Genomic DNA, 56,654 nt, shown 5'->3' on the forward strand with positions numbered 1-56,654 from the left:
CTATTTCGTCATCGTGACGGTGAGCTTCGCCGAGGTGACGCGCCTCGTCGCCCTCAATTGGGTGGAACTCACCAACGGCCCGCTGGCCCTTCCCGGCATTCCGCCGCTGACGCTCGGCTCCGACCTCACCGGATATGTGACGCTCTGGGCCAAGTGGCAGAATTATTACGTGGTCCTGTTCTTCATCGCGCTCGGCTACACCATCATCAAGCGGATCGTGAACTCGCCCTACGGACGCGCCATGATCGCGCTGCGCGAGAATGAATCCCTGGCCATGTCGGTGGGCATCGACGTGACCCGCTATCTGGTGCTCGCGGCCATCATCTCGGCCGCCATGGCGGGAACCGCGGGCGGGCTCTATGCCCATTATCTTCAGATCATAGATCCCATGATCTTCATGTTCCTCAACACCGTCACCATGGTGATCATGGTGATCACCGGCGGCAAGGGCACGCTGGCCGGCCCGTTGGTGGGCGGCCTCATCTTCGGCATCGCGCCGGTGCTGCTGCGTGAATATGTGGGGCCGGAGGTGCAGTGGATCCTCTACGGCGTGCTGATGATCCTGATCGTCTTCATCCTGCCGCAGGGCATCGTGCCGGCGATCGAGCGCTGGTTCTCCCGGCCCCCGTCGGCCCCCGCGTCCCTCGCTCTGACCGGGAAGGGGGAGCAGGCATGAACGCCTTCACGAAAGCCAAGATCGCCCTTTCCATCGAGCATGTGGCGGTGCATTTCGGCGGGCTGGTCGCCATCGCCGACATGAATTTCGACGTGCGCGAGGGCGAACTGGTCAGCCTCATCGGCCCCAACGGGGCGGGCAAGACCACCGCCTTCAACGTCATCACCGGGTTTCTGCGGCCGACCAAGGGCCAGGTGACGTTTCGCGGCACCTCGCTCAACGGCCTCAAACCGCACCAGGTGACCAATCTCGGTCTGGTGCGCACCTTCCAGCGCACCAGCGTGTTCGACAAGAATACGGTGTTCGAGAACGCCCTGATCGGCCTGCACCGGCGCAACCGCGCATCGCTTTTCGGCACCTTGCTCGGCCTGCCCAAGGAGAAACGGGAGGAAGAGAAGCTGCGCGAGGAAGCCTGGGAGATCCTGCGCGTGGTCGGCATCGCGCACCAGGCGAACGAGCTCGGCGGCAGCCTGCCCTATGGCGACCAGCGCCTGCTGGGCGTCGCCCTGGCGCTGGCGGCCAATCCCTCGGCCCTGCTGCTGGACGAGCCGGTCTCGGGCATGAATGCCACCGAGACGGCGAATTTCATCAAGATCCTCCAGAAGATCCGCGCGCGCGGCGTGACCATCCTGCTGGTGGAACACGACATGCCCATGGTGATGGGCATTTCCGACCGCATCGTCGTGCTCAACCACGGCCGAATCATCGCCGAGGGGCCGCCGAGCAAGATCCAGAACGACCCCGAAGTGATCCGGGCCTATCTCGGCCAGGGAGTGAAGCATGCTTGAGATCCGCAACCTCGTCTGCCGCTATGGCAAGGTCACGGCCCTCAAGGGTATTTCCCTGAAAGTCGAGCGCGGGCAGATGGTCGCCCTCGTGGGGGCCAATGGCGCGGGCAAGAGCACCACGCTGCGCTCCATCTCGGGCCTCGTTCCGGCGGCAAGCGGGCAGATCCTGTTCGATGGCGAGGACATCACCCGCGCCTCCCCGGCGCGCATTCTCGCCAAGGGCATCGCCCACTGCCCGGAAGGCCGGCGGGTGTTCGGCCAGATGAGCGTCGCCGAAAACCTGGAGATGGGCTGCTTCCTGCGCTCCGACGGCAAGGCGATCGCCGCCGACATGGCGCACATTTTCGAGCAGTTCCCGCGCTTGGCCGAGCGCCGCCGGCAGATTGCCGGAACGCTCTCCGGCGGCGAGCAGCAGATGCTGGCCATCGGCCGGGCGATGATGTCGCGACCCAAGCTGATCCTGTTCGACGAGCCCTCGCTCGGGCTCGCGCCCAATATCGTCGAGCAGGTGTTCGCGATCATCCAGACCATCCGCGCCGCGGGCACCACCGTGCTGATGGTGGAGCAGAACGCCTATGCGGCGCTGGAAATGTGCGACTATGCCTATCTGCTGGAAACCGGCACCATGGCCCTGGAAGGCACCGGCAAGGCGCTGATCGAGGACCCGCATGTCCATGAAGCCTATCTGGGCGGAGGCTTGTCGCATTAGCCATTCCCCCACATGTCCGGGGCGGCGTGTCGCCCTGATGAAAATGCAGGCGGGCGCGCCGCGCCGGGCCATCGCAATCGACCGTGATTTTTCCTGGAGGAGGCGACACCCGTCGCCTCCTCTTTTCGTTTGATGCGTAAGATCTATATTTTTCAATTGATTGGCGAGCACCCATCGAGCGACGGAGCACGCGCTTCCTAGGGGCAGCGCCGCTTTTGCCCCCGATTTGGCGGGCGCCGCCTGCGAAACAGGCAGGCAAGGTGAAAATAGCACCTTGACACAAATCTAGATGACTAGTTTTCTAGAATAAACCAGCGTCAAAGAACGCATCCAGAGGTAAGCAACAATGTCTTCGCTTCACGCACGTCTTGCTGCGGGCCTTTTGCTCGTCGCCTCCTGCCTGCCCGCTTCCGCCCAGACCAAGGTGCGCTATCTGCTCACCTCGCCCAGCCCCACCGTGGCCGAGGCCCCGCATTCCTCGGTTCCCGAGACGCTGGGCTTCTGGAAATCGCAGGGGCTGGACGTGGAGGTCTCGCCCTTCAGCGGGTCCACCGCCGCCGCCCAATTGGTGATCGCAGGCACCGCCGAATTCACCATGGCAAGCCCCGAAGCCTTGCTCTTCGGCCGGCAGGACGGCGCCAAGATCATCGCGGTCTATAACCATGTGCGCGAGCCGATCTATACGATCGCGGTTCTGAAAGACAGCGGCATCACCCAGCTGAAAGACTTGAAGGACAAGACCATCGGCGTGGTCAGCCTCTCCAGCGGCGCGGTGCCGGTGGCCAAGGCCATGCTGCGTTCCATCGGCTTCGATCCCGAGAAGGACGTGAAATGGCTGCCCATCGGCCTTGGCGCCCAGGCGGCCGCCGCCATCAAGGCCAACCGCGTGGACGCGCTTGCCTTGTGGGACTGGAGCTACGCCCAGCTGGAGAATTACGGCCTCGCCTTCCGCCATTTCGAGACGGTGGAAACCTCCAAGCTGCTCAGCCTGATGCTGCTCGGCAATGAGGATTATGTGAACGCCAATCCGACCGTCGCCGAGAAGATGGGCCGCGGCATCGCCATGGGCACCCAGTTCACGCTCGCCAATCCGGAAGCGGCGGTGCGCATTCACTGGCAGAAGTATCCCGCCTCCAAGCCCACCAATATTCCCGAAGACCAGGCACTGAAGGAAGCCATCCACATTCTTCAGGCCCGCCTCGCCAAATACAAGGTCGACGGCCGCACGGATCCCCGCTTCGGCGCCTTCACCCGCGAAGAATGGATCCAGACGGAAGACTTCTTCTACAACGCCGGCCTCATCAAGTCGAAGCCGGACGTGAGCACTTATTACACCAACAAGTTCGTCGAATATTACAATGCCTTCGACAAGAAGGCGATCATCGCCCAGGCGAAGGACTACAAATGAGCGGGCACGCCGCGCCCGCGATCGCGATCCGGGAGGTCAGCAAGACCTTCCGGTCCCGGTCCAACGAAGTCATCGAGGCGTTGCGCGCAACTTCGCTCGACATCGACGACAAGCAGTTCGTATGCATCATCGGCCCCTCGGGCTGCGGGAAAAGCACCTTGCTCCGCATGATCGCGGGGCTGGAAAAGGCCTCTTCCGGCACCTTGGCCATTCGCGGCACCACCATCACCGGCCCGCGCCGCGACACCGGCCTGGTGTTCCAGACCCCGGTGCTGCTGCCCTGGCGCACGATTCTGAAAAACGTGCTGGTGCCCGCCGAAGTGCTGAAGCTGAACCGCAAGGAAGCCGAGGCGCGGGCCAAGGATTTGCTCCAGCTGGTCGGCCTGGAAAAATTCATGGACCGCTATCCGGACGAATTGTCCGGCGGCATGCGCCAGCGCGCGGCCATCGCCCGCTCGCTGATGCACGATCCCGACGTGTTGCTGATGGACGAACCCTTCGGCGCCCTCGACGCGCTGACGCGGGAATCCATGAATCTCGAACTGCTGCGCATCTGGCAGGCGAGCGCGAAGACGGTGGTTCTGGTCACCCATTCCATCGAGGAGGCGCTTCTCCTCGCCGACAAGGTGGCGGTGTTCTCGCCCCGCCCCGGTTCGATCATCGAGGTGGTGGACGTGCCCTTGCCGCGCCCGCGCAGCAGCCGCACCCGCGTCGATCCCGTGTTCGTGGAGCTTGCCGACAAGCTGCGCGCCTACTTCGCCGCGGACCCGCATTGAGCGCATCGGAAAGCAAACGCCATGAATTCGCGCCTCAAGCAGATCCTCCATCGCTATGGCCCGCCGCTGGTCGCGGGCATCATCATCTTCGGCCTCTGGGAAGCGCTGCCCCGCCTGTTCGGCGTGTCCGCCCTTCTCATTCCGCCGCCGTCCTCCGTGCTGCGGGCGCTCTGGATCATCTTCGATCGCGGGCTGCTGGTGGGGGCGACCCTCGTCACCTTGTTCGAGGCGCTCTCCGGCTTTCTCATCGGCTCCGCGGCGGCGGTGGCGTGCGCCTTCCTCGTCACCCGCTCGGAGCTGATCGAGCGCGCGCTGATGCCTTATCTCGTCGGCTTCCAGGCCCTGCCGAAGGTGGCGCTCGCCCCGCTCATCGTGGTGTGGGTGGGCATTGGGATCGAATCCAAGATCGCCATCGCCGCGATCATCTCCTTCTTCCCGGTGCTCATCAACGCTATCATCGGCTTCTCGACCATCGAGGCTGAGAAGATCGACCTGATGCGCTCGCTGGTCGCCTCGCGCTGGCAGGAATTCCACATGGTGGTGTTCCCCAATTCACTGCCCTTCATCTTTGCCGGACTGAACGTTGCCATCGTCTTTTCCATCACCGGCGCGCTGGTGGGCGAATTCATCGGCGCCGACCGGGGGCTCGGCAATCTGCTGATGCAGCTCAACTACAACATGGACGTGTCCGGCATGTTCGCGGTGCTGGTGGTGCTGGCCCTGCTCGGCATCGCGCTGCACGCCATGGTGCGCTTCTTCCATGTGCGGCTGGTGTTCTGGGGCAAGCCCAAGGGCCTCCAGGCCAACGACCATTAAATCTCAGAACAGAAAACAAGATCGGAGAAAGTCCATGAGCGATCCCCTCGTGAAGATCGCGCGCGACGGCCATGTCGTCACGCTCACCCTCAACAACCCGCCGGTGAACGCCCTGTCCTCCGCCGTGCTGGAAGCGCTGATCGCGGCGCTCGACACCGTGGAAGCCGAAGGCGAGGCGCGCTGCGTCATTCTCACCGGCACCGGCGAAAAGGCCTTCAGCGCCGGCGGCGACCTGAGGCAGGAGCGCGATTTCGGCGGACCGGAAGCGGCCAAGGCGTTCCGCGAATTGGGCCGCCGCACGCTGAACCGGCTGGAGGGCTATTTCGTGCCCGTGGTCAGCGCCATCCACGGCTATTGCATCGGCGGCGGCACCGCCATCGGCTGGGTCTGCGACATCCGCATCGCGGCGGACAACGCCATCTTCCGCGCCGGCGATGCCTATATCGGCATGGTGCCGAGCTGGGGCATGGGCCTCACCCGCCTGCCGCGCCTGGTCGGCCGCAACCGCGCGCTCGACATCCTGCTGATCGGCGAGAATTTCGATGCCAAGACCGCGCAGGACCTCGGGCTCATCACCAAGGTGGTGCCGCGCGACAAGCTGATGGAGGAAGCCACCGCGATCGCGCGGCGCATCTCCAAGGCTTCCCCCAACGCCATTCGCGCCACCCGCGCGGCGATCGCCTTCAACATGCGCGAAGGCTGGAACGCCATGGCGCAGTTCGAGGAAGAAATCTGCCAGCAGGTGTTCTCCCACCCGGACGCCCACGAAGGCCCCAAAGCCTTCACCGAGAAGCGCGAGCCGGTCTTTGCGAGGATTTGATGGGTATCGAGAGCCTGCTGCGGCCGCGCTCCATCGCCATTGTCGGCGCGTCCGACAAGGTGGGGCCGGGGCTGAACGCCTGGAATGCCCTTCAGCATGTGGGATTTGAAGGGCAGGTCCATCTGGTGAACCCGCGCCGGGCGGACCTGCTCGGCCAGAAGGCCCATGCCAGCCTTGCCGATATCCCCGGCACGGTGGATGCGGTGTTCGTGGCGGTGGGGGCGGATGCGGTGGCCGGCGTTGCCCGCGAGGCGGTGGCGAAGGGCGCGGGCGCCCTCGTCATCCTCTCCAGCGGGTTCGGCGAGACCGGGCCGGAAGGCATCGCCGCGCAGGCGGAACTGGTGGAAATCGCGCGGGCCCACGATCTCGCGGTGTGCGGCCCCAATTGCCTCGGCCTGCTGAATTTCGCCGGCAAGACCGCGCTGTTCGGCACCTCGCTGCCGGACCGGATCGCGCGCGGCGGCATCGCGGCGGTGCTGCAGAGCGGCTCCGTGGGCATCGCCCTGCTGAATTCCGCGCGCGGCCTCGGCTTCAGCTATGTGGTGACCTCCGGCAACGAGGCCGTGACCACCGCCGCCGATTATATCGAGGCATTCCTCGACGACCCGGCGGTGACGACCATCGTGGTGTTCGCCGAGCAGATCAAGAAGCCCCAGCATTTCATCGCGGCGCTGCGGCGCGCGCGGGCGAAGGGCAAGCCGGTCATCGTGCTGAAGAGCGGCCGCTCGGCCAAGGGGCAGGAAGCGGTGAAGGCCCATACCGGCGCGGTCGCCGGCAGCGTCGAAGCCTGCGATGCCGCCCTCGCGGATGCCGGCGCGATCCAGGTGTTCTCGCTCGACGAACTGATCGAGACCGCGCTCCTGGTCTCGCAGTTGGCCGAGGTGCCCAAAGGGCGCAAGGCGGCGGCGCTCTCGCTCTCGGGCGGGGAAATCGCGCTCGCGCTCGACATGGCGGAAGAGGTGGGCTTTGAATTTGCCCCCATCGCCCCGTCCACGGCGGAAGAACTCACGCGCCTGCTGCCGGATTATGCCCATATCGGCAATCCGCTCGATCTCACCTGGGCCGGATTGTACGATCCCGAGGTGGCGCGCGGCTGCGCACGGGCGATCACCGCTCAGGACGACGTGGGGCTGCTGGTGCTGTTGCAGGACGCGCCGTTCGGGCTCGGCGCCCAGCAGGCGGCGCGCTATTCGGCGCTGCTGAAATCGGTGGCCGCGGGCGCGCAGGACAGCGGCAAGCCCCTGGTGGCGCTGTCCAATCTCTCCGACCAGCCGCATGTGGAGCTGAACGCCGCCGCCACCGCGCTCGGCGTGCCCTATCTGCGCGGCACCCGCGCCGGCATGATGGCGCTCTCGCGCTATGGCCGCTGGGCGGCGGCACAGGCGCCGGTTCGCACCGACGGCGCTTCCGCACACGCCCCTTTGGCGCGGGCGCGGATGGGCGAAATTCCGTCTACCCGCCTTGCCACCGAGCGCGAGGCGAAGGAGGTGCTGGCGGCCTATGGCATCGCCGGCCCACGCGAGATGCAGGTCGCGACCGCCGCGGAAGCGGTGGAGGCGGCGCAGGCGCTCGGCTATCCCGTGGTGCTGAAGGGCCTGGTGGAGAATCTCGTCCACAAGTCCGATGCCGGTCTGGTGAAGGTGGGGCTGAAGACGCCCGAGGACGTCCGCGCCGCCGCCGAACGCATGCTGGAGGCCGCGGCGGCCGTGAAAACCGGGGCGGTGCTCGGCTTGCTGGTTCAGGAACAGGCCGCCCCCATCGCCGAATTGTTCATCGGCGGGCGCACGGATCCCGATTTCGGCCCGCTGATCGTCATGGGCGCCGGGGGCGTCGAGGTGGAACTCTACAAGGATGTGGCGGTGCGCCTCGCGCCCATCACGCCGGAGCGGGCGCTGGACGCCCTTTGCACCACCCAAGTCTCGCGCCTGCTGGACGGTTGGCGCGGCAAGCAACCGGCAGATAAACTGGCGGTCGCGCAGATCATCAGTGCGCTTTCGACTTTTCTCGCAGACTTCTCCGGGGAAATTTCCGAGGTCGAGATCAATCCCCTGGCTGTATTCGCAGCCGGCTTGGGTTGCAGTGCACTCGATTGCGTGATTATACCAAAATCCGCCGGTTCCGATTGAAAGCCCGATGCCTCCAATGATCGAAAGTCCCCTCGCCGCCGCAGATATCGGGCGGGCCGCCGCATCCTATCGGGAGATCAAGGCGCGCATCATGGATCGCCGGTTCGCGCCCGGCGAAAAGCTCAGCGAGGTGCGGCTGGCGGCGGAACTCGGGGTCGGGCGCTCGCCCATCCGCACCGCCCTCGCCCGCCTCCAGGGCGAGGGGTGGATCGCGGTGTCGCCGCAAAGCGGCACCTATGTGAAAGGCCTCACCGACGCCGAGATGAACGAGGTGTTCGAACTGCGCCTGATCCTGGAGCCGGCGGTCGCCGGCCTTGCGGCCGAGCGCATGTCGCAGGAGGAGCTGGCCAAGCTGCGGCGCGCCTTCGAGGCGTTCGGCACGGAAATCGCCGAAGGGCGCGTCGAGGAATATTTCGCCCTCGACCTGCAAACCCACCGGGCCATCTATAGCGCCGCCGGAAATGGGCTGATCCACGGCATCCTCGTGAACCTGCTGGACAAGGTGCATTGGATTCAACGCACCAGCGTCGGCTCGCCGCGCCCGACCAGCGCGCTCGGGGAAATCCGCGATTTGCTCGCCGCCCTGGAATCGCGCGATGCGGAGCGGGCGGCCCATGTGATGCGCACCCACATCCTGCGCACGGCCAAATTCCGCAACCTGCCCGCCGGCGCGCCCGAGGGCGAAGCCGAGGCACCCGCGCCGGCCAAGGAAAAGGCCGAGCCCGCGCGCCGTCGCGCCCGCGCCGCCGGCTGAGGCGGCCACACGCCCGCCGGCCCGGCGCCGCGCCCTGAGCACGCCGCGCCCGGAGCACGCCGCGCCCAGGCCACGCCGCGCCCAGGGCGAAGCGTGCTCAGGACAAGCCGTTCTCAGGGCAGGCGCTGGGTCAGGCGCACGTTGGCGGAAGCGAACATATAGGTGGGCAGCGAGGCGATGGCGGGGCCGGAAAAGCGCTGGGTGGAAAGCCCGCCGGTCGCGTCATAGGAAAAGCCCATTGCCACCACTTCGCGCGGCGCGGTGAGGAAGGCGGTGAAGACCCGCATTTCGGGGGCCCGCAGATAGGGTTCCGCGGTCAGGCTCGGCGCCAGGAACATGCGGCCGAAGGGAATTTCGGCGGCCTTGGTCTTCTCCCGCAGTCTCGGCTGGGGCCCTGCCGACATCACGAGATTCTGCGGCATGCCGCCCACCGGGTCGGCGGCCGAGGCATAGCCGAGCACGGCCGGGGGCGGTGCCTCGGTGCCGCGGGTGATGACGGCGGGCAGCGGCACGGGGCCGAGCGCGGCGGTCTGCACCGGCGGCTGCGGGGCGGGCGCGTTGGGCCGCTTGAGCGGGAGCGGCGCCATGGTGGCCTGGGCGGTCTGCTGCGCCGTCGCAAGAGCGGCGGCGATTTCCGCCGGCCGCGCGACGGGAACCGGCGCGGCTGCGACCGCGACCCGGCTCGCCGGCGCCGCCGCGCGGGCGGCGGGGGTATCGGTATCGGCTTCGCTGTCGGCGACCGGCGACGTCTTCGCGGTCGCGACCCGGGCGCGCACCGGCGCCTCGTCCGCGCCTTCGTCGTCGCTGCCCTTCCGGCCGAACAGCGAGGCGAAGAAGGTCTTGATGCCCTTGCCGGAATCGTTGGAAGCGACCTGCGTATCCGCCCGGCCGCCCCGCGCCTCGAGCTCGGCCACGGCCGCGTTGTAATTGGCGAGCGGCTTGCCATCGGCGGGGATATGCACGGTCTTGCCGTCGGGGAACACCTTCACCAGCTGGTCGTGGGTCATGCGCGGCCACATGCGCACCCCGCCGGTATCCATGTGCACGAACGGCGAACCGGAGGTGGGATAGAAGCCGACGCCGCCGCGTTGCAGCCGCAGGCCGGCGGCGCGCAGATCGGCGAGATTGACGCCGGGGATATAGAAATCCATCGCCTTGCCGCGGGTGTGCTGGCTCTGCTGGGCCACGCCCTTGCTGCGGGCGCGCAGCATGGCGTTGGTCGCCGGCGAGCGATAGCCGCACACCACATGGATGCTCTCCTTGGCGTCCACGTCGCGATAGACTTCCCAGATCAGGTCGAACAGCTGGGGGTCCATGTCGATGGGCTCTTCCTTGCGCCAGTCGCGCAGGAGCCAACTCAGCTTCTTGAGCACCTCGGGATCGTAGCGGCCTTCCTTCTTGAAGGTGAACGCGCCCTTTTCGCCCGTATGCATGTTCTCGATGTAGAGGGTGCGGGTGTCGCCGTTGGCGACCGCATTCTGGAGAGACGTGGCGCCACCGGCGACGATGGCGACGGCGATCGCCAGAGAGCGCACCCCCTTCGCCGTGAAGGCGCGGGAGACGATCTGCGATACGGAACGGAATGTCTTTTGCAAAGGCTCGAACCCGAGGCTCAGATTCATCTCAGTCGCGCAACCGGTTGGTCGCGCGGCGCGAAGCTCAACAGAGTCTTATCGGGTTCGGTTAAGGGCACGTTGACGCCCCTCGCCCCCACCCCAGCTTGCCCGGTTTATCAACCGGTTCGCAAGGTCACAGCAGCGTGACTAACGGGCGAGTATGGCAAAAACGTGCTGGTTCCATGTGGCAAGAATGCCACATGCAAGCTTGAAGCGAGCCATAATCAGGAACTTGGCCGTGCCCTTCAGCGGGCGGCCGACTGGGGCCGCCCCGCCGCCATGGTTTGGCCACCGGCGAGGCCGAGCTGGGCTTTGACCTTTTCGTTGATGCCGTAGACGTCTTCGCGCACTTGCAGCCGGCCGTTCTCCACGAAGGCCGTGAAATACACCAGATGCACCGGAATATGGTGCTTCAGGTTGATGTAGCGCTCCGCCCCACCCAGCATCTTGCCGATCTTCGCATCGGTCCATTCGGTGGAGCCGAGGCCGAGGTTGAAGATGACCTCGCCGAACTTCAGCGGCTCCTGCACGCGGATGCAGCCATGGGAGAAGGCCCGCTTGTCCCGGGCGAACAGGGCCTTCGAGGGCGTGTCGTGCAGATAGACCGACTGGTTGTTCGGGAACATGAACTTGATGCGGCCCAGGGCATTGCGCTCGCCCGGGGGCTGGCGGAAGGACGTGCCGCCGAGGCCGGCATTCCAGTTCACCGTGCCCGGGTCCACCACCCGGCCGTTGCGCACCACCTCCATGCCCTGGCGGGCGAGGAAATAGGGGTCGGCCTGGAGCTTGGGCAGCATCTCCTTGCGGGCGATGCTCGGCGGGATGTTCCAATAGGGATTGAGCACGACATATTCCATGTCGTGGCTCAGCAAGGGCGTCGGGGTTTCCGGCTTGCCCACGACGACGCGGGTCTCGTGGACCTCCCGGTCGTTGTCATAGATGCGCACGACGAATTCGGGAATGTTGACCATCACGCGCGTCGCGCCGATGTCGCGCAGCAGCCAGCGCCAGCGCTCCATATTGGCGATGATGTCGGCGGTGCGATCCACGCCATGGGCGCTGGCCGCCACATTGAAGGCGGAAACGGTGCTGGCGCCGACGACACCGTCGGGATCGAGGCCGTTGCTGGCCTGGAACATCTTCACCGCATCCGCCAGGTCGCCGTCGTATAGCCGGTCGTTGACGCCGCCGCGCAGGCCGAGACGGGCCCGCAGGGCGGGAACGCGCGCATCCACATCACCGGGCCGCAAGGTCGGGCCCGGCGGAATGCGCACCGCCGGCGCGGAAGCCGGGGCCGAGCGGCTGGAGGCAAGCTGCGCCTTGAGGGCGCGATAGCCTTCGTGCGGCGGATTGTATGCCTGAAGCGCCGCGCTCGCGTCCGACGTGGTGCTGAGGTTGGACAGGACCTCCAGCGCGTCCGGGAAGCTGCGGGTCGGAACGATCAGCTCCGAAATCCGGCTCGGGTCGAACCGGCCCGCCTGGGCATGCCGTGCATAGAGCAGCGCCGTCGCGGCGAGCTTGAGCTCGGCCCGTGCCAGCGTGAGGGGGTCGGCGCCGGGAGAGAGGCGTGGGCGCGCATAATCGCTCGGCTCAAGGCCGTCCTCGGCAGCGGCGGCGAAGCGGGCGAGCACGGCCTTGCCGCGCGCGTTGAAGCCGGAAGCGTCCACGAACACCGGCGCGTCCATACGTGCCTTGTAGAAGCTCAGAAGCGCTTCCTGCTCCTTGGCCGAACCCACCAGCGCGTCGGCGCCGGGCACCGCCAGCAGCTTGCCGATCTGCTCGGCGATGGGGGCGAGCGGATCGGCCGCAGCGGCGCTCGCAGGAGCAGCGGGTGCGGCCGGAACGACCGAGGGCGCCGCCGTGCGGGTGGGCGCGGCCGGCGGGGTCTGCGCCTGCACCGGTGCTGCGGGCGCCGGGGTGGTGGCCTCCGACGGAGTCGTGTCCACCGGCGGGCTCGCCTGGGCGGCCGCCGCCGGGGGAACGGAGCCGGGGGCCTGAACGGTGGCGGCGGGCGCGGAGCCCTCGGACGCAGATGGCGGCACCGCCGCGTCGCGGGTCGGCGGCGCGAGCGTCGCGGGCGGAGCGGTCAATTCCTCGTTCGCGGGCTGCGCCATGCGGTCGATGGCGGCCTGCGCATCTTCCGAACCCGCCTGCGCGGGGGTTTCGTCGCGCGGGGGCATCTTTTCGCGCACGGGCATCGCAGCAGCGGCGGCCGCCGGATCGGGCGAAACGGCAGGCGCGGATGTGGGCGCCTCCGCGGAAGCGGGCCGGATCGCCTGAAGCACCCCCTCCACCCCGTTCGCGGGGACGGAGCGCACCACGGCACTCGCCTGGGAGGGCTGCTGCGGCGCGGTTTCCGCCGCGAGCGGCACCGCCTGGCGCGGTTCCGGGCTGGCATCGCCGGGCGCGGGCGCCTGTCCATAAAGGTGACTGGGGGCGGCATCGCCCGCCAAGGGCGCGGGCGGCGCCGAGGCCGGACCGGTGGCGGTGCCCATGCCGGCATCGCCCATCACCGGGCTTTCCGCAATGCCGGCAGGCGCGCCCGCGATCAGCGCGCAGGCGAGGATGGCGGCCGTGGCGAATGCCTTCTTGTCTTGACGGGCCATAGGCCTCTCCAAATCCTTGCCGACGCCAACCTTCCTTGCACCGGAAGCTTGCCTGAGTGCCGCCGCGCATCAACTCACAAGCGTTGGCGTGACGGCTTTTTCCACGTTTGCTACTCGGCGGCAACCGCCAGCGGACGGTATGGTTCCGTCACAGCCAGACCGAGCGCGTTGAGACGACGATAGAGCGTCGAGCGGCCGATGCCGAGCCGCCGGGCGACCTCGCTCATCCGCCCGCCATAAAGGGCGACGGCGGCGCGGATCGCCTCTTCCTCGATCTGCACCAGCGCGCGCACATGGCCCTGCGGGTCGATCAGCGACATGCGCGGAGCCGGCTCTTCCGCTGGGTCGTCCTGGTCCGGAAGGGGGGCGAGCGTCACGACATTGTGTCGGTCCGCGCGCGCCTGCGCCTCCGCGTGCACCAGGCCGGCCAGAGCGACCGCATTGGTGATCGCCACCTTCAGCCGCAGCGCCCCCACCGGCTTCACCACGAAATCGCGGGCCCCGAGGCGGATCGCCGACGCCACCGCATCGAGGCCCGAGGGGGTGACGCAAGCCACCACCGGCACCGGGCAGCCGCGTGCGCGCAGCACGCCGAGCACGCCCAGCCCGTCGAGGCCCGGCAGCACCAGATCGAGCAGCACGCAGTCGAACGCCTCCACGGCAAGCCGCGCCAGTGCGGCATCGCCGTCGCCGACGCCGACGCAGTCGTAACCGAGATGGGCCAGGCTCGATTCGAGCCGGCGGCGTTCGAGAAGATCGTCTTCCACCAAGAGGATGCGAGTGGTCATGGCAATCCGATGCGGCTGATTCGCCAAGCTTCGGCCAAGATGGTTAAGACGGATGTAACCTTCCCCATATGGACGGCCGGGATCAATCCGCCCACGCGGCCGTTGAGGGGGCAGGCCCCGCGCGCTATGACGGGCGGAGCAGAAGAGCGTTCGGCCCTTTTCCCTTTCCTGGAGGTCTCATGCCCGGTTCCGTGACATTCGCATCCGAAGCCACCGCAGCCGCCGCCGGCGCGGAGGCTCTGCCCGAATGGAACCTCTCCGACCTCTATTCCGCCATGGACGCGCCCGAGCTGAAGGCGGACCTGGAAAAGGCCGACCTCGAATGCAAGGCGTTCGAGGATGCCTATAAGGGCAAGCTCGCCCATCTGCTGTCCCTGCCGGACGGCGGCGAGGCTCTCGCCGGGGCGGTGAAGCGCTATGAGGCGATCGACGACCTGCTGGGCCGCATCGCCTCCTACGGCAGCCTGGTCTATGCCGGCGACACCTCGGACCCGGGGCGCGCCAAATTCTACGGCGACATCCAGGAGCGCCTCACCGACGCCTCCACCCATCTGCTGTTCTTCACGCTGGAGCTGAACCGGCTGGACGATGCCGCGCTGGAAGCGGCGATGGCGGTGCCCGCGCTCGGCCATTACCGGCCGTGGATCGAGGATCTGCGCGCCGACAAGCCCTATCAGTTGGAAGATCGCATCGAGCAGCTGTTCCACGAGAAGTCGAACCCCTCGCGCGGCGCCTGGAGCCGGCTGTTCGACGAGACCATGTCCGCCCTGCGGTTCACGGTGAACGGACAGGAACTGGCCATCGAGCCGACGCTGAACCTGATGCAGGATCCGCAGGAGAGCGTCCGCAAGGCGGCCGGGCTCGCGCTCGCCGACACGTTCGGCAAGAATGTGCGCCTGTTCACCCTCATCACCAACACGCTCGCCAAGGACAAGGAAATCTCCGACCGCTGGCGCGGCTTCACCGATGTCGCCGCCTCCCGCCATCTGGCGAACCGGGTGGAGAACGAGGTGGTGGACGCCATGGTGGCGGCCATCGGGGCGAGCTATCCGCGCCTCTCGCACCGCTATTATGCCTTGAAGGCCAAGTGGTTCGGCAAGGACGCGCTGGAATTCTGGGATCGCAATGCGCCCCTGCCCCGCGTCGCCACCCGCGACATCGGCTGGGGCGAGGCGCGCGAGACCGTGCTCGGTGCCTACAAGGCCTTCTCGCCCAAGATGGCGGACATCGCCGGCACCTTCTTCGAGAAGAACTGGATCGACGCGCCGGTGCGCCCCGGCAAGTCGCCGGGCGCCTTCGCTCACCCCACGGTACCGTCCGCGCACCCTTATGTGCTGCTGAACTACCAGGGCAAGCCGCGCGACGTGATGACGCTCGCCCATGAGCTGGGCCATGGCGTGCATCAGGTGCTGGCCGGCCGTCAGGGCGCGCTGATGGCGCCCACCCCGCTGACGCTGGCGGAGACCGCCTCGGTGTTCGGCGAGATGCTGACCTTCCGCCGCCTGCTCGCTCAGGCCGAGACGCCGCAGGCGCGCAAGGTGATGCTGGCGCAGAAGGTGGAGGACATGATCAACACCGTGGTCCGCCAGACCGCCTTCTACACCTTCGAGCGGCACGTCCACACCGAGCGGCGCCAGGGCGAGCTGACCGCCGAGCGCATCGGCGAAATCTGGATGCAGGTGCAGACCGAGAGCCTCGGCCCGGCGATCCATCTCAGCGCCGGGTACGAGACCTTCTGGACCTACATCCCGCACTTCATCCATTCGCCCTTCTATGTCTATGCCTATGCGTTCGGCGATTGCCTCGTGAACTCGCTTTATGCGGTCTATGAGACGGCGGCGGACGGGTTCGCCGAGCGCTATCTCGCCATGCTCGCGGCCGGCGGCACGAAGCATCATGCCGAGCTTCTGGCCCCGTTCGGCCTCGATGCGCGCGACCCGGCCTTCTGGCAGACCGGGCTGTCGCTGATCGAGAGCATGATCACCGAGCTGGAGAAGATGGAAGCCGCCTGAGGCCCCTCCGGGGCCGGGCAGATCCTGCCGCTTCGCCTTGCGGTGGCGGTTCTTCGTCGCGAAGAGAATGAGGGGTCGCCGTCACCGGCGGCGGCGGGGCGATTGACGCCGGCTCGCCGTCCCGCAGGACGGGAAGGTTCAGGTTCTGCGGGGTGGCAAGTCGGGTGGCGTCGAGCCTCAAGGGGCCCGTAGCTGCCGGTTGAAATCCGGATTCAAACCTGCCGCGACCCCGTTCGCGTCCGGCCGCAGCGTTAAGCCGCCTGCCCGCTCAGGAGCCGCGTTGATGAATGGATTGCGTGTTCTCGCCGCCCTCGCCGTGCTTGTTCCGTCGATTTCAGCGGTCGCGCTTACCGTGGGGCGCGGTGCCCGTGCCGGAGAGACGGCGCCCGCTCAAAGCACTTCGAGCCCGCCGCCGCAAGATGCCCTGAATCTCGTCCCGCTTTCCGAAGATGACGAGACGAGTTCAAAGCAGAGCGGCTGCATGTTTCTGTTTAGCGTCCCTCCCAAGGATTATGTGCAACTGATCGACGGGGAGCTGATGTTGCGCACGCCTTCGGGACTTCATGTCTGCCACATCGCGAATGCCGATGCGTTCATGGATGCAAGGGAAGCCGCCGTTTGCAATGGGATCAGCCTGAAGCTTCGGCGCACGGGGCGCATCCAGCACAACCCCGCAAGCGACAGCAGCACCGGGCCGGCACAGCTCCTGATCGGCCGAGGTGGAGTTTCGCGCACCCTGCGCGGCACCTGGGGCGTTGCGTGTTGAAGATCAGGGTTTCGTTGCGGGGATAAGTCCTGAAGCGACAAGACCGGAGCCGGCTTCCTATGCGCACGCCCGGAAAATAGCGGCCGCGCGCGAAGAAGGCGCCGCGCCACTGCACGTTAGAGCAGATCAGGCCGCTCGCCGGGACTCCGCGTGTCTACTAACCGAGGCGCAATTTGCATCACTTGGCATCCAGGGAGCGTCGGACCTTGGCCGCCAATTGATCGAACGAATAGGGCTTGCTGATAAGTTCGACGCCCGTATCCAGTTGCCCGTTATGGACGATGGCATTGCGCGTATAGCCCGTCGTGAAGAGCACCTTCAATCCCGGCTGCCGGACCTGCGCCTGGTCCGCGAGCTGCCGGCCATTGATGCCTCCGGGCATGATCACATCCGTGAACAACAGATCGACCTCCGGATGCTGTGCCAGGACGCCCAAGGCCGCAATACCATTGCCCGCTTCCAGCACACGATAGCCAAGCTCCCTCAGCATCTCGGTCGCATAGCCGCGCAAGGCGTCGTCGTCCTCCACGACGAGGATGCACTCGGCGCCGACCGCGTGCGCGGCGGCTGTCCCTCCATGATCGGATGACGCCTCGACCGATCCAAAATAGCGCGGCAGGTAGAGCTTCACGGTCGTGCCGATGCCGGTCTCGCTATAGAGTTTCACATGACCCGACGATTGCCGGATGAAGCCATAGACTTGGCTCAGTCCGAGGCCGGTCCCCTTGCCCGCGGCCTTTGTGGTGAAGAACGGCTCGAAGACTTTTTCGAGGGTGGCAGTATCCATGCCCACACCCGTGTCCGTCACCGCGATGAGGACATATTGGCCCGGGGCGACCGGCTCGGTGAGAGCCGCCACATAGGCATCGCTAAGGTCGGCGTTTACGGTTTCGATCGTCAGTTTGCCGCCTTGGGACATTGCGTCCCGGGCGTTGATGGCAAGATTGATCAGGGCGCTTTCAAGCTGATTGCCGTCGATGAACGTGGGCCACACGCCCCCGCCCAGTACCATCTCCAGCGAGATGGCCTCGCCCAGGGTCTGCCGCAGCAGATCGGTCACCCCGGAGACAAGCTTGTTGACGTCCAGCGCTCGGGGAGCCAATGGCTGTTGCCTGGAGAAGGCCAGCAGACGGCTCGTAAGGGAGGCCGCGCGCTGTGCCCCCGTGAGGGCCATTTCCCGTGAGCGCGTGATCCGCGCTTTGATCGAGGAATCTTCGAGGAACTGGAGCTGGCGTCCGATCGAGTCCAGCCCGCCGAGGATGACGGTGAGAAGATTGTTGAAATCGTGGGCGATGCCGCCGGTCAGCTGCCCGACGGCTTCCATCTTCTGCGCCTGAAAGAGCGCGCGCCTCGTCTCCTCGAGCGCACGTTCCGATTCGCGTCGCTCGGTGATGTCCCGGGTGATCTTCGCGAAGCCCAGGAGATTTCCCTGCTTGTCATGGATGGCATCGATGACGACATGGGCCCAGAATTTCGAGCCGTCCTTGCGAACGCGCTGCCCCTCGCTTTCGAAGCGCCCGGTTTCGCTGGCGATCCTCAAGGCGTGCTGCGCGATGTCCGCCCGCCGGTCTTCCTCGGTGTAGAACAGCGATACATGCTGCCCGAGGACCTCTTCGGCCTCGTAGCCCTTGAAGCGCTGAGCGCCGCGGTTCCAGCTCGCGATCCGTCCGTCGGGATCGAGCATATAGATGGCGTAGTCAGTCACGCTCTGCACCAGCAGAGTGAACTGCTGTTCGGTTCGCTGCAAAGTGTCCTCCGAAGGGGACGATGAAGATTCCGCCGGGAGCGTCATAGGGCGACCTTACTGAATGGCCGCGCCGAAGCAAACCGCTATCAAAGCTGCGGACACACCGGCAGCGACAGGGCCGCCGATGACACACATGCGCTGCCGCCTGGCTCAAGGCTGCTCGCTTCCTCCTGCGGCGCCAGGAATCCGCCCGGTCGAGAAGCTGCCCTCATCCGCCGTCAATTGCACATATGCGCTGCATGGCCGTCACTTTCGGAATGGCATCGCGACCTTCCTCGCTGCGGGGGACGGGCGCGCTTTCGCACCGGATATCGCCTTTGCCATGCCAGGTGAGAGCTTTCATGGGCGGCCTTCGCACGATGATCGGCACGCTAGATGCCGCTTCACTGCGGAGAACCACGCCAGGGCGGCGCGGTTCCGGCGGATTCGGTTAAAAATGCGCCCAGGGCAAAGGCTTAGCTCGAAAGGGCCCTGCATCTCTGGGAGATAAAGCGCTCTGGGCGACGCTGCTTTATCACCCCCGAGTCTTCGTCACCGTCGAGGTGGCGAGCGGGATGCATCGCGGAACCGCCGCCCCGCCGGCGAGTCCGCGAGATCCATCTGCCGTGTGCGGCCTTGCTACGCGGCCTTCGCCTTTTGATTGGCGGCGGCGACCGCAAGCGCGGTAAGCGCCTTGTCCGTCTTCGCCTCTTCGCCCAAGGTCTGGGCCAGAAGCGCGGCGGCATTCTTCAAGCCGAGTTCCTCGGCCCAGCGCTTGAGCGTGCCGTAGCGCGTGATCTCATAATGCTCGACCGCTTGGGCCGCGGAGACCAGTCCGGCATCGAGCGCGGGCGTCCCCTTGTACTCGTCGAGGATCTCCTCGCCCTCCTCGAGGATACCTTCGATCGCCGGGCAGGTCTTTCCCTGGGGGCGCTTGCCGAAGATTTCGAACACTTCCTGCAGGCGCTCGACATGCACTTCGGTCTCGTCCCGATGCTTCTCGAAGGCCGCCTTCAGTTCCGGCGACTGCGCGCCGCGCGCCATCTTGGGCAGCGCCTTCAGGATCTTGCGCTCGGCGTAATAGATATCCTTGAGGGTATCGTGGAACAAGGATTCGAGAGTCTTCTCAGCCATTTTTATCTCCATTTGTCTTCGAGATACAACATTCAGATCTCAGGCGCGGCTAATCGATTTCCGGATGCAATCCGGAAGAAATAGTCACGAAAATCCAGCGCTTAACTTTGGAACCGATCCAACCATCCAAAGTTTTACTGCTTGCACAGAAGGGAGCAGCCGAACGTGCGGGAAGCATTCACCTGGCACGGCAAAAGGGGCGCCGCGATCAGGTGGAGGTCCGCGATCGAGAACGACCGCGACACCACCTCGCTCCTAAACGCTCCCCGCAATCTCCGGTTCCGATTCCTTATCCCGGGTCGAACATGGGCGACGGCCGGAAAAAGGGGATCGGCGCTGGTCCCGCTTCATCACCGACACAGGCACGCTTCAGGGAGCACCCCAGATGGCCAGGAAAGCAACGAAAGCACCCGCCAGCGACAAGACGACGGCACGCATCCACGACCAATCCCTGTTGCGGGGCAATGGCGGAGACCTGCATCAGATCGCGCAGGGCGACACGCCGACACTGACCACGGCGCAGGGCGGCCCCGTCGCAGATGATCAGAACACCCTAAGAATCGGGCCGCGCGGGCCCAGCGTGATCGAGGATTTCCACTTCCGGGAGAAGATCTTCCACTTCGATCACGAGCGCATCCCCGAGCGTGTCGTGCACGCACGGGGCTATGGTGCGCACGGCTTTTTCGAGACGTACTCGTCCCTCGCCCAATATACCCGCGCCGACCTCTTCCAGCGCGCGGGAGAGAAGACCCCTGCCTTCGTGCGCTTCTCCACCGTCGCCGGCTCGGAGGGCTCGGCCGATCTTGCACGCGACGTGCGCGGTTTTGCCGTGAAGATCTACACCCGGGAAGGCAATTGGGATCTGGTCGGCAACAACATCCCCGTGTTCTTCATCCAGGATGCGATCAAGTTTCCGGATGTGATCCACTCGGTAAAGCCGGAGCCGGACCGCGGCTTTCCGCAGGCCCAGTCCGCCCATGATAATTTCTGGGACTTCATCTCGCTGACCCCGGAATCCATGCACATGATCATGTGGGTCATGTCGGACCGGGCCATCCCGCGCTCCTTCCGCTTCATGGAAGGCTTCGGCGTCCATACCTTCCGCTTCCTCAATGCGCGGGACGAGTCCACCTTCGTCAAGTTCATCTGGAAGCCGAAGCTCGGCCTGCAATCGGTGGTGTGGAACGAGGCGGTGAAGATCAACGGCGCCGACCCGGACTTCCATCGCCGCGATCTCTGGGATGCCATCCAGTCCGGCAATTTTCCGGAATGGGAGCTGTGCGTTCAGCTGTTCGACCAGGACTTCGCCGACGGCTTCGATTTCGATGTGCTCGATCCCACAAAGCTCATTCCCGAGGAGATCATCAAGCCGATCCCTGTGGGACGGCTCGTGCTGGACCGGATGCCGGACAATTTCTTCGCCGAGACCGAGCAGGTCGCCTTCATGACGCAGAACGTTCCGCCCGGCATCGATTTCTCGAACGATCCGCTGCTTCAGGGCCGCAACTTCTCCTATCTCGACACCCAGCTGAAGCGCCTCGGCAGCCCGAACTTCACCCACCTCCCGATCAACGCCCCTAAATGCCCGTTCGCGCATTTCCAGCAGGACGGGCACATGGCGATGCGCAACCCGGTCGGCCGCACGAACTATCAGCCCAATTCGCACGGCGAGGGACCGCGCGAAGACCCCGTCCGCGGTTTCCGCGCGTTCCGCGAAGAGATCGACGCGCCGAAGGTGCGCCTGCGCCCCGAGAGCTTCGCCGACCACTACAGCCAGGCACGGCAATTCTTCAACAGCCAGACCGGGCCCGAGCAGAAGCACATTGCCATGGCCCTGACCTTCGAGCTCAGCAAATGCGAGAATCCGGTGCTCCGGGAGCGAATGGTCGCCCACCTGCTCAACATCGACGAAGCTCTCGGCGCCACGGTGGCGGACAAGCTCGGGATCACGGACCTCCCCAAGCCCGCGGATGCGGCGATCGCTCCGCGCGACGACCTGCCGGCCTCCCCCGCCCTCAGCATCATCCAGAACGGCCCGGCGAGCTTTGCCGGCCGCAAGGTGGGCGTGCTGGTGAGCAATGGCTGCGACGGCAAGCTGCTGAAGCGGCTCCAGGCAGCCATCGAGAAGGAAGGCGCGAAAATGGAGCTGGTGGCTCCGAAGGTGGGCGGCGTGGAAACCGCCGACGGCACCTTCCTTCCCGCGAAGCACATGATCGACGGCGGCCCTTCGGTGCTGTTCGACGCCGTGGCGCTGCTGCTTTCCAAGGAAGGGGCCGAACGCCTCGCAGGAGAGGCAACGGCGCGCGATTTCGTGGCCGACGCCTTCGCGCATTGCAAGTTCATCGGCTTCACGCCGGCGGCTCTCCCGCTGCTCGCGAAGGCCGGCGTCGCGCCCGACGCCGATGAGGGGCTCATCGCCCTCGATGGGGCGGCATCGGTGGCGGGGTTCATCGAGAGCTGCCGCAAGCTGCGCCTGTGGGCACGCGAGGCCAGCGTCAAGCTTTGAGGAGGGTGCGCGCATGGGAGCCCACGGGATCGTCCACGGACCGGCTCGCCCTCAAGGCGCTGCCCGGCGACGGGGACAGCAGCAGCCCGGACTGATCCATGCGGTCGTCGCAGCGAACGTCATGAGCTTCCCGATCGCCATGTGGAGGGGGACGCTGCGGTGGCCTGAAATCTGACAGGAGAAGCAATGCGACGGCCCTGTCAGCCGCCGCATTGCTCGGTGTTTCATGCCGCTGCCCCTCTCGGCCGGACCCCGTGACGAGTATCACGGGAACCGGAAGGTTTGATGCGCTCTCCCCTCCCCGCGCGCATCGCCCTTGCGATCCCATTCAACCTTTTTGCCATACGCGCATACATTGATTGTATTGAATGCGGCAGTGAGCAAGCTCATGTTGCCGATACCATTTATACGTATCAACGCATGTCGCTCGCCTCTTTGCACAATACAGTCCGTGCTCTTTTGCGCTTGAATGCTCGGCATCGACGGTTTGCGCGAAAGATGCGCTGGTCATTATTAGATAAAATCCAAAAATTACTGAAAATTTCATAACTATTCTCCTGTCATGGACTGATGCGGATGGGAGCCTGAAAGAGATCCGTCTGCGCGCACGGCGCGTCCGAGGGGATCCCGAAGAGGCGACGACGGCAGCGAAGCGCCCGGCAAGAGACGGTGAGATCACCTGTTTCGCCGCTCCGAGGTGACCCGCCGGCTGCGAACGTGAAGGCGACGGGGAAAGCATCACGGAAATAAAAACAGCGGCGGAGTCCATATCCGCGGGGTCTTTCCCATCCGTCGACAGATGAACCCGGGCCGAGCGGCACATCCCGAAAGACATGCCTCACGTTCGCCTTGTGACCTTGGGGCTTATCATCTCGGGCGTGGGCGGGGATCGCACGTGCGATGAGCTCAACCGCGATCTTCGCCCCGGCACTGCGGCGGAAGGTCTGGCGCCCGGACATGATGAGCCTCACTCCTCTCTTCAGGGCGCGGTGAATTTCGCCTGACCGGACTTTCCGGCGGCCGTCTTGACGACCACCGTCACCGCCGCGCCCTTCGCGATGGATGCTGCGGCCTGCCCGGTGAGGGCGTTGCCTGACGGGGCCAGCGAAAAGGTCTTGCGATCGCTGCCGGAGACGATCATCGCCGAGCCGGTGTAGCCGGCCGCGTCGATCGGCTTTCCGGCCTCGTCGAAGACGTTCACCGTCACGACCTGGCCGGAGACGATCAGCTCGGCATGGACGCCGGCGACATCCTCCATGGGGCCGCCGTTCGGCCCTTTCTGGTTGTCGTGGGCGTGCTGCGCCGAGGCGGGACCGGACAGCAGCAAGGCGCCGGCCATGAGAAGTGCTTTCAACATGGGTGTCTCCGTGGGTTTTCTAGGTTGAGGCGGCTCCGCCGGTCGCGGTGGAAACAGGTTCCGACCGCTCGCTCTCGCGCCGGAACAGCACGTAGAGCGCCGGCAGGACCAGCAGGGTGAGGATGGTGGAGGAGATGATGCCGCCGATCACCACGGTGGCCAGCGGCCGCTGCACCTCCGCGCCCGGCCCCGTCGCCAGCGCCATGGGCACGAAGCCGAGGGAGGCGACGAGCGCGGTCATCAGCACCGGCCGCAGGCGCGTCAGCGCTCCCTCGCGGACGGCAGTGAGGATCCCCTTCCCCTCGGCCCGCAGCCGCTGGATGAAAGCGATGATGACGAGCCCGTTCAGTACCGCGACGCCCGACAGGGCGATGAAGCCGATGCCCGCGCTGATGGAGAGCGGGATATCCCGCAGCAGCAGCGCGGCAACGCCCCCCGTCAGCGCCAGCGGCACGCCGGAGAACACCAGCAGCGCATCGCCGACCGACCCGAAGCTCATGAACAACAGCAGGAAGATCAGCGCCAGCGCGATCGGCACCACGATGGCGAGGCGCTGGGTGGCGGAGACGAGTTGCTCGAACTGGCCGCCCCAGCCGACCCAATAGCCCTCCGGCAGTTTCACCGTCCCGGCGACCTGCTTCTGGGCGTCGGCGACGAACGAGCCGAGGTCCCGGTCGCGCACGTTGGCGCTCACCACGATCCGCCGCTTGCCGTTCTCGCGGCTGATCTGGTTGGGGCCGGGCGACACCGTGAGGATGGCGATGGACGAGAGCGGCACATAGCGGATCTGGGAGGTTGCGGCCGCCCCCCAGCTCGCGCGAACGGGCCGGCCCTCCTCGTTCGCCGGTGGCAACGGGATGGGCAGGGCGCGCAGCGCCTCGATGTCGGTCCGCAAGTCCTCCGGCAGGCGCACCACGATGTCGAAGCGCCGGTCGCCCTCGAACAGGACCCCCGCCTCCTTGCCGCCCACCGCGATCTCGATCAGTTCCTGCACATCGGCGACGGAGACGCCAAAGCGCGCCATGGCCGCCCGGTTCAGCCCGACGGTCAGCATGGGCAGGCCCGAGACCTGTTCCGTCTTCACGTCCGCCGCGCCGGGCACCTTCTGGAGCACCGCCTGCACCTGGCCGGCGACCTGGAGCAGGGTATCGAGATCGTCGCCGAAGATCTTCACGCCCACGTCGCTGCGGATGCCGGAGATCAGTTCGTTGAAGCGAAGCTGAATGGGCTGGGACAGTTCGTAATTGCTCCCCGGCACGGACTCGGCGGCCTTCTCGATGTCCTCCATCAATGCGGTCTTCGGCTTGGACGGGTCCGGCCATTCCGAGCGGGGCTTCAGCATGATGTAGCCGTCGGAGATGGAGGGCGGCATCGCGTCGGTGGCGATCTCGGCCGTGCCGACGCGGGCGAAGATCTCCTTCACTTCCGGCACCTTCAGCAGGCGCTTTTCGAGGGCCTCCTGCATCTCGAGCGACTGCGTGAGGCTGGTGCCGGGAACGCGCAGCGCCTGGATGGCGGCGTCGCCCTCGTCGAGGCTGGGGATGAACTCCCCGCCCATGCGCGAGGCCGCAAGGCCGCTCGCGATCACCAGGGCGGCGGCCGCCACGGCCACCGCGCCGCGATAATCGATGCAGGCATCCAGCAATGGCGTGTAGAGGCGCCGGGCGCCCCGCATGATGGCGTTCTCGTGCTCGGACACCTTGCCGGTCACGAACAGGGCGATGGCGGCGGGCACGAAGGTCATGGAGAACAGCGCCGCGCCGAGCAGCGCCATCAGCACCGTGATCGCCATGGGCGTGAACATCTTGCCTTCCACGCCCGTGAGCGTGAGCACCGGCAGGTAGACCACGGCGATGATCATGGTGCCGAACAGGCTCGGCCGGATCACCTCCTTCGACCCCGCGAGGATGGTCTCGAACCGCTCCGCCCGCGTCAGCAGGCGGCCCCTCTTGTGCTGCGCCTCCGCCAGCAGGCGCAGGCAGTTCTCCACGATGATGACGGCGCCGTCGATGATGATGCCGAAGTCGATGGCCCCGAGGCTCATCAGGTTCGCGCTGACCTTGTTCTCCACCATGCCGGTGATGGTGAAGAGCATGGCGAGCGGGATCACGCAGGCCGTCACCAGCGCCGCGCGGATGTTCCCCAGCAGCACGAACAGCACCGCGATGACGAACAGCGCGCCTTCGACGAGGTTCTTCTCCACCGTGGCGATGGTGGCTTCCACGAGGTGGGAGCGGTCGTAGACGGCGCGGGCTATGACGCCTTCGGGCAGCGAGCGGGAGATTTCTTCCAGCCGCGTCTCGACGCGCTGGGCCACCGTGCGACTGTTCTCGCCGATGAGCAGCATGGTGGTGCCGAGCACCACCTCCTCCCCGTTCAGCGTCGCCGCGCCCGTGCGCAGCTCCTTGCCCTCACGCACCTCGGCGATGTCGCCGATCCGGATCGGCGTGCCGGAATGGCTGCCGATGACGATCTCCCGGATCTCCTCCGCATTGGCCACCTGTCCGGGCGTGCGGACGAGATACTGCTCGCCGTTCCGCTCGATATAGCCTGCGCCCACGTTGGCGTTGTTGGCCGCGAGCGCGGTCATCACGTCCCGGAACGAGATGCGGTAGGCCATGAGCCGCGCCGGGTTGGGCAGGACATGGAACTCGCGCTCGTAGCCGCCGATGGTGTTCACCTCGACCACGCCCGGCACGGTGCGCAGCTGGGGCTTGATGATCCAGTCCTGGATGGTGCGCAGGTCGGTGGGACTATAGGGCTCGCCGGACGGCTTCTTAGCCCCGGCCTTGGCCTCCACCGTGTACATATAGATTTCGCCGAGGCCCGTGGAGACGGGCCCCATGGCGGTCGCGACGCCCGGCGGAAGCTGGTCCTTGGCCTGCTGGATGCGCTCGTTCACCAGCTGGCGGGCGAAATAGATGTCGGTCCCGTCGCGGAACACCACCGTCACCTGGCTGAGGCCGTAGCGCGACATGGAGCGGGTGTAGTCCAGGCCCGGCAGGCCGCCCATGGCGGTCTCGATCGGAAAGGTGATGCGCTGTTCGGTCTCCAGCGGCGAGAAGCCGGGCGCGGAGGTGTTGATCTGCACCTGGACATTGGTGATGTCCGGCACCGCATCGATGGGCAGGCGCGTGAAGTTCCAGGCGCCGAAGGCCGCCACGCCCAGGCAGGCCAGCACCACCAGCCAACGCTGGCGGATCGAGAAGGCGAGAATGGCGTCGATCATCGCGACGCCTCCGCGCTGGAGGGACGGGCCTCAGTGCTCATGGCTGGCGCTCCCCTTGGCGAGCTCGGCCTTGATCACGAAGCTGTTGTTCGCGGCATAGGCATCCCCGGCCATCAGGCCGAACAGCACCTCGGCCCAGTCCCCGTCCCGCTCGCCCAGCTCCACGTCGCGCGGCTCGAAAGCCTCGCCGTTGCGGACGAACACGACCGTCCGGTTGTCGATGGTCTGGAGGGCGGCGAGGCGGACGGCGAGATCGACCGGCTTCTCCGCGAGCACGATGGTGCCGACCGCGAACAGGCCCGGCCGCAGCCGCATTCCCTCATTGGGGATGGCGACGCGCGCGAGCCCGCTCTGGGTATCCGCGGCGCCGATGGGCGACACATAGATGACCTGCCCCTGGATCGGCGCGCCGCCGTCCTCGGGATCGACCACAACGGCATCGCCGACGCGGACCTGCGCGAAGTCCCGCCGGTAGACCGAGAGGTCCACCCACAAGGTGGAGAGATCGGCGACGACGAAGGCGGGCTTCTGCTCGGAGACATATTCTCCCAGCGCCACGGCGCGATCCACCACGGTGCCCGAGATCGGCGACTTCAGATCATATGTCGTGAGGCTCTGGTTGCTCTCGACGACCGCCAGAACATCCCCCTTGTTGACCTTGTCCCCCAGGCGCTTGCGGATTTCCCGCACGATGCCCGGAAAGCGCGGAGCGACCTGGACGACCGCCTCCTGGTTCGGCTGGATCAGCCCGTTCAGGCGGAGTTTCTGGCGCAGCTTCTCCGGCCCGGCGGTTTCGAGACCGATGCCCGCCGCGGCAAGCTTCGCGTCGTCAAGCGCGACCGCTCCCTCCGCATGGCCTTCCTCTTCTCCGTGCGCCCCCTCGGCGGCCTGGGTGGAGGTGATGGGGGCAGATCGATCCTGCAAGACATGGAGCGTGCCCGCCCCGGCCACGAGGCCGAGCAGAAGCAGCGCCAGGTCGCGTCGCACCGCGCGGCTCATTTGGATTTTCCTTTGGCGAAGGTGACGGGACGGCCGGTGAGCCCCTCGAGGGTGGCGAGAGCCGTGTGATAGGAAACGAGGGCGTCGAGTTCGCGCAGCGCGGTCTCGGTCAATGCGGACTGGGCGTCGAGGAGTTCGAGGAGCGTGTAGCGTCCCTCGGAATAGCCGCTCTGGATGCCCTCGAAGGCGCTCCTCGCATCCAGGAGGCCGCCGCCGCGCAGAATGGCGACCTCGTCATAGGAGGCCTTCAGGCTGTCATAGGCGCGGCCCACCTGCGAGATGAGGGCGCTTCGGGCGACGGCTTCCTCCGCCTCTGCCCGCCTCAGGGATTCGCCGGCCTCGACGATCCCGCCCTCGTTCCGGTCGAGCACCGGGAGCGGCACCGACAGAGTGAACATCATGCCGCTGTCGGCGGTCTCGTTGTAGTGGCGATAGCCGACCCCGAGGGTGACGTCCGGCACCGCCCGGGCCCGCGCGCCTTCCATTTCGGCCCGGCGCTGGGCCTTCAGGGCGGTGAAGCGCGTGAGCTGCGGATTCTCCTGCGCGGACTTCAGGATGCGGTCGAGCGCTGGCGGCAGGTCGACGCGCGCAAGATTGCCGGTGGCGGGGCCGAACTTCGCCTCGGAGGCGCCCATGAGCAAGGCCAGCTCGCGCCGGGCGGTGACGAGGGCGGCCTTGGCGCGCTCCAATTCCACCTGCGCGAGATTGGCTGCCACCTTCGAGCGCGAGATTTCCGCGGGCGACGATGCTCCGGCCTCCACGCGGTTCTGGAGCAGCGGCGCCCATCGCGCGATGGCGTCGGCCTGCCCCTTCAGGATATCCAGGCGACGCTGGGCGCTGAGGACGGCGACGAAGGCCGCCGTCGTCTCCGCGAGCACCTGGAGGCGCAGCGCCTCGCGCTCCCACCGGGCAACGCCGACCCCGGCGCTGGCGGCGGCGATGCGCGCCTCGCGCTTGCCGCCCAGCTCCACGAGCTGGCTGACCTGGAGCGTTTGCTCGGACAGATCGAGCCCCTGGTACGACCCGGAACCGAAGGCATTGTCGACCTCCAGCGAGAGGTTCGGGTTCGGCAGGGCAGCCGCCTGCATGCTCCGGCCGCCCGCCATGCCGATGTCGCGCTCGGCGACGGTCAGCCTGGGGTTGGCGGCAAGGGCGCTGGAAAGGGCCTGGGCCAGGGTCAGCGGCCGCGGCGCGGCGGCAAAGGTCGGCGACGCCTGAAGCAGCGCGAGCGCTGCCCCGAGCGCGAGCGCGAGGGCACGAGAAGACATGATCCGTTCCGGGCATGAGTCTGCATTGGCCGACGCAGGGCGTCAGCGCGCGACGTGCGGAAGGATCAGGCCCGGGGAGGACGCAATTCGGTGCCGGGAACGCGGCCCTCGACCAGGTTCTCGGACAGGGTCTCAAGACCTGTCGGGACGCGTGCGATCACCATCTCCAGCGGCGCATGCAGCACGACGGCGGCGCAGCCGTGGCAATCATGGTCGGCGGAGGGCAAGGACGGCCCGTGGTCCGGAAGCTTCTTCTCGGCCCCCTGGTCGGGTGCCCCGTCGCTCATCGCGACGCGGGTATCCACATCGTCCACATGGTGCGCAGCCACCGTTTCGGCAAACGCGCCGAAAAGCAGGCAAAGCATCACGGCGACGGCCACCATCCGGCGCATCGCCAGACGGGGAATCGCTCGCAGAGCATGTGGAAAGTCGCGGACCATGCCGCAAAGGAAGACCCGAAGCATTGGGCGGTGTCAAGCGACGAGACCGTTGCGCGTCACTTTGACATGCGAGCGCGCGGCCCCTGCGATCGGATGAAATACGCGGCCACTTCCAATGGCTTCGGTGTCACGGCTTCGGCGTCGCGGATGGGATGTCCGCTTGCGCCATGGACCGACAAAGAGCAGCTGGCCGAGCCGGCAGCGCGCCCTGCCTTGGCAACGTCGACGATGGCTCCGAGGATGCCCACGAAGGCGAAGCCGGCATCGGTGGCCTTCGGCCGTTCCAGGGTCCCTTCCAGCCGCCGCGCGGTGCCGCGCCCGGTCACCCGGCCAAGGGTGCCAGGACAATGGCTATCTTCCCGTCGCCGCCCCCGTTGCGCTGGCATCCGCAGAGGCGCCCGCAGAGGCGGAAGGGCCATCGGCGGAGGGTGCCGAACTGGTGGAGGATGCGGGGCCCGCCGTGTACCGCGCCATGACCTTGCTCACGCGCTGCCCATTTCCTGGAATTTTCGTGTCCATCACATAAGGCGGCCAGGGGTCGGTGGTCTGGACGACCTTGTTCCAGCTTTGCGCCTCGCCCGCGGCATCCGAGATCATGTCGCTGCGCTTCAGATAGTCGGCGCATCCCGCCAGGAGGCTCATGGAGCCGAGAGCGAACGCGATCTGGAGAAGCCGGCTAGTATTTGGCAATGACTTTGCTCGCGTTGCCGGGCTTCGGCGGCCCGATGTCGATGATGTGGCCATAGGGGCCGATGACGCCCGTGCCATCGGCAAAGCGGCGCATCATGTCATCGTCCACCTCCAGCTTGCCCATGAGGAAGAAGTCCACGTCATTGCCGGGGAGCTTGGTGTCGAGGGGCGTGCGCAGCGGCAGGCCGGGCCGCGCCGGACTGACGAGGCGGGGGGTGACGATGATGACCAGGTCGGTTTCGTCCTCCTGGAAGGAGGAAGATCGGAAGAGCGCGCCCAGCACCGGCAATTGCCCGACCCAGGGGAGCTGGCTCTGGGTGTTGGAATGGGTGGTTTGCAGCAAGCCGGCCATCGCGAAGCTCTGCCCGTCGCGCACTTCGAGGATGGTGCTGGCGCGCCGGGTGATGAAGGACGGAACCGAGATGGCGCCAGTCGTCACCCGCGTCGATTCATCGACCTGACTCACCTCCGGCTGGAGCTTCATGTTGATGAGGCCCCGTTCCAGCACGATCGGGGTGAAGTTCAGCCGGATGCCATATTCCTTGTACTGGACGGTCACGCTGCCATTCTCTTCCGACACCGGGATCGGCACCTCTCCGCCGGCGAGAAAGCTCGCCGTCTCGCCCGAGAGCGCGACGAGATTGGGCTCGGCGAGGCGGCGGGCGAGGCCCTTCTCCTCCAGGGCCTGGATGAGTACGTCGGCGCTGATGCCTCCGCCCAGCACTTGCGCCAGAACGGTGCCGAACGGCGAGGAGCCGCTTGGCAGAGAAGCGTGGAACTGCACGCCCGGAGGGGGAAGCTCCGGCGGCGAGAATGCACCGGTGGCCGCCCCGCCGGACTTGCCGCCGACAAACCAGCTGATGCCCAACTCCCGCCCGGCATTGCGATTGACCTCGATGATGCGCACTTCCAGCATCACCTGCTGCCCACCGGTCACCCGCAGCGCATTGATCACGCCGGCGGCGCCGTATTGCTGCGCGATCTCGAGAACCTTTTGCAGGCTGACGGCATCGGGTACCGTACCGCTGAGGCGGATCCGCCCGTTGATCGTATCGACCTTGATCCGCGCCGCCGGAATGGCTTCCCGGAGGGCCGAGCCAAGATCGGCCGTGTCGGCGCCGACTTCCACGTCCACCGTGCCGAGCAGGGTTCCACCGGGCCCGAACACGGCGATATTGGTGCGGCCGAGGGATTTGCCGAGCACGTAGAATGTGCGGCTGGTGAGGGGCACCGCGGTCGCCACGGCGGGATCGCCGACCACCACCTTGTCCACGTCGCCCACGGTCTTCGCCGTCAGGAACTGGCCCGCCGGGACAGTGATCGAGGCGGTGGAGCGGCCATTGGCGAATTGAACCAGCTGCTCCTGGGCTTGCCCGGAGCCGGCCAGGGCAAGGGTCCAGAACAGGGCCAGGCATCCCAGCCGAATGATCCGGCCAGGTCCTTCGACGAGCGGCACAATCAACGCGCGCATCTTTCCGGCCGCCCACTCTCTTACCTCACACGCCTTGTAGGAAATGAGCCGCGGCCGGGTCCATTCGGCCAGATGGCCTAGGCCGGCCGCGGGTGCCGGCCTCGGCCAACAGGGTGGTGCACGGTGGCGATTAAGTATGGCGGCACAATATACTTAAGAGCGATCGTGCGGAGCGTTCCGAGGGGCGGCTGGGCGCTTGCGTCGCCCGCCGAATTCCAGCATATCGGCTCTGGATACAGGGGCCCAAATCAAGCACCTCTTCCCGCCGCGCACCGGCGGGCGGGTGGCGAGGTATTCAAGATGCGGCCATTCCGGGGTATCGCCCCTGCGCTGATCCTGCTCCCGCTGTGCGTTGCGCTCTCCGCCTGCGGTGCGAACGGGGGCGACAGCCTTTCCAGCTGGGGCAATACGCTTCCGGCCATGGAGGTGCCGACACAGGTCGAGGCCTATCCGGACAACCAGGTTCTGCAGGTGGCGAAGAACCAGTTCCGGGCCGGGAATTACGGCCGCGCCGTGCGCTATTACGAACGCGCCGTGGAAGTGGCGCCGGAAAGCGGCGAGGCATGGCTCGGGCTTGCCGCGTCCTATGACCGCGTGCGCCGCTTCGATCTGGCCGACCGCGCCTATCGCATGGCCGGGCAATATCTCGGTGATCGGGCCGAATATTATAACAACGTGGGCTATTCCTACATGTTGCGCGGCGATCTCGCCAAGGCGCGCGACAATTTCCTGAAGGCGCTCAGCCTCGATCCCTCCAACGTGACCGCCGCCAACAATCTCCAGATGTTGCGCAGCGCCGCCAACCGCAAGCCGGGTTGAACCCTGACGCGGCGCGGCGGCTATTGGGGGCCGCCAGCCGGCACCTGCGGGTCCGCCGGAGGCGCCGATCCGCCGGGCGCCGTTCCGGCGGCCGCTTCCGCGGCCGGTACTCCCGCCGGGGCGGGATTCGCGAGCGCCACGCAGGTGGGCGCGCACGAATAGATCCGCGCCTTTTCGCCGACGAAGAAGGTGACCTCCGCCTGCTGCGGCCCGATCTGCAGCGCCGTGCGCGATATTTCGCTGCCCGACGGGGAGAGCAGGATCAGATTGGTCGCACCCCGCGCCTTCCCGGTGATGGCGAGGGTGGTGCTGTTGATCAGGCTCACATCGGCGATCGCCGGATTGCCCAGCAGGATCGTGGCGATGCCCGGTTGGGCGCGGAATACCTCGGAGGCACCGACCGGGAGCGCGATGGTGCGCGGCTGGCCGGTCTCCGCGGCGCGGCAGGACATGCGACCGAGGGGCGCCGCCGCCGCGAGAAGGCCTGCAAGAAGCATGATGGGGCGGCCGCTCATGTCGGTTCCTGACGCGCGGGGCGAGACCGCTTTCGCGGGCGGTCGCTCGACGACCGCAATCGGAGGGGCCAATGCGTGCGTGGCAAAGATAGCAGGCATGCGCCATCGCATCCACTCTGCCATATGGCCGAGAGCGGGCGGCAAACGTCCTAGGCCATGAAGCCGAATCGACCCCGGACGCACCAGTCGGCAATGTCCCAACGTGCTGGCGGGAGTTTTGGTTCCCCTGAATTTCCCGCTCTGGAGTGCGCGGGGCGCTGCTGAACGCGGCGGCCACTCAGCCAATCGAGGACCGATCCATGAAGACCCTGTTCAAGCCCTTCCTGAAGGACGAATCCGGCGCGACCGCCATCGAATACGGCCTCATCGCCGGCATGATCGCCGTCGTCATCATCGGCGCGGTGACCATCATCGGCACCCAGCTGAACACCACGTTCGGCACCATCGGCACCAAGCTCACTGACATCAACACGAACGCCGCCGGTGGCGGTGCCAACCCGCCCCAGGAATGATCTCAGACTAGCATTGCTCCGCCGCGGGCGGAGGCGCGCGAGGGCCTCCGTCGCCATCTGACGCTTCGAGACACAGCGAGCGGCCCTCCTTCATGACGCAGGTGATTGCGACATCGCTCGGCGGCCTGTGCTTCGCGGCGGCGATGGTGTGGGCCGCCATCCGGGATGTCGGCACCATGCGGATCCGCAACGCGCTCGTCCTGTTCCTGCTCGCCGCATATGCCCTCCTGGCGCCGCTTTCCGGACAGGGCGTCGCGCCGATCGGTCTGAGCGCGGGATTCGCCGCGCTGATCCTCGTCTGCATGATGGCGTTCTTCACCCTCGGCTGGATCGGCGGGGGCGACGCCAAGCTCGCCGCCGTGGCGAGCCTGTGGCTCGGCCCGGCTCAGGCGTTCCCGTATCTTCTTTACACCGCGCTCTTCGGCGGCGTTCTGACGCTGGTCATTCTCCAGCTTCGCGCCGTTCCGCTTCCCGCGCACTGCCGTTCGATCCCGTGGATCGCCCGGCTCCACGATCCGAAATCACGTATTCCCTATGGCGTCGCGATCGCGAGCGGGGCGCTCTACGTCCTTCCGAAGACGCATTGGATGACGGTTGCTTTCTGAGGGCCTGCAGGCGAGGCGGACGGCCCGCTGCGGGAGGATGACGAGGCTCAAGGCTTATGCTCCGCGTGATCATTCTCGTCGTCGCGCTGGCCGCCGGCGGGCTGGCGGCCTGGCTCGTCTGGGCCATGCGGTCGGGCAGCCCCACGCCGCCGCAGGTGGTGCGCGCGCAGCCGGTCGCCACCGAGGTGCTCGTGGCGGCGGCGGATCTCCCGCAGGGCCATGTGATCCTGGCGAAGGACCTTCGCTGGCAGATCTGGAAACAGCCCCTGAGCCCGACGCTGATCAGCCGCGCGGAGAAGCCGAATGCCACGGCGACCCTGCTCGGGTCCGCCGTGCGGGGCCGGTTCGTCGCCGGCGAGCCCATCCTCGAGGAAAAGCTCTCGCGCAATCAGGCGGGAATGCTCGCGAGCATGCTGCCGTCGGGAAAGCGCGCCGTCGCCATCCGGATCTCGGCGGAAAGCACCGCCGGCGGCTTCATCCTTCCAAACGACAGGGTGGACGTGATCCAGAGCGCCGTCCGCCCCAGCGGGGCCCAGGGCGAAGTCTGGAGCCGGACCTTGCTGCGCAACATCCGCGTGCTGGCGGTCGACCAGCAGGCCGACGGCTCGAAGGGGATGGCCGTGGTCGGCAAGACGGTGACGCTGGAGGTCGACCCCCCACAGGTCCAGGTCCTCGTGGTGGCGGGGCAAGTCGCCGGAAGCCTCTCCCTGGCCTTGCGCTCGGCGGCCGACGACGACGAAACCGCCGCCCTCGCGCCCGAGGGGGCGACCATACGCATCCTGCGCGCGGGGCAAAGTGAAATCGTCCGCACTCAGTAAAGCCGAACGGAAATCGTGCCCTGGTCAAGGTGATGGGAAAACTGCAGCCGGCCGCAATCGATCCTCTCCCGCCCGAACCCGCAGCCCTTGCGGGATCGCACGTCGACGCGCGGCCGGCCGCGCCGGCGCGTGCGCCCGCACATGTTCCCCGCATCGTGATCCACGCCTTCTGCGAGAGCGCGGCCATCACGCGCGCCGTGGAGCAGGCGGCGCAGGACCGCGTGATGGGCCATGCCCGCGTGGCGTTCCAGCAGGGCGGCCTTGCCGGTGCGATCGCGCTTTATGGCGGGCAGACCGCGCCGGACCTCATCCTGATCGAAAGCCGGGCGCCCGCGGCCGCCATCTTGCGGGATCTTGATGCCCTATCGGACGTCTGCGACGTCGGCACCCGGGTCGTGGTGATCGGGCATGAGAACGACATCTTCCTCTATCGCGAACTCATGCGGCGCGGCGTCAGCGAATATCTGCTCGCGCCCTGCGATCCGCTGTCGCTGATCCACGCCATCTCCTCCATCTATCGTGGAACGGCGAGCAAGAAGCTCGGCAAGACCATCGCCTTCATCGGCGCGAAGGGCGGCGTCGGATCGTCCACCCTGGCGCACAATGTGGGCTGGATGATCGGCCGGCATACGGGCTCGCACGTCATCATGCTGGACCTGGACCTGCCCTTCGGGACCGGCAGCCTGGATTTCAACCTCGACGCCGGCATGGGGGTCTTGGAGGCGATCCAGGACGAAGGGCGCCTCGACGACGTGTTGCTCGATCGCCTGATCGTCAAATGCAACGATCATCTCAGCCTTCTGCGCGCCCCCATCTCGCTCGACCGCTGCTACGATCCCGATCCCACAGCCTTTGCGCCGCTCATCGCCGTGGCGCAGGAAAGCGCTCCCTTCCTTATCCTCGACGTGCCCCACCTGTGGTCCGCCTGGGCGCGGAACGTGGTCGTCGCGGCGGACGAGATCATCATCACGGCGGCGCCGGACCTTGCCAATCTGCGCAACGCCAAGAGCATGCTGGATCACCTGCGGGAGGCGCGGCCCAATGACGCCCCGCCCAGGGTGGTCCTCACCCAGGTGGGCATGCCCAAGCGACCGGAGATCAGCCCGAAGGAGTTCGCCAAGGCGCTCCAGCACGAGCCGCTGCTGTGCATCCCCTTCGACGCGCGCGTGTTCGGGACCGCCGCCAACAAGGGCCAGATGCTGCCGGATGTGGCGGCGAAATCGGCGGCCGTGCGGAAAATCGGCGAATTGGCCGATGTCGTCGCGGCGCGGCGGGACATCAAGGTCGGCGCCCGGCGCACGTCCCGCCTCTCGCCCCTGTTCGAACGATTCAGGCGGGAGCCGCGCGGCTGATGGGACCCCCATCGCCTGGTTTTCGGGAGGAAGGCACCATGTTCGGCAAGCGAATGTCTCGGGGGGACGGGCCGGCCGACCAGCGCGCGGGCGTCGAGGTCGTCAAGCCGCAGGTGGCGGCCGCGCCTCCGATCGTCGGGACTGCCGCGTCCAATGTCCTGCCCCTGCCCAAGGTAGCGCAGCCTGGTTCGGCCGAGCGCGCCGCGCGGCCACCCACCGGCCACAAGACCCCCGAATATTACGACCTCAAGTCGCAGATGCTCGCGGCCATGATCGAGGCCATCGATGTCGAGCAGCTGACGCGGATGGACGCCGAGCAGAGCCGGTCCGCAATCCGCGAAATGGTGAACGACATCGTCCTGGTCAAGAAGATCGTCATTTCCACGTCCGAGCAGGCGGAGCTTTTCGAGGACATCTGCAATGATGTCCTCGGATATGGCCCGCTTGAGCCCCTGCTCGCGCGCGACGACATTGCCGACATCATGGTGAACGGCGCGAATACCGTCTACATCGAAGTCGCCGGCAAGATGCAGAAGACCGATATCCGGTTTCGCGACAATGCCCAATTGCTGCATATCTGCCAGCGCATCGTCAGCCAGGTCGGGCGCCGGGTGGATGAGGCGAGCCCGGTGTGCGACGCCCGCCTCCTCGACGGCTCGCGCGTCAACGTGATCGCCGCGCCGCTCGCCATCGACGGACCCACGCTGACCATCCGCAAATTCAAGAAGGACAAGCTCACGCTTGATCAACTGGTGAGGTTCGGCTCCATCAACCATGAGGGGGCCGAGATCCTGCGCATCATCGGGCGCGTCCGGTGCAACGTGGTGATTTCCGGCGGAACGGGCTCCGGCAAGACGACGCTGCTCAATTGCCTGACCGCCTATATCGAGCCCACCGAGCGCATCATCACCTGCGAGGATGCGGCGGAGCTTCAATTGCAGCAGCCCCACGTCGTGCGGCTGGAGACCCGCCCCCCGAACCTGGAAGGCGAGGGACAGGTCAGCATGCGGGATCTGGTCAAGAATTGCCTGCGCATGCGCCCCGAGCGGATCATCGTGGGCGAGGTGCGCGGCCCGGAGGCGTTCGACCTCCTGCAGGCGATGAATACCGGCCACGACGGCTCCATGGGCACCTTGCACGCGAACTCCCCGCGCGAAGCTCTCTCGCGCATCGAATCCATGATCACCATGGGCGGCTACACCTTGCCCTCGAAGACGATCCGCGAAATGATCGTGTCCTCCGTCGACATCATCGTTCAGGCCTCCCGTCTGCGGGATGGATCGCGGCGGATCACCCACATCACCGAAGTCCTGGGCCTCGAGGGCGATGTCATCATCACCCAGGATCTTTTCCTCTACGAATATCTCGGCGAGGACGCGCAGGGAAATATTCTCGGCCGACATCGCTCCACCGGCATCGGCCGTCCCCGATTCTGGGATCGTGCGCGCTATTACGGAGAAGAGCGGCGCCTCGCCGCCGCCCTCGATGCCGCCGACCAGCCCGACGCCTAGGGAGAGCTTGAATGTTCGCGCTCTCCCCCGACGTCATGACGCTGATCATCGCCGTCCTCGCCATGGGAAGCATCGGGGGGCTGGTGGCCGCCGTCCTATACGGCCGCTTTGGCCAGAATTCCGAACGGGACAGGCGTCTCGCCGCCATTGCGGCCATGGGCGCGCCGATGTCCCAGCGGGGCGGCATCGATGATGCCGCGCGCCGGAAGATTATCGAAGACACGCTGAAGAACCTTGCGGAAAAGCAGAAGGTCAAGAATGGCGGCCGGCCCTCGCTGATGGGCCGGCTGAACCAGGCGGGCCTCACCTGGACTCCCCGGCGCTATTACGTGACGTGCGTGGTGAGCGCCCTCGCCGGGTTCGTCCTCGCCGCCGCCGTCCTCCGCATTGGGTGGCTGTTTTCCCTTTCCATCGGCATCTTGTGCGGGCTGCTTTTGCCGCACCTCTATGTCAGCCACACGCGCAAGCGCCGGTTGAACGGGTTCGCGGCCGAGTTTCCCAACAGCGTCGATGTCATCGTGCGTGGCGTGAAGGCCGGCCTGCCCCTGGCCGATTGCCTGAAGATCATCTCCACCGAGGCCCAGGAACCGGTTCGCGGCGAATTTCGCCGCATCCTCGAAGACCAGACCCTCGGCGTCCCGATTTATCAGGCCATCCAAAGACTGCCCGAGCGCATACCGCTGGCCGAGGCGAATTTCTTCGCGATCGTCATCTCCCTGCAGAGCAGCGTCGGCGGCAGCCTCGCCGAGACCCTCGGCAATCTGTCCAAGATCTTGCGCGAGAGAAAAAAAATGAAATCAAAAATAACGGCGATGAGTGCGGAAGCGAACTATTCGGCATTGATCATAGGCAGCCTCCCCTTTGTCATCGGATGCATTATCTTCGTCACGTCTCCGAAATACATTGCTTTGCTTTTCACAAATACGACCGGAAACATCGTTCTGGGCATAGCGGCGATCTGGATGGGGATAGGCATTTTCGTCATGCGTAAAATGATCAGTTTTGATTTCTGAGCCGGACATGGACCTCGCATTTTTCACAGACAATGCCGACCTGCTGACCGCGATCGGCGCGGCGCTGTCGATACTCGCGGCGATCCTGGTCGTCGCGCGCCCTTATTTTGCGCAGGACAACCTGGCGGCGCGCATGGCGCGGCTTGCCGGGGAGCGCGAGCGCATCCGCCTGCGCGAGCGCGGCCAGCTTGGCGCTGCGAGCAAGCCCGTCCCCCTGCGCCGGGAGCCGAAGCGCATCTTCAGGATCGTCGTGGATCGGCTCAACCTCGCCGGCTCCGGCGGCAGCGAACTGGTGCAGAAGCTGCAGATGGCGGGGTATCGCGGCCCCGGTCCGGTGATCACCTATCTCGCGGTCCGCCAGCTCGCTCCCGTCGGCATGCTGATCCTGGCGGCTTTCTATGTGTTCGTCCTGCTGCAGCTCGACTATCCGCTCGCGCTGAAGTTTGCCATCGTCATGGCCGCGGCGGGTCTCGGCTATTATGCCCCCGCCATCTATGTGAAGAACAAGACCGACAAGCGCCAGCACTCGATCCGCCGGTCCTGGCCGGATGCGCTCGATCTCCTGCTGATCTGCATCGAGTGCGGCATGAGCATCGAGGTGGCGCTTCGCAAGGTCTCGGCCGAAATCGGCACCCAATCGCCGGAACTGGCGGAGGAACTCGGCGTCACCACGGCGGAGCTGTCCTATTTGCAGGATCGCCGGAAAGCCTATGAGAATCTCGGCGAGCGCACAGGGCTCGACGGCGTCAAGGGCGTCGTGACGAGCCTCATCCAGTCGGAGAAATACGGGACGGCGCTCAGTCATTCCTTGCGGGTTCTCGCGCAGGAGAACCGGGACATGCGCATGAGCGAGGCTGAAAAGCGCGCCGCGTCCCTTCCGCCCAAGCTCACGGTGCCGATGGTCATCTTCTTTCTGCCGGTCCTGTTCGCCGTGATCATCACGCCAGCCGTGCTCCGGCTCACCCATGCGCACTGAGGCGACAAAGCGAAGGGGGCTGTGCCGTCTCGGCGCATGGATCGCCGCGTTCGCCCGCAACCAATCGGGCGCGACCGCGGTGACTTTCGGGCTGATGATGATCCCGCTGATCGGAGCGGGCGGCCTCGCCGTGGATTATGCCCGCCTCTCGCTCGGACGCGTCCAGCTTCAGGAGGCCGTGGATTCGGCCGGGCTTACCCTTGTGCACCTCGCGCGCAGCACCAGCGACGCCGAGCTCGAGGAAAAGGCGGGCGACTGGATCCAGGGTCGGCTGGCCGGCAAGGGCTTCGGGCCGATCACGGTGGTGGCCGAGCGAACCGGCACCAAGATCACCTTCAGCGCCTCGACCACGGTCGAGCTGACGCTGTTTAGCGTGATCAACGACCAGCCGGTGCCGATATCGGCGAGCAACGAGGTGGATGCGAGCATCGGCAAGGTCGAAATCGCGCTCGTGCTCGACAATACGGGATCCATGGTGACCAGCGGCACGCAGCGGCTCGCGAACCTGAAAACCGCCGGAAAGTCACTCGCCGACCGCCTTGAGGCCGCCGCCACGGACCCGTCTCAGGTGAAGGTCGCCGTGGTTCCCTTCTCGATGACGGTCAATGTGGGCTCCCAATATGCGACGGCGTCATGGATGGACGTCAACGGCCTGTCGCCGATCAACAAGGAGCTCTTCTACAGCAAGACCGCGCCCAACAACCAGGTGAGCCCGAGCCGCTTCACCTTGTTCGCCAACATATCCACGCCGTGGGCGGGATGTGTCGAAGGCCGGCCCATTCCCTATGACGTGCAGGAGACGCCGCCCAGTACCGCGACCCCGGCGACGCTGTTCGTTCCCTATTTCGCGGTCGACGAGCCGGATTCCAATTCGGTGCCGGGTGGCGGATCCTCCTACAATGATTACCTGAACGACTACGGCACCGGCGAGACCAAGAGCACCGTGTGGCGCGAGCGCCAGGGGCGCATTGAAAAATACAACAGGCGCCCGGTGCGGACCGGGGCCAACAGCACGACCGGCTATACGATCGGCCCGAATGCCGGTTGCAGCCTGCAGCCTCTGCTGCGGCTGACCAGCGACATGGAGGCCGTGAGGGACAAGATCGACGCCCTTACCGCCGTCGGCGACACCAATGTGGCCCTGGGGCTCATCTGGGGCTGGCACGTGCTCTCGCCCTACGGCCCGTTCGGCGACGGAGTGGCCTATGGCACGCCGAACATCACGAAATATGTGGTGCTCATGACCGACGGCGAGAACGCCAATTTTGTCACCACCAACACCAACAAATCGATCTATTCCGGCGTCGGCTATATCGGACAGGGACGCCTCGGCATCACGACGGGCACGGCCGCCCAGCGCACCACCGCGATGAATGCAAGGCTCACCTTGCTGTGCACCAACATGAAGGCGGTCGGGATCGAGATCTTCACCGTGGGGCTTGAGGTCAGCTCCGACGTCAAGCCGCTCCTGAAGCAATGTGCCTCCAATGACGAGATGTTCCTGGACGTGACCAAGGCGAACGATCTCAACGATGCGTTCGACCAGATCGGAGACAAGATCTCCCAACTGCGCCTTTCGAAATGAGCGATCTTCGGCCTCAGACCGCAGCGCCGCGCCGCGGGTTCGCGCAGAACGAGCACGGCAGCATCGCGGTGGAATTCGCGCTCATTTCTCCGATCTTTCTGCTGCTGATCCTGGCCATCATGCAGATGTCGCTGCTCCTTCTCTCCGAGCAGGCGCTCGAGAACGCGACGGCGACGCTCGGCCGGATGGTGCGCACGGGACAGGCGCAGGATCTCCATCTCACGCCGGACACCTTCCGGGCGCGGCTGTGCGAGGAATTGGAACCCCTCCTGCCGTGCGCCGGCGACAATCTTTATATCGACATCCAGACCTTGCCGGCCTTCAACGCCGTTCCCCTCGATATTCCGGTCGGCGACCAGGGCGAATTCAAGGGAACGGGCGCATTTCAGCCGGGGGGCGCCGGCCAGATTGTCGTTGTGCGCACCTTCTATCGCTACCCCGTGTGGATCCCCCTGATCGGACCGCGCCTGGCCGATATCGGCGACGGACTGCGGCTGCTCTCCTCGGCGGCGGTCTTTCGCAACGAACCCTTTTAAGGAAAGCGGAGCGGGAGATGCGCGCAGGTTCGGGTGTTCCCAGCTTCCGGCACGACGAAGGCGGATCGTCGGCGGTCGAGTTCGCCCTCATCCTGCCCCTGCTTCTGCTGCTGGTGTTCGGAACCGTGGACGTGACCGAGGCTGTCTCGGCGAGCCGCAAGGTCACGCTGGTGGCCAGTGCCACCTCGGACCTCGTCGGCCAGGTGCAGGGGGTGGATGACGCCTACCTGAACAATGTCTTCGCGGCGGGATCCGCGATCCTGGTGCCGTTCGACACGTCCGGGCTGAGGATCGTCATTTCCAGCGTCACCGTCGACGCCAAGGGCAAGGCGACCGTGGCCTGGAGTGTCGGCCGAAACACCGGCGCCCGGGTCAAGAACGCTCCCTTCCCCATTCCCACCGATCTGAAGACCCAGGACAGCCTGGTAGTGGCGGAGGTCGCTTTCCCTTTTACCCCCATCATCGGCTATGGGGTGATCGGCGAAATCACCCTGGCCCAGACCGCTTTCGCGACACCGCGGCCGATCAGCGCCGCGTCGGGCGGCGTCAAATGCACGGCCACCGGATGCTGAGGCGCGGCGTCGCAAGCGCCCGCACGGAGTGCGGCTGTCCGCTACCGGCCGAACGATGATGCGGGGCGTCGCCGCGCAGCGCTTCCGCCCAGTCCTGCGGAAGCGCGACGCGCCGGCGCGACCGTCATTTGGAGCGGATCATGCGGGACCGGTCGGGATAAGGGCGCGCGCCCGCAACCGCCGCGGCCGCCCGGGTGTTCACGCCGAAATAGCGAAAGATCGCCGCCATATGGACTTTGACCGTGCCGGCGCCGAGGCCCAGCAGCATGGCGATCTCCTTGTTGGACTTCCCCGCGACCAACAATTCGAGCACCTGCTTCTGCCGCGAGGTCAGCTGCGTGACCGATATGCCTTCCTCATCGGAAAGGACCGCCGTCTTCTCCTCCGCGGAAATATCGGCAATCGACGGAGGTACGTAAATGCTCCCGTCGAGGATCTGCCGAAGGGCGGAGGTGAATTCGGAGACGCTGGAGCTCTTCACGACATAGCCATGCACCCCCGCTTCGAGCGCGAGCAGGATATCGCGGCGGGACCGGGATCTGGAGATGGCGGCAATTTTAAGTTGTGGAAAGCATTGTCTTACTATTCGCAGATTGGCGGGCGCCACAATTCCTGGCATCGACAGATCGAATAAGGCTGCCACAGAGGCCTCGTTCTCCCCCAGAACCTCAAGCGCCTCATCAAGGGACGCAGCCTCAAACACGTTGGAAAAACAGAGCTGGCGGGTCAGGATAGAGCTGACGGCCATACGAAAATACGCATCCTCATCCGCCACGAGGGCAGATCGTTCGCACTGTTCCAAAATTCCATTCCTTGATCCAAATGTTAAGAATCTTCCTCCCTTTATCTTGCAATCATATCGCAATTGCGAACGTGGCGGTACGATATTCAGGAATATATTTCACTGTTGCCCTGCGGCCGCAGGCAACAGGCTGGAGCGTAGCCGAAGAGCCGCCTGGCGTGCCGGATATCCAGGCCTTCTCGCGACGGGCAGCGCGATGCCCTGGCGGCGGGCGCGCCCGGAACCGCGACCCGTCAGGGGTTTGCACCCTAGGTGTTCAGTTCCAGCATGTCATGGCTTGGCTGACGGTTGAACAGCTCCGGCTTTTCGGCGCTGATGCGCCTGAGGGCCTCTAGCGGCGTCTTGAACCGAAGCGCCTTGAGCTGCTTGGCGTAGTTGTAGGCGAGCAGCCAGTCTCGGACATGGCGCCTCAGGTCGTCGATCGAGGCGTAGTGGAAGGTGCGGACGGTGGCGTCCTTGATCGTGCGGACCATCCTTTCCGCCTGGCCGTTGGTCCCCGGATGATACGGCTTGGTGAGCCTATGCTCGACGCCGCGCTCGGCGCAGACCCTTCCGAAGACGTGGGCGACGGATCCGCCCTCGGCCCTCTTGTCGTGCTGGACGAACTGAGCGCCGTTGTCCGTCAGCACCGTGTGGATCTTGGGCAAAGACCAGGTTGGAGGTCCGGTCTACGGCCACGAACAGATAGGCCTTGCCGCCCTCATAGCGCAGCTTGGCGATATCGATATGGAAGTAGCCGATCTCGTAGACCTTGAACCGCTTGGGTTTCTCGCGATCGGCCTTGGGCAGGCGGGAGATCCCGTGACGCTGCAAGCAGCGATGCAGTGACGAGCGGATCAGATGCGGAATGACATCCTTCAGCCCGACGAAGACGTCATCCAACGGCAGGCGGGCCTGCACGCGCAGAGCGACGATAGCCGCTTCCTCGACGGCCGAGAGGGTGGAACTGCGCCGCTCCTTCGGCCCCATCGGTTCGTCCTCGACCGCCTCACGGGATCGCCACTTCCTCACGGTCTTTTCGTTGATCCCAAACCGCCGCGCGAGTTGCGCGGCTGAAGCTTGCGATCGCTGTAGCTCCGCTCGAACGGCGTGCGTGGTCGTGGCGCTCCTATGTAGAACCTGCCCCATAGCGCGTCCCTCTCTGATGGCGATAAAGTTACGCCATCACGCTGTGGGATTAAACACGTAGGCGCGCAATGTACTCAGCTGTGATCGTGCCGAATGTATTGCCCGATGCAACAGCGGCCGCGACCTTATCGAGCTTGCGAACGGTGGACGGGTCCTCGCCGTTGAGCAACTGCTTCTTGGCTTCATCGCGCTTGAGGCGCGCATCGGCCAGCGACGTGGTGGGATAAGGCCCGAAGGAAAGCTGCTTCGGCTTGCCGGCGAACCTGTAGGCCAGGCGCCAGATGCGGCTTCCGTTCGGGCTGACGAGCACATGCAGGCCGCCGCCATCGAACAGCTTGTAGGCTTTGTCCTTCGGCTTGGCGTTGCGAAGCGCGAGGTCGGTGAGCGGCATGTGTAGGCATCTCTTTTGTAGGCACGCGGCCGATGCCTACGAACATGCCTACAAATCGATGAGATGCAACGGCACGCCAAGAGACGCCGCGAACCCGTAAAACGGGCTCAACTCATTGATTTCAAAATGCTTTGAAACCTTAAGCGACGCTCTGAAGCGTGAGTTTGGCCTCCCGGAAGGGATTCGAACCCCTGACCCCAGGTTTAGGAAACCTGTGCTCTATCCTGCTGAGCTACCGGGAGCCCACGGCTGTTCTAACGCAAGGGCTGGCGCGTTGGAAGACGGGGGATGCGGGGTCCACATCCCCAACACGGCGACGCGCGCGGCCCGACGAGGACGCGCGACTGTCTTTCTCTGACCGACCGTCGTTTCTGTGCGTCTTGGCCGGGCTTGTCCCGGCCATCCGCGCGGCGCCGACCGCGCGAGGCTTGAAAAGCCAACGCCGGCGGTGCCGCATGGATGCACGCGACAAGCCCGTGCATGACGATTGTCCCGCACCCGCGTCAGGCCAGGACCGTCGATCGGCCCTGGAGCGTTTCCCGGAAAAGACGACGATCAGATCCGCGCGCGGAAAGGGAGAGGGCTCAGATCCGCGCGCGCGGATCGTGCCGGGCGAGGCGGGAGAGCAGATAATCGATCTCGGCGCGCGCCGCATCCGTCAGGGCCGCGCCCGGCTTGCGCTGGGCGTCGGAGGCGATGAAGCCGCGCTTCATCATCACATATTTGCGGGTGGCGAGGCCCACGCCCTGCTGCTGCTCATAGCGCACCAGCGGCAGATGGGCGTCGAACAGATCGTGCGCCGCATCGCGCTTGCCTTCCTTCTGCAGGCGCACCACGTCGCCCAGCATTTCGGGGAAGGCATAGCCGGTCATGGCGCCGTCGGCGCCGCGCTCCATCTCGAAATCCAAAAACAGGCCGCCATTGCCGGTGAGGATGGAGATCGGCCGCAGGGAGCCTTCCGCCTGGAACTTGCGCAGGGTGGAGATCTTCTCCAGGCCCGGCCAGTCCTCATGCTTAAGCATCACGCAGGAGGGGTTCTCCTGGACGATCTGGCGGATCACCTTCGGCGTCATCTGCACCGTCAGCGTGAGCGGATAGTCCTGGATCACGAACGGCACGTCGGTGCCGATGGCTTCCACCGCCTGGCGGTAATAGCCGGTGATCTGGTCGTCGGTGCGCAGCGCCGGCGGCGGGGCGATCATGACGCCGGCGGCGCCCTTCTCCATCACCTGGCGCGCGAGCGAGCGCATGGCGGCGAAGCCCGGCGCCGAGACGCCGACGATCACCGGCAGCTTGCCGAAGCCGTCGATGAAGCGGGAGGTGATCGCGAGCGATTCCTCCGGCTCCAGCTTGGGCGCCTCGCCCATGATGCCGAGCACGGTGACGCCCGTCGCGCCGGCGGCGAGATAGCGCTCGATCAGCGTGTTGACGGACGCCTCGTCGATGCGGCCGTCGGGGTGGAAGGGGGTCGGGGCGATGGGAAACAGGCCGGAGGCCGTTGCATCCAGAAGCATGGCAATCACTCAGATGGAGGCGATCAGCCCGCCATCCACGCGGATGACGGAGCCGGTGAGATAGGAGGCGGGCGCGGAGGCGAGGAAGGCGACCACATTGCCGTATTCCTGCGGCTCGCCATAGCGGCCCATGGGAATGGTGCCGGTGCTCTCGGCGGAGACCTGCTCCACGCTCTTGCCTTCGCGCTTGGCCTTCTGCTCGTCCAGGAACTTGATGCGGTCCGTGGCGATGCGGCCCGGCAGCACGATGTTGGCGGTGATGCCGTCGCGCGCCACTTCGCGGGCCAGCGTCTTCGACCAGCCCACCAGGGAGAGGCGCAGCGCGTTGGAGATGCCGAGATTGGGGATCGGCGCCACCACGCCCGAGGAGGTGGAGGTGACGATGCGGCCCCATTTCTTCGCCTTCATGCCGGGCAGGACCCGGTCCGTGAGGGCGATGACGGAGAGCACCATCTGCTGGAAGCTCTTGCTCCACAGGGCCGGGTCCTGGCCCGCGGCCGGGGTGGGCGGGGGGCCGCCGGTGTTGTTCACCAGAATGTCCACGGAACCGAACTGCGCCTCGATGGCGGCGATCTGGGTTTCGATCAGGGAGAGATCGGCGAGATCCCAGGCCGGCAAAGCGAGGGCCGTGCCGCCCGCGTCCTTGATGGTGGCCGCGACACGCTCCAGCGCGCCGGTGTCGATATCGCCGAGGGCGACCTTCGCCCCCTCGCGGGCCAGCGTCGCCGCGATGGCGCTGCCGAGGCCGCCGCCGGCGCCGAGCACCAGCGCGGTTTTGTCCTTCAGTCCGAGATCCATGGAATGTCCTCTTGTCGCCCGTCGAACGGGAAAGGGGTTAGCCGGCAATGCCGAGGCGCGCCGGCTGGGCGCCCGCGGCCACGCGTTTAAGGTAATCCGCCTTGCTGGGATGCATGTGTTCCACGCACAATTGCGCCAGCGCCCAGGAATCGCGCCCGCGCAGCAGCTCGATCATGGTCTCGTGCTGGCGGCGGGAGACTTCGAGCCCTTCCTTGTCGGCGAGGTTCTTCGCGCGCATCGGCAGGGTCAGGCCCATGTAATCCTGGAGCGAACGCACCAGATAGGGGTTCCCGCACGCGGAGAACAGCGCGATGTGGAAGGCATCGTTGGTTTCGTGGATGCCGCGCAGGTCGCCCTGCTCGGCGAAGCGGGCGTAATCGGCCTGGATCGCGCTCAATCTGTCGATCAGCTCCTGCGGCGCCGGCAGGGCGATCATGAGCGCCGCCTGGCGCGTCAGCATCTCGCGCACGTCATAGATCTGCTGCACTTCCTGCGCGGAATAGGAGCACACCGTCGCGCCCACGTTCTTTTCCCGCCGCACGATGCCGGTGCGCTCCAGCTGCACCAGGGCCTGGCGGATGAAATGCCGGCTCGCGCCATAGCGCGCCATCAGCGTGTCCTCCACCAGGCGCGAGCCTGGAGCGAACCGGCCGAAGATGATGTCCTCTTCGATCTCGCGGACGATTTCCGCCTGGCTGGCGTCGCGGCCGGCGGGGGTCGGTGCTTCGGGCGTCGCGCTTTCCATCATCCCCGGGCCTCCGCTTCAAAGCCGGACAGGCGGTAGCAATCCTCCACCAGGCGCAAGGTTTCAAGATTGTCCTGCGGCGCGGTCTCGAACGGCGCGCCGCTCTCCAGCGCCGCGATGAAATGGGCGATGGTGGCGCTGTAGGAGCCCTGGTAGCAGGCAGCCAGATCATAGACCTGTGCCGCGGGATTTTCGCCGAAGCAGGCAAGGGTATCGCCGGCGAGGCGGATGGTGCCGGTCTCGCCCAGGATCTCCACCCAGTCGGACTGGGCCGGCGGGGCGCCATGCACGGCAAAGCTCGCGAACACGCTCACGCCCGTCCCCTCCGGGGTGCCGAGCTGGATCACCGCGCCATCCTCGCCCACCAGCTCGGGGCAGGTGCGGGTGAGGGCCGCCGCCTCCACCTTCAGCGGGCCGAGCAGCATGCGCAGCGTGTCGAGATGGTGGATCAGCACTTCCGCCACCAGCATGCGCTTTTCGTGGCGCATGAAGGGCTGGCGCACCAAGGCGGGATATTGGCCCGCGGCGTCGGCCACCGTGCCGCTGGTGGCGAGCGTGAGGCGGGCGGCCTTCACCTTGCCGATGCGACCCTCCCGCAGCCATTGAGCGGCGTCGCGATAATAGGCGCGGAAGCGCCAGTTCTCATGCACCATCAGGCGCACGGAGCCGGCGACATCGGCGACCAATTGCTCGGCTTCCGCCAGCGTCGGCGCGAGCGGCTTCTGGCACAGGATCGGCAGGCCGCGCGCCGCGACGAGGCGCACCAGCTCGGCATGGACCGCGCGCGGCGCGGCAATATCGACGGCATCCAGCTCCGCGCCGTCCAGCATCGCCTCGGCGCTGGCGAAGACGGCGGGAATCTCGAATTGCGCAGCCCGCTCGCCCGCCCGCTCGGGCGAGGGATCGGCGATGGCCACCACGCGCGCCCGGCCCGCCAGCGCGTGCCAGCCCACCAGGTGATGCTGCGTGACCCAGCCGGCGCCGATCAGGCCGATGCGAAGTTCCCGGCTCATTGCAGCCCCCGCGCCGCGGCGAGCGCGCCCTGGGCGGTACGTTCGCCGGGGATCGCCCGGCCGGTCTCGACATCGAACAGATAGACGGCGCTCGCGGCGAAGGCGAGGTCCACCTCATCCCCCGGACGCACCATGACATTGCGCGGCAGGCGCGCGGTGCATTCCCCGAGCGGGGTTTCCAACACCACCAGGGTTTCAGCGCCCAGCGGCTCGATCGCGAACGCCTTGCCGCGAATGCGGCCGCGCAGCCCCTCCCCTGCCGCGGCGGGATCGAGATGCAAATCTTCCGCGCGCACGCCGAACGTAATCTTGCGCTCCGCAAAGGGGGCGAGCGCCGCCGCGCTCCAGCGGATCAGCGGCGCGTGGAATGCGCCCTCGTCCAGCAGGAAGCCATCCGCGCTCCCACGCAGGGGCGCGGTGAAGAGGTTCATCGGCGGCGAGCCCAGGAAGCGGGCGACGAAGGTGTCGGCCGGCTCCCAATAGACTTCCAGCGGCGCGCCGATCTGCGCCACCTTGCCGCCATTCATCACGCAGATGCGCGTGCCCATGGTCATGGCTTCCACCTGGTCGTGGGTCACGTAGATCATGGTGGAGCCGAGGCGGTGGTGCTGCTTGATCAGCTCGTTGCGGGTGTTGACGCGCAGCGCGGCGTCGAGGTTCGACAAGGGCTCGTCGAACAGGAACACCATGGGCTCGCGCACCATGGCCCGGCCGAGCGCGACGCGCTGGCGCTGGCCGCCGGAGAGCGCGCTGGGCTTGCGGGCGAGCAGAGCGCCGAGGCCGAGGATGTCGGCGGCTTCCTTCACCCGCCGCTCGATCTCCGCCGCGTTCACATTGCGGCGGCGCAGGCCGAAGGCGAGGTTTTCGCCCACGCTCATGTGGGGATAGAGCGCGTAGGACTGGAACACCATGGCGATGTCGCGATCCTTGGCGGCGACATTGTTCACCACCCGTCCGTCGATGGACAAGGTGCCCTCGCTGATGGTCTCAAGGCCCGCCACCATGCGCAGGGTGGTGGACTTGCCGCAGCCCGACGGCCCGAGCAGAACCATGAACTCGCCGTCGCGAATGTGCAGGTCCACATGGTCCACGGCATATTGGCTGGAGCCGTAGCGCTTGCAGAGCTTGTCGAGAATGACGACCGACATTGCGCTTAACCTCTACTTGACCGCGCCGGCAGTCATGCCGCGGATGAGTTTTTCCGAGAAGAAGATGTAGGCGAGGATCACCGGGACCACCGAGATCATGACGCCCGCGGCGATCATGCCGATGTCCTGGAAATGATCGCCCATGAAGGCGCGAATGCCGATCGGCAGCGTGCGCTTGTCGGGATCGGTGATAAGCACCACCGCGAACAGGAACTCGTTCCAGAGCTGGATGAAGTTCAAGATCAAAGTGGTGGCGATCGCCGGCATGCCGATGGGCAGGACGATGCGGCGGAAGATCTCGATGTCGCCGTAGCCGTCCATCTTCGCGGCGTCGAACAGATCCTGCGGGATGCGGGCGAAGAAGCCCTCCAGCAGATACACAGTCAAGGGAAGCTGCAGCGAGATATAGACCAGCGTCAGCCCCAGCAGCGAATTGTAGAGATTATAGTCCACCAGGATCTGGTAGAGCGAAATCAAGGTGATCTGCGGCGGGAAGATGATGGAGGAGAACAGCACCGCATAGATCAGGCGGTTGCCCTTGAAGCGATAGCGCGCCAAGGCGTGGGCAGCCGCCGCGCCCACCAGGGTCACCACCGCCACGGCGCCCACCACGACGAGGGTGGAATTCCAGAAATAGGTGGCGAAATTGGAATCCACCCAGGCGATGCGGAACTGTTCCCAATGGAACGGGCTCGGCCAGGCGTAATGGTCGAGGCTGATCTCGCCCGTGGTGCGCACCGACATGCTGGCGAGCCACAGGAACGGGCCGAGCGTGTAGATCGTATAGGCGCCGATCACCAAGGCGAGGCCGCCGCGCGCGAACAGGCGCGGCAAGGGGGTGGCGCCGGGATCGCGGGCGCCGAGCATGGAAAAGAGGGCCATGGGTCAGTATTCCAGCCGGTCCTTGGAGGCGAGCACCCGGTTCAGGATGATCACGGCGGCGCACACCACGCCGAACCACACCGTCGCGATGGCGGAGGGGTAGCCGAGATCGAACGTGTTCCAGTTGAACGCCCGCTTGTAGACATAGGTCGAGACGGTCTCGGTGGCCCAGAGCGGGCCGCCGCCGGTCATGATCCAGACCAGGTCGAAGATCTTCATCTTGCCGATGAAGGCGAGGATGTAGAGGTTCAGCAAGGTGGGCCGCAGCATGGGCACGATGACGTGCCGCAGCTTCGCGCCCCAGCCGCAATTGTCGAGCTCGGCCGCCTCCAGCACCTCGCCGGGCAGCGAGTGGATGGCGGCAAGGCACACCACCATGTTGAAGCCGGCCCATTTCCAGGCATGGGTCACGATCAGCGCGCCGAGCGCGAGATTGGGATCGCCGAGCCAGGACGAGGCCAAGCCGCCGAGCCCCACGGCGCGCAGCACTTCGTTGAGGATGCCCCAGTCGTAATTATAGATCCACATCCACAGGATCGCGACGACCACATAGGACAGCAGCACGGGCGTGAACCACGCCACGCGCAGGAACCTTGCGAACGGCACGCCGGCATAAAGCGCCAGCGCCAGCAGAAGCCCAGTGGACACGTCCAGGACGGGCGCGATGAACGACCACACGAAGGTGTTGCGCACGGCGACCCAGAAGGTCTCGTCCGACATCAGCGCGCGATAATTGTCGAGCCCCACGAAGGTCGCGTCGAGGCCTTCGATGGTGAAGAAGCTGTCATAGATGGTGCGGAAGGCCGGATAGGCCGTCAGCCCCACATAGATGGCCAGCGCCGGCACCAGGAAGACCACGAGCACGGGCCATGAGGTCCGCCGCGGGTCCGCCACCGAGCCGGGCGACTTGACGTCGTCCGGCCGGGCCGCGGTGGAAGTCATCGTCGCCTCCTGGGACATGCACCCTCACCCCTTGAAGCAGGCGGCGTTCATCTTGTCGGCGGCGTCCTGCACGCTGATGAGCCCGGCCGGGAAGGCGTTGTTCATCACCTGCGTATAGGTCTCCGCGCATTTGGCGCGATAATGGAACAACGGGGTACCGAAGAAGTATTTGACGCCGGTGTTGCGGGCGTTCAGCTCGGCGAAATACTCCGCATGCGCGCTCTTGATCTTGCTGGGATCGGAGGCGAGGCCGGTCTGGAGCGAGACCTGCTCCATCCACTTGGTGCCGTTCTCACGGGTGGCCATGGACTTCAGCAAGGCGCCGGCGCAGTCCTTGTTCTTGCCCTTGGAATACATCACGAAGCTGCCGGCGACCGCGAGCGTCTTGCACTCGGGGCACTTGCCGCCGTCCATGGCGGGGAACTGCATGATGCCGAGCGGGAAATTGGCCGGCATGCCGCCGCTCTCCGGCGGGGCGAAGGCGCGGCCGGTGAACCAGCTCGGATCGGGGAATGTGAGCGCGCCGGGGGTATTGTAGAAATAGAAGTGGGATTCGCCGAGCTTCAGGGTGGAGAAGCTCTTGGGATAGGCGCCGGCATCCACCAGGCCCTTGACCCAGTCCATCACCTCGATGACGCGCGGATCCTTGTAGGAGAGCGTGCCGTCCAGCAGCTTGCCGTAATCCTCGGGGCCGAGCTTGCGCAGCAGCGCTTCATACAGCACGAGGCCGCCCGGGAACGGACGATCGCCCACGCCCTGCGAGATCGGCGTGATGCCGGCGGCGACGCCCTTCTTCACCAGGTCGGTGAACTGGGCCTGGGTCAGCTGGAAATTGGCCGGCACGTCGACGCCGACCTTCTTCACCTGATCCTTGTTGTAATACAGCTCGACCGTATAGGCCTCGACCGGCAGGCCGTAGACCTTGCCCTTGGAGGTCCAGGCGGGCTTCGCCCAGTCTTCGAGACCGGCGAGGTCGATATAGCTGTCGAGCGGCTCCAGGAACCCGCCGGCGAGGAATTCCGGCTGGTCGGGTTCGAGATAGAAGATGTCGGGGGCCTGGCCCGTGCGCACCGCCGACTTGGCCTGGGTGTAGATGTCCGCCTTGGGGATGAAGCTCAGCTTCACCTGGCACTGCGGGTTCGCGGCCTCGAAATCCTTGACGCGGGTGGCGACCCAATCCTTCTTGGCCGGCTCGTCGGGCCAGTTGCTCCACATATTGATCTGCACCGGCTCGGCCATCGCCGACCCCATGCACCCGATCCCCAAGGCCGCAGCCGCGACCGCGCACCCAAACCGACCCCATTTCATTGGCGTATCCTCCCTAGCAATTGTTTGCGGGTTCGTTTTGCCCGGAAGGTGGACCGCCAGCCGCAGGATTGTCAATAATATTTGGCATTCTCACGCACGATTGTTCAAACTTACCCATGCTCCCGTAAAATTATTGACAATATGGCGACGGCCGATAGGGTGCCGTCGGGTCGGCGGAACGATCGGCCAATGGGAGAACGGGCATGGCCAAGGGGCTGCGCAAGGGTTTGACGAGCTATGGGGACGAAGGGTTTGCGCTGTTCCTGCGCAAGGCCTTCATCAAGGCGATGGGCTATTCGGACGACGCCCTCGACCGGCCGATCATCGGCATCACCAACACCTATAGCGACTACAATCCCTGCCATGGCAACGTGCCGGCGCTGGTGGAAGCGGTAAAACGCGGCGTCATGCTGGCGGGCGGCATGCCCATGGTGTTCCCCACCATCTCGATCCACGAGAGCTTCGCCCATCCCACCTCCATGTTCCTGCGCAACCTCATGGCCATGGACACGGAAGAGATGATCCGCGCCCAGCCCATGGACGCGGTGGTGGTGATCGGCGGCTGCGACAAGACCTTGCCGGCGCAGATCATGGGCGCGGTCAGCGTCGACCTGCCCACCGTGGTGGTTCCGGTCGGCCCCATGGTGGTGGGCCATCACAAGGGCGAGGTACTCGGCGCCTGCACCGATTGCCGCCGCCTGTGGAGCGCCCATCGCGCCGGCGAGATCGACGCGGTGGAGATCGAGACCGTCAATTCCCGCCTCGCCCCCTCGGTCGGCACCTGCATGGTGATGGGCACGGCTTCCACCATGGCCTGCATCACCGAGGCCATGGGCCTGTCGCTGCCCATGAGCGCGACCATTCCCGCCCCCCATGCCGAGCGCATCCGCCTCGCCGAGGAGAGCGGCCGCGTGGCGGCGCAGATGGCAGTCTCCGACGGGCCGCGCCCGAGCGAGCTGCTCACCCCCACGGCGTTCCGCAATGCCGCCGTGGTGCTCCAGGCCATCGGCGGGTCCACGAACGGCATCATCCATCTCACCGCCATCGCCAACCGCACGAAATACGGCTTCGACCTCGACACGCTCGACGAGCTCGGCCGCACGGTGCCGGTGCTGGTGGATCTCAAGCCCTCCGGCGCCCATTACATGGAGCATTTCCATCACGCCGGCGGCCTGCCCAAGCTGTTGAAGCAATTGGGCGACCTGATCGACCTCGACGCCCCCACCCTCACCGGCGGCACGCTGCGCGACGTGGTGGCGCGCGCCGAGGAGGTTCCGGGGCAGGATGTGATCCGCTCGCGCGACAATCCCATCAAGGCCGAAGGCTCCATGGCGGTGCTCTACGGCAATCTCGCCCCGCGCGGCGCCATCATCAAGCAGGCGGCGGCGAGCGCTGCGCTGCTCCAGCACACCGGCCGGGCCGTGGTGTTCGAATCGGTGGAGGATATGGCCGCCCGCGTGGACGATCCCGACCTCGACGTGACGCCGCAGGATGTGCTCGTGCTGCGCAACACCGGCCCCAAGGGCGCGCCGGGCATGCCGGAAGCGGGCTATCTGCCGATCCCCAAGAAGCTCGCCCGCCAGGGCGTGAAGGACATGGTGCGCATTTCCGACGCGCGCATGAGCGGCACCGCCTTCGGCACCATCGTGCTGCACATGACGCCCGAATCCGCGGCCGGCGGGCCGCTCGGCCTGGTGAAGACCGGCGACAGCATCCGCCTGGACGTGGCGGGCCGGCGCATCGACCTTCTGGTGGACGACGCCGAGCTGGAAGCCCGGCGCGCCGCCCTCGCCCTTCTGCCCGCCCCGCCCCTGCCCGAGCGCGGCTATGCCCGCCTGTTCGTGGACAGCGTGCTCCAGGCCGACGAAGGCTGCGACTTCGACTTCCTGCGGCGCGGCGGGGTGGACGGGGCATGAGCACGCCGGACGGGACGGGAGCGGGGACCGCGCCGGCTTACGCCCCGCTCTGCCTGCCGCCGCGCGCCCCCACGCGGGCACCCGACTTCGCTCTGCCGGCGGGCACCTGCGATTGTCACATGCACATCTTCGGCCCAAGGGCCGACTATCCGCTGGCGGAGGCGCGCAACTACACGCCGCAGCTCTGCACGCTGGAGGATTATCTACGGATGATGGCCCACACGGGCATCGCCCGCGCGGTCCTCATCCAGCCGAGCGTCTACGGCACCGACAATCGTGCCCAGCTGGAGGCCATGGCCCGCGCGCCGGATCGCTTCCGCGCCGTGGTGGTGGTGGCGCCGGACACGCGCGAGGCGGATCTTGCGGCCCTGCACGCGCAGGGCGTCCGCGGCGTGCGCGTCAATGCCCGCAATCCCGGCGGGCTGAAGCTGGAAGACGTGCCGCAGCTGGCCGCCCGCATCGCCCCCTTCGGCTGGCATATCCAGCTTCAGACCTCGCTGGAGCGGCTGGCCGAGCTGGACGACCTGTTCGCCGCCGTGCCGGTGCCCCTGGTGGTGGATCATTTCGGCCTGCCGGACCCGCGGCTCGGCACCTCAAGCCCGCCCTTTCTGAACCTGCTGCGCCCGCTCGACAGCGGCCGGCTGTGGCTGAAGCTCTCCGCCCCCTATCGCGCGAGCCGCCTCGGTGCGCCGTTCGACGATCTTCTGCCCCTGGTGGAGGCGCTGGTCGCCGCCCGGCCCGACCGCCTGCTCTGGGCCAGCGACTGGCCCCATTCCGAACTCTGGGACGCCGTGCCCGACACCACCGATCTGGTGGATCTCGCCGGCCGCTGGCTGCCGAGCGACGCCCTGCGCCAGCAGGTTCTGGTGGACAACCCCGCCCGCCTCTACTGGGCCTGACCGCCGGCGCGGCCGCGCCGGCATCGTCGCCCGCCTGCGCCCCCCCCCGACGGCCGGCTTGCGACAGCGCGTGGCGCTCCGGCCCGGCCGCCTGGCTCAGGCGGACGGAACCGGATTCATCTGCGGCGAACATCGCCCGAAACGGCGGTTTGGTCCGCGGAAGAGCCCCCGAACCGCTTCACGAAACCGCTGTTCGTCTGCGCTAAGTGTATGTTTCACGTGAAACATTTCTCGCAGAAACCGGGCTTTGCAGACCCTTCCGGGACCACCCGGTCGGCACCGGCCGAGGATCGATCGACAGGGATGGATTGACGCTGTTCAGGAGAGATCGTCCTGCACGGGCTTCTCCCGTGCCTCCACGCGGCACCTTTGGTGCCAGCGTTTCCAGGCCCGCCCCAGCGGCCCGGCGCGGAGGGCCGGGACGCGCCCGGCCATGACGGCCGGCGAAAGAAAGACGATCGCGCGCACCCGGCGTCAACCGCCTCGACGAGGCACCTCCTCCCCGCTGAATGCCGATCGGTGCTGCGGATCGGGGCCTGACCTTCTGCATTTTCCCCTCCACCGGGCGCGGAGCGAATTTCAACGGGCGGCAGGGCTGGGGTAAGGTAAGGCCATGACTCTTCCTGCCGAACGCCCCCGCTCCTTCACCCTTGCCGGCACCACCTTGCCCGCGGCGCGCCTCGCGCCCGGCCTGCATGTGGTGGCCACGCCCATCGGCAATCTCGGCGATATCACGGTGCGCGCGCTGGAAACGCTGGCCGGCGCGGACGTCATCGCCTGCGAGGACACGCGCATGACGCGGCGCCTCCTGGACCGCTACGGCATCGACGCGCCGCTGATTTCCTATCACGACCACAATGGCGCCTCGATGCG

Annotated in this window: 51 protein-coding genes, 1 tRNA gene and 2 pseudogenes (2 of these 54 cut by a window edge); 27 read left to right on the plus strand and 27 right to left on the minus strand. The window is 66.3% G+C overall.

The genetic code is table 11. From position 1 onward, the window contains the following. The 9 genes from V5F84_RS20335 to V5F84_RS20375 all read left to right on the plus strand — a co-directional run. Nucleotides 1-676 carry the 3' portion of a branched-chain amino acid ABC transporter permease gene (locus V5F84_RS20335; RefSeq protein ID WP_394041910.1) on the plus strand. Its footprint begins 353 nt before the window's first position, so only the last 676 of its 1,029 coding nucleotides appear in the window; the start codon falls outside the window, past its left edge; the stop codon is at nucleotides 674-676. Continuing rightward, nucleotides 673-1,464 carry an ABC transporter ATP-binding protein gene (locus tag V5F84_RS20340; RefSeq protein ID WP_394041909.1) on the plus strand — a complete coding sequence of 264 codons (792 nt, stop codon included), beginning with the start codon at nucleotides 673-675 and terminating at the stop codon, nucleotides 1,462-1,464. The genes V5F84_RS20335 and V5F84_RS20340 overlap by 4 nt, the downstream gene beginning before the upstream one ends. Beyond that, entirely contained in the window at nucleotides 1,457-2,173 is a 717-nt protein-coding gene (locus V5F84_RS20345) for an ABC transporter ATP-binding protein (RefSeq protein ID WP_394041908.1), read from the plus strand. The genes V5F84_RS20340 and V5F84_RS20345 overlap by 8 nt, the downstream gene beginning before the upstream one ends. Nucleotides 2,174-2,519: 346 nt before the next feature. Further along, a complete protein-coding gene (locus V5F84_RS20350) occupies nucleotides 2,520-3,581 on the plus strand; it encodes an ABC transporter substrate-binding protein (RefSeq protein ID WP_394041906.1) in 1,062 nt (353 codons plus the stop codon). Further along, nucleotides 3,578-4,357 carry an ABC transporter ATP-binding protein gene (locus V5F84_RS20355; RefSeq protein WP_394041905.1) on the plus strand — a complete coding sequence of 260 codons (780 nt, stop codon included), beginning with the start codon at nucleotides 3,578-3,580 and terminating at the stop codon, nucleotides 4,355-4,357. The genes V5F84_RS20350 and V5F84_RS20355 overlap by 4 nt, the downstream gene beginning before the upstream one ends. A 21-nt stretch (nucleotides 4,358-4,378) precedes the next feature. Further along, the gene (locus V5F84_RS20360) at nucleotides 4,379-5,173 is read left to right on the plus strand and encodes an ABC transporter permease (RefSeq protein ID WP_394041904.1); all 795 of its coding nucleotides are present in this window, start codon (nucleotides 4,379-4,381) and stop codon (nucleotides 5,171-5,173) included. Nucleotides 5,174-5,207: 34 nt separating this feature from the next. Next, the gene (locus tag V5F84_RS20365; protein WP_394041903.1) at nucleotides 5,208-5,993 is read left to right on the plus strand and encodes an enoyl-CoA hydratase/isomerase family protein; all 786 of its coding nucleotides are present in this window, start codon (nucleotides 5,208-5,210) and stop codon (nucleotides 5,991-5,993) included. Next, nucleotides 5,993-8,119, plus strand: a complete 2,127-nt coding sequence (locus tag V5F84_RS20370) for an acetate--CoA ligase family protein (protein WP_394041902.1) — start codon at nucleotides 5,993-5,995, stop codon at nucleotides 8,117-8,119. Before V5F84_RS20365 ends, V5F84_RS20370 begins: the two co-directional genes overlap by 1 nt. Before the next feature lie 16 nt (nucleotides 8,120-8,135). Continuing rightward, a complete protein-coding gene (locus V5F84_RS20375; RefSeq protein WP_394041901.1) occupies nucleotides 8,136-8,873 on the plus strand; it encodes a GntR family transcriptional regulator in 738 nt (245 codons plus the stop codon). A 113-nt stretch (nucleotides 8,874-8,986) separates the two neighbouring features. On the opposite strand, the gene mepK is transcribed toward V5F84_RS20375, so the two are convergent. The 3 genes from mepK to V5F84_RS20390 all read right to left on the minus strand — a co-directional run bounded on the left by mepK (nucleotide 8,987) and on the right by V5F84_RS20390 (nucleotide 13,883). Further along, entirely contained in the window at nucleotides 8,987-10,495 is a 1,509-nt protein-coding gene (mepK, locus tag V5F84_RS20380; RefSeq protein ID WP_394041900.1) for a peptidoglycan L,D-endopeptidase MepK, read from the minus strand. A gap of 239 nt (nucleotides 10,496-10,734) precedes the next feature. Then, nucleotides 10,735-13,095, minus strand: coding sequence for a L,D-transpeptidase scaffold domain-containing protein (locus V5F84_RS20385; RefSeq protein ID WP_394041899.1), 2,361 nt, complete (start codon nucleotides 13,093-13,095; stop codon nucleotides 10,735-10,737). Between the two features lie 110 nt (nucleotides 13,096-13,205). Next, complete coding sequence (locus tag V5F84_RS20390; protein ID WP_394041898.1) at nucleotides 13,206-13,883, minus strand: response regulator; 678 nt, start codon at nucleotides 13,881-13,883, stop codon at nucleotides 13,206-13,208. Between the two features lie 179 nt (nucleotides 13,884-14,062). Between V5F84_RS20390 and V5F84_RS20395 the strand changes: the two genes are divergently transcribed. Continuing rightward, nucleotides 14,063-15,895 (plus strand): M3 family oligoendopeptidase, encoded by a 1,833-nt coding sequence (locus V5F84_RS20395; RefSeq protein ID WP_394041897.1) that lies wholly within the window; start codon nucleotides 14,063-14,065, stop codon nucleotides 15,893-15,895. Nucleotides 15,896-16,178: 283 nt separating this feature from the next. Then, the gene (locus V5F84_RS20400; RefSeq protein WP_394041896.1) at nucleotides 16,179-16,661 is read left to right on the plus strand and encodes a hypothetical protein; all 483 of its coding nucleotides are present in this window, start codon (nucleotides 16,179-16,181) and stop codon (nucleotides 16,659-16,661) included. Nucleotides 16,662-16,839: 178 nt separating this feature from the next. Here the strand turns inward: V5F84_RS20400 and V5F84_RS20405 are convergent, their stop codons facing one another. From V5F84_RS20405 to V5F84_RS20415, 3 genes and pseudogenes are all read right to left on the minus strand, one after another. After that, entirely contained in the window at nucleotides 16,840-18,408 is a 1,569-nt protein-coding gene (locus V5F84_RS20405; protein WP_394041895.1) for a PAS domain S-box protein, read from the minus strand. A gap of 214 nt (nucleotides 18,409-18,622) precedes the next feature. Beyond that, nucleotides 18,623-18,751, minus strand: a pseudogene (locus V5F84_RS20410) (alcohol dehydrogenase catalytic domain-containing protein); the annotation flags it as partial. Nucleotides 18,752-19,026: 275 nt separating this feature from the next. Then, nucleotides 19,027-19,521: a YciE/YciF ferroxidase family protein gene (locus V5F84_RS20415; protein ID WP_394041894.1), complete on the minus strand. Its 495-nt coding sequence runs from the start codon at nucleotides 19,519-19,521 to the stop codon at nucleotides 19,027-19,029. 385 nt (nucleotides 19,522-19,906) lie between these two features. Between V5F84_RS20415 and katE the strand changes: the two genes are divergently transcribed. Next, nucleotides 19,907-22,027: a catalase gene (gene katE, locus V5F84_RS20420; RefSeq protein ID WP_394041893.1), complete on the plus strand. Its 2,121-nt coding sequence runs from the start codon at nucleotides 19,907-19,909 to the stop codon at nucleotides 22,025-22,027. A 285-nt stretch (nucleotides 22,028-22,312) separates the two neighbouring features. Then, entirely contained in the window at nucleotides 22,313-22,576 is a 264-nt protein-coding gene (locus tag V5F84_RS20425; RefSeq protein ID WP_394041892.1) for a hypothetical protein, read from the plus strand. A 430-nt stretch (nucleotides 22,577-23,006) separates the two neighbouring features. Here the strand turns inward: V5F84_RS20425 and V5F84_RS20430 are convergent, their stop codons facing one another. The 8 genes from V5F84_RS20430 to V5F84_RS20465 form a co-directional block, all read right to left on the minus strand. After that, nucleotides 23,007-23,384, minus strand: a complete 378-nt coding sequence (locus V5F84_RS20430) for a hypothetical protein (protein ID WP_394041891.1) — start codon at nucleotides 23,382-23,384, stop codon at nucleotides 23,007-23,009. A 19-nt stretch (nucleotides 23,385-23,403) separates the two neighbouring features. Beyond that, nucleotides 23,404-26,613 (minus strand): efflux RND transporter permease subunit, encoded by a 3,210-nt coding sequence (locus V5F84_RS20435; protein WP_394041890.1) that lies wholly within the window; start codon nucleotides 26,611-26,613, stop codon nucleotides 23,404-23,406. Nucleotides 26,614-26,643: 30 nt separating this feature from the next. Continuing rightward, on the minus strand, nucleotides 26,644-27,612 hold the full coding sequence (ihpB, locus tag V5F84_RS20440; RefSeq protein WP_394041889.1) for a divalent metal ion exporter adaptor subunit IhpB: 969 nt from the start codon (nucleotides 27,610-27,612) through the stop codon (nucleotides 26,644-26,646). Next, a complete protein-coding gene (locus V5F84_RS20445; RefSeq protein WP_394041887.1) occupies nucleotides 27,609-28,880 on the minus strand; it encodes a TolC family protein in 1,272 nt (423 codons plus the stop codon). The genes ihpB and V5F84_RS20445 overlap by 4 nt, the downstream gene beginning before the upstream one ends. A gap of 65 nt (nucleotides 28,881-28,945) precedes the next feature. Beyond that, nucleotides 28,946-29,344 (minus strand): hypothetical protein, encoded by a 399-nt coding sequence (locus tag V5F84_RS20450; RefSeq protein WP_394041886.1) that lies wholly within the window; start codon nucleotides 29,342-29,344, stop codon nucleotides 28,946-28,948. Between the two features lie 32 nt (nucleotides 29,345-29,376). Continuing rightward, complete coding sequence (locus tag V5F84_RS20455) at nucleotides 29,377-29,646, minus strand: hypothetical protein (protein ID WP_394041885.1); 270 nt, start codon at nucleotides 29,644-29,646, stop codon at nucleotides 29,377-29,379. 25 nt (nucleotides 29,647-29,671) lie between these two features. Further along, nucleotides 29,672-30,010, minus strand: coding sequence for a hypothetical protein (locus V5F84_RS20460; protein ID WP_394041884.1), 339 nt, complete (start codon nucleotides 30,008-30,010; stop codon nucleotides 29,672-29,674). Further along, a complete protein-coding gene (locus V5F84_RS20465) occupies nucleotides 29,997-31,481 on the minus strand; it encodes a type II and III secretion system protein family protein (RefSeq protein ID WP_394041883.1) in 1,485 nt (494 codons plus the stop codon). Before V5F84_RS20465 ends, V5F84_RS20460 begins: the two co-directional genes overlap by 14 nt. A gap of 300 nt (nucleotides 31,482-31,781) precedes the next feature. Between V5F84_RS20465 and V5F84_RS20470 the strand changes: the two genes are divergently transcribed. Continuing rightward, a complete protein-coding gene (locus tag V5F84_RS20470; RefSeq protein WP_394041882.1) occupies nucleotides 31,782-32,300 on the plus strand; it encodes a tetratricopeptide repeat protein in 519 nt (172 codons plus the stop codon). A gap of 20 nt (nucleotides 32,301-32,320) precedes the next feature. Here V5F84_RS20470 and V5F84_RS20475 read toward each other — a convergent pair whose 3' ends face one another. Continuing rightward, a complete protein-coding gene (locus V5F84_RS20475) occupies nucleotides 32,321-32,815 on the minus strand; it encodes a pilus assembly protein N-terminal domain-containing protein (protein ID WP_394041881.1) in 495 nt (164 codons plus the stop codon). Nucleotides 32,816-33,114: 299 nt separating this feature from the next. Between V5F84_RS20475 and V5F84_RS20480 the strand changes: the two genes are divergently transcribed. The 10 genes from V5F84_RS20480 (at nucleotide 33,115) to V5F84_RS20525 (ending at nucleotide 42,295) form a co-directional block, all read left to right on the plus strand. Continuing rightward, on the plus strand, nucleotides 33,115-33,327 hold the full coding sequence (locus V5F84_RS20480) for a Flp family type IVb pilin (RefSeq protein ID WP_394041880.1): 213 nt from the start codon (nucleotides 33,115-33,117) through the stop codon (nucleotides 33,325-33,327). Nucleotides 33,328-33,419: 92 nt separating this feature from the next. Then, nucleotides 33,420-33,932, plus strand: coding sequence for an A24 family peptidase (locus tag V5F84_RS20485; protein WP_394041879.1), 513 nt, complete (start codon nucleotides 33,420-33,422; stop codon nucleotides 33,930-33,932). A 56-nt stretch (nucleotides 33,933-33,988) separates the two neighbouring features. Further along, entirely contained in the window at nucleotides 33,989-34,750 is a 762-nt protein-coding gene (gene cpaB / locus V5F84_RS20490; protein ID WP_394041877.1) for a Flp pilus assembly protein CpaB, read from the plus strand. A 155-nt stretch (nucleotides 34,751-34,905) separates the two neighbouring features. Next, complete coding sequence (locus tag V5F84_RS20495) at nucleotides 34,906-36,102, plus strand: CpaE/TadZ family protein (RefSeq protein WP_394041876.1); 1,197 nt, start codon at nucleotides 34,906-34,908, stop codon at nucleotides 36,100-36,102. A gap of 38 nt (nucleotides 36,103-36,140) precedes the next feature. Then, nucleotides 36,141-37,613, plus strand: a complete 1,473-nt coding sequence (locus V5F84_RS20500; protein ID WP_394041875.1) for a TadA family conjugal transfer-associated ATPase — start codon at nucleotides 36,141-36,143, stop codon at nucleotides 37,611-37,613. Nucleotides 37,614-37,624: 11 nt separating this feature from the next. After that, entirely contained in the window at nucleotides 37,625-38,626 is a 1,002-nt protein-coding gene (locus tag V5F84_RS20505) for a type II secretion system F family protein (protein WP_394041874.1), read from the plus strand. Between the two features lie 7 nt (nucleotides 38,627-38,633). Beyond that, nucleotides 38,634-39,602, plus strand: coding sequence for a type II secretion system F family protein (locus tag V5F84_RS20510; RefSeq protein ID WP_394041873.1), 969 nt, complete (start codon nucleotides 38,634-38,636; stop codon nucleotides 39,600-39,602). Nucleotides 39,603-39,681: 79 nt separating this feature from the next. Next, nucleotides 39,682-41,187, plus strand: coding sequence for a pilus assembly protein TadG-related protein (locus V5F84_RS20515; RefSeq protein WP_509277132.1), 1,506 nt, complete (start codon nucleotides 39,682-39,684; stop codon nucleotides 41,185-41,187). Further along, on the plus strand, nucleotides 41,184-41,723 hold the full coding sequence (locus V5F84_RS20520) for a TadE/TadG family type IV pilus assembly protein (RefSeq protein WP_394041871.1): 540 nt from the start codon (nucleotides 41,184-41,186) through the stop codon (nucleotides 41,721-41,723). Before V5F84_RS20515 ends, V5F84_RS20520 begins: the two co-directional genes overlap by 4 nt. A 17-nt stretch (nucleotides 41,724-41,740) precedes the next feature. Next, complete coding sequence (locus V5F84_RS20525; RefSeq protein WP_394041870.1) at nucleotides 41,741-42,295, plus strand: TadE/TadG family type IV pilus assembly protein; 555 nt, start codon at nucleotides 41,741-41,743, stop codon at nucleotides 42,293-42,295. Nucleotides 42,296-42,419: 124 nt separating this feature from the next. On the opposite strand, the gene V5F84_RS20530 is transcribed toward V5F84_RS20525, so the two are convergent. From V5F84_RS20530 to V5F84_RS20585, 12 genes and pseudogenes are all read right to left on the minus strand, one after another. Continuing rightward, nucleotides 42,420-43,043 (minus strand): LuxR C-terminal-related transcriptional regulator, encoded by a 624-nt coding sequence (locus V5F84_RS20530; protein WP_509277223.1) that lies wholly within the window; start codon nucleotides 43,041-43,043, stop codon nucleotides 42,420-42,422. Nucleotides 43,044-43,345: 302 nt separating this feature from the next. Next, nucleotides 43,346-44,225: pseudogene (locus tag V5F84_RS20535) on the minus strand (integrase core domain-containing protein). A 49-nt stretch (nucleotides 44,226-44,274) separates the two neighbouring features. Next, on the minus strand, nucleotides 44,275-44,616 hold the full coding sequence (locus tag V5F84_RS20540; protein ID WP_394041868.1) for an Arm DNA-binding domain-containing protein: 342 nt from the start codon (nucleotides 44,614-44,616) through the stop codon (nucleotides 44,275-44,277). A 165-nt stretch (nucleotides 44,617-44,781) separates the two neighbouring features. Further along, a tRNA-Arg gene (locus V5F84_RS20545) sits at nucleotides 44,782-44,858 on the minus strand. Nucleotides 44,859-45,200: 342 nt separating this feature from the next. Further along, entirely contained in the window at nucleotides 45,201-46,130 is a 930-nt protein-coding gene (locus V5F84_RS20550) for a dihydrodipicolinate synthase family protein (protein WP_394041867.1), read from the minus strand. A 9-nt stretch (nucleotides 46,131-46,139) separates the two neighbouring features. Further along, complete coding sequence (locus V5F84_RS20555; protein ID WP_394041866.1) at nucleotides 46,140-46,928, minus strand: SDR family oxidoreductase; 789 nt, start codon at nucleotides 46,926-46,928, stop codon at nucleotides 46,140-46,142. Between the two features lie 37 nt (nucleotides 46,929-46,965). Beyond that, nucleotides 46,966-47,676, minus strand: coding sequence for a GntR family transcriptional regulator (locus V5F84_RS20560; RefSeq protein ID WP_394041865.1), 711 nt, complete (start codon nucleotides 47,674-47,676; stop codon nucleotides 46,966-46,968). Then, nucleotides 47,673-48,686: a Gfo/Idh/MocA family protein gene (locus V5F84_RS20565; RefSeq protein WP_394041864.1), complete on the minus strand. Its 1,014-nt coding sequence runs from the start codon at nucleotides 48,684-48,686 to the stop codon at nucleotides 47,673-47,675. Before V5F84_RS20565 ends, V5F84_RS20560 begins: the two co-directional genes overlap by 4 nt. Continuing rightward, on the minus strand, nucleotides 48,683-49,834 hold the full coding sequence (locus tag V5F84_RS20570; RefSeq protein ID WP_394041863.1) for an ABC transporter ATP-binding protein: 1,152 nt from the start codon (nucleotides 49,832-49,834) through the stop codon (nucleotides 48,683-48,685). The genes V5F84_RS20565 and V5F84_RS20570 overlap by 4 nt, the downstream gene beginning before the upstream one ends. A gap of 12 nt (nucleotides 49,835-49,846) precedes the next feature. Next, nucleotides 49,847-50,716, minus strand: coding sequence for a carbohydrate ABC transporter permease (locus V5F84_RS20575; RefSeq protein ID WP_348846808.1), 870 nt, complete (start codon nucleotides 50,714-50,716; stop codon nucleotides 49,847-49,849). Between the two features lie 3 nt (nucleotides 50,717-50,719). Continuing rightward, on the minus strand, nucleotides 50,720-51,658 hold the full coding sequence (locus tag V5F84_RS20580; RefSeq protein WP_394041862.1) for a carbohydrate ABC transporter permease: 939 nt from the start codon (nucleotides 51,656-51,658) through the stop codon (nucleotides 50,720-50,722). A gap of 24 nt (nucleotides 51,659-51,682) precedes the next feature. After that, nucleotides 51,683-52,909 carry an ABC transporter substrate-binding protein gene (locus V5F84_RS20585; RefSeq protein ID WP_394041861.1) on the minus strand — a complete coding sequence of 409 codons (1,227 nt, stop codon included), beginning with the start codon at nucleotides 52,907-52,909 and terminating at the stop codon, nucleotides 51,683-51,685. Between the two features lie 260 nt (nucleotides 52,910-53,169). Between V5F84_RS20585 and V5F84_RS20590 the strand changes: the two genes are divergently transcribed. From V5F84_RS20590 to rsmI, 3 genes are all read left to right on the plus strand, one after another. Continuing rightward, a complete protein-coding gene (locus tag V5F84_RS20590; protein ID WP_394041859.1) occupies nucleotides 53,170-54,882 on the plus strand; it encodes an IlvD/Edd family dehydratase in 1,713 nt (570 codons plus the stop codon). Then, entirely contained in the window at nucleotides 54,879-55,781 is a 903-nt protein-coding gene (locus tag V5F84_RS20595; RefSeq protein ID WP_394041858.1) for an amidohydrolase family protein, read from the plus strand. Before V5F84_RS20590 ends, V5F84_RS20595 begins: the two co-directional genes overlap by 4 nt. A gap of 613 nt (nucleotides 55,782-56,394) precedes the next feature. Beyond that, nucleotides 56,395-56,654, plus strand: partial view of a 16S rRNA (cytidine(1402)-2'-O)-methyltransferase gene (gene rsmI / locus V5F84_RS20600; protein ID WP_394041857.1) — the start only. It continues 667 nt past the right edge of the window; 260 of the gene's 927 nt are visible here — the first part of the coding sequence; its start codon is at nucleotides 56,395-56,397; the stop codon falls past the right edge of the window.

It is taken from the genome of Roseixanthobacter liquoris (assembly GCF_043195135.2).
Taxonomy (GTDB): Bacteria; Pseudomonadota; Alphaproteobacteria; order Rhizobiales; family Xanthobacteraceae; genus NCEH01.

Excerpts from the sequence above, each read along its gene's own strand:
- V5F84_RS20505 (WP_394041874.1), top strand. The coding sequence starts at position 37,625 with ATGTTCGCGCTCTCCCCCGACGTCATGACGCTGATCATCGCCGTCCTC.
- V5F84_RS20425 (WP_394041892.1), top strand. The coding sequence starts at position 22,313 with ATGCGCTCTCCCCTCCCCGCGCGCATCGCCCTTGCGATCCCATTCAAC.
- V5F84_RS20555 (WP_394041866.1), bottom strand. The coding sequence starts at position 46,928 with ATGGATCTCGGACTGAAGGACAAAACCGCGCTGGTGCTCGGCGCCGGC.
- V5F84_RS20590 (WP_394041859.1), top strand. The coding sequence starts at position 53,170 with ATGGCCAAGGGGCTGCGCAAGGGTTTGACGAGCTATGGGGACGAAGGG.
- V5F84_RS20395 (WP_394041897.1), top strand. The coding sequence starts at position 14,063 with ATGCCCGGTTCCGTGACATTCGCATCCGAAGCCACCGCAGCCGCCGCC.
- V5F84_RS20450 (WP_394041886.1), bottom strand. The coding sequence starts at position 29,344 with ATGCTTCGGGTCTTCCTTTGCGGCATGGTCCGCGACTTTCCACATGCT.
- V5F84_RS20430 (WP_394041891.1), bottom strand. The coding sequence starts at position 23,384 with ATGTTGAAAGCACTTCTCATGGCCGGCGCCTTGCTGCTGTCCGGTCCC.
- V5F84_RS20465 (WP_394041883.1), bottom strand. The coding sequence starts at position 31,481 with ATGCGCGCGTTGATTGTGCCGCTCGTCGAAGGACCTGGCCGGATCATT.
- V5F84_RS20435 (WP_394041890.1), bottom strand. The coding sequence starts at position 26,613 with ATGATCGACGCCATTCTCGCCTTCTCGATCCGCCAGCGTTGGCTGGTG.
- V5F84_RS20565 (WP_394041864.1), bottom strand. The coding sequence starts at position 48,686 with ATGAGCCGGGAACTTCGCATCGGCCTGATCGGCGCCGGCTGGGTCACG.
- V5F84_RS20340 (WP_394041909.1), top strand. The coding sequence starts at position 673 with ATGAACGCCTTCACGAAAGCCAAGATCGCCCTTTCCATCGAGCATGTG.
- V5F84_RS20445 (WP_394041887.1), bottom strand. The coding sequence starts at position 28,880 with ATGTCTTCTCGTGCCCTCGCGCTCGCGCTCGGGGCAGCGCTCGCGCTG.
- V5F84_RS20580 (WP_394041862.1), bottom strand. The coding sequence starts at position 51,658 with ATGACTTCCACCGCGGCCCGGCCGGACGACGTCAAGTCGCCCGGCTCG.
- V5F84_RS20570 (WP_394041863.1), bottom strand. The coding sequence starts at position 49,834 with ATGTCGGTCGTCATTCTCGACAAGCTCTGCAAGCGCTACGGCTCCAGC.
- V5F84_RS20585 (WP_394041861.1), bottom strand. The coding sequence starts at position 52,909 with ATGGGGTCGGCGATGGCCGAGCCGGTGCAGATCAATATGTGGAGCAAC.
- V5F84_RS20360 (WP_394041904.1), top strand. The coding sequence starts at position 4,379 with ATGAATTCGCGCCTCAAGCAGATCCTCCATCGCTATGGCCCGCCGCTG.
- ihpB (WP_394041889.1), bottom strand. The coding sequence starts at position 27,612 with ATGAGCCGCGCGGTGCGACGCGACCTGGCGCTGCTTCTGCTCGGCCTC.
- V5F84_RS20415 (WP_394041894.1), bottom strand. The coding sequence starts at position 19,521 with ATGGCTGAGAAGACTCTCGAATCCTTGTTCCACGATACCCTCAAGGAT.
- V5F84_RS20470 (WP_394041882.1), top strand. The coding sequence starts at position 31,782 with ATGCGGCCATTCCGGGGTATCGCCCCTGCGCTGATCCTGCTCCCGCTG.
- V5F84_RS20575 (WP_348846808.1), bottom strand. The coding sequence starts at position 50,716 with ATGGCCCTCTTTTCCATGCTCGGCGCCCGCGATCCCGGCGCCACCCCC.
- katE (WP_394041893.1), top strand. The coding sequence starts at position 19,907 with ATGGCCAGGAAAGCAACGAAAGCACCCGCCAGCGACAAGACGACGGCA.
- V5F84_RS20525 (WP_394041870.1), top strand. The coding sequence starts at position 41,741 with ATGCGCGCAGGTTCGGGTGTTCCCAGCTTCCGGCACGACGAAGGCGGA.
- V5F84_RS20500 (WP_394041875.1), top strand. The coding sequence starts at position 36,141 with ATGTTCGGCAAGCGAATGTCTCGGGGGGACGGGCCGGCCGACCAGCGC.
- V5F84_RS20510 (WP_394041873.1), top strand. The coding sequence starts at position 38,634 with ATGGACCTCGCATTTTTCACAGACAATGCCGACCTGCTGACCGCGATC.
- V5F84_RS20530 (WP_509277223.1), bottom strand. The coding sequence starts at position 43,043 with ATGGCCGTCAGCTCTATCCTGACCCGCCAGCTCTGTTTTTCCAACGTG.
- V5F84_RS20485 (WP_394041879.1), top strand. The coding sequence starts at position 33,420 with ATGACGCAGGTGATTGCGACATCGCTCGGCGGCCTGTGCTTCGCGGCG.
- V5F84_RS20375 (WP_394041901.1), top strand. The coding sequence starts at position 8,136 with ATGATCGAAAGTCCCCTCGCCGCCGCAGATATCGGGCGGGCCGCCGCA.
- V5F84_RS20550 (WP_394041867.1), bottom strand. The coding sequence starts at position 46,130 with ATGCTTCTGGATGCAACGGCCTCCGGCCTGTTTCCCATCGCCCCGACC.
- cpaB (WP_394041877.1), top strand. The coding sequence starts at position 33,989 with ATGCTCCGCGTGATCATTCTCGTCGTCGCGCTGGCCGCCGGCGGGCTG.
- mepK (WP_394041900.1), bottom strand. The coding sequence starts at position 10,495 with ATGAATCTGAGCCTCGGGTTCGAGCCTTTGCAAAAGACATTCCGTTCC.
- V5F84_RS20560 (WP_394041865.1), bottom strand. The coding sequence starts at position 47,676 with ATGATGGAAAGCGCGACGCCCGAAGCACCGACCCCCGCCGGCCGCGAC.
- V5F84_RS20350 (WP_394041906.1), top strand. The coding sequence starts at position 2,520 with ATGTCTTCGCTTCACGCACGTCTTGCTGCGGGCCTTTTGCTCGTCGCC.
- V5F84_RS20595 (WP_394041858.1), top strand. The coding sequence starts at position 54,879 with ATGAGCACGCCGGACGGGACGGGAGCGGGGACCGCGCCGGCTTACGCC.
- V5F84_RS20370 (WP_394041902.1), top strand. The coding sequence starts at position 5,993 with ATGGGTATCGAGAGCCTGCTGCGGCCGCGCTCCATCGCCATTGTCGGC.
- V5F84_RS20520 (WP_394041871.1), top strand. The coding sequence starts at position 41,184 with ATGAGCGATCTTCGGCCTCAGACCGCAGCGCCGCGCCGCGGGTTCGCG.
- V5F84_RS20540 (WP_394041868.1), bottom strand. The coding sequence starts at position 44,616 with ATGCCGCTCACCGACCTCGCGCTTCGCAACGCCAAGCCGAAGGACAAA.
- V5F84_RS20400 (WP_394041896.1), top strand. The coding sequence starts at position 16,179 with ATGAATGGATTGCGTGTTCTCGCCGCCCTCGCCGTGCTTGTTCCGTCG.
- V5F84_RS20480 (WP_394041880.1), top strand. The coding sequence starts at position 33,115 with ATGAAGACCCTGTTCAAGCCCTTCCTGAAGGACGAATCCGGCGCGACC.
- V5F84_RS20390 (WP_394041898.1), bottom strand. The coding sequence starts at position 13,883 with ATGACCACTCGCATCCTCTTGGTGGAAGACGATCTTCTCGAACGCCGC.
- V5F84_RS20385 (WP_394041899.1), bottom strand. The coding sequence starts at position 13,095 with ATGGCCCGTCAAGACAAGAAGGCATTCGCCACGGCCGCCATCCTCGCC.
- V5F84_RS20475 (WP_394041881.1), bottom strand. The coding sequence starts at position 32,815 with ATGAGCGGCCGCCCCATCATGCTTCTTGCAGGCCTTCTCGCGGCGGCG.
- V5F84_RS20345 (WP_394041908.1), top strand. The coding sequence starts at position 1,457 with ATGCTTGAGATCCGCAACCTCGTCTGCCGCTATGGCAAGGTCACGGCC.
- V5F84_RS20355 (WP_394041905.1), top strand. The coding sequence starts at position 3,578 with ATGAGCGGGCACGCCGCGCCCGCGATCGCGATCCGGGAGGTCAGCAAG.
- V5F84_RS20365 (WP_394041903.1), top strand. The coding sequence starts at position 5,208 with ATGAGCGATCCCCTCGTGAAGATCGCGCGCGACGGCCATGTCGTCACG.